The sequence below is a fragment of the Kribbella sp. NPDC023855 genome, assembly GCF_040639475.1.
Taxonomy (GTDB): Bacteria; Actinomycetota; Actinomycetes; order Propionibacteriales; family Kribbellaceae; genus Kribbella.
Genome location: NZ_JBFAAA010000013.1, coordinates 1 through 55,991, shown reverse-complemented (window position 1 = coordinate 55,991; position 55,991 = coordinate 1). Strand labels below are relative to the sequence as shown.

At 68.4% G+C, this 55,991-nt stretch carries 51 protein-coding genes (1 of these 51 running past the window's edge); 33 read left to right on the top strand and 18 right to left on the bottom strand.

Annotation, left to right across the window (positions count from 1 at the left end; translation table 11 throughout):
• Positions 1-884 carry the 3' end of a M4 family metallopeptidase gene (locus tag AB0F51_RS33035; protein WP_360286153.1) on the top strand. The gene continues 1,039 nt to the left of window position 1, outside the view, so only the last 884 of its 1,923 coding nucleotides appear in the window; its start codon lies off the left edge, out of view; the stop codon is at positions 882-884.
• Here AB0F51_RS33035 and nucS read toward each other — a convergent pair whose 3' ends face one another.
• Positions 885-1,544: an endonuclease NucS gene (nucS, locus tag AB0F51_RS33030; protein WP_360286151.1), complete on the bottom strand. Its 660-nt coding sequence runs from the start codon at positions 1,542-1,544 to the stop codon at positions 885-887.
• Between the two features lie 74 nt (positions 1,545-1,618).
• Between nucS and AB0F51_RS33025 the strand changes: the two genes are divergently transcribed.
• The 3 genes from AB0F51_RS33025 to AB0F51_RS33015 are packed head-to-tail and all read left to right on the top strand — an operon-like array spanning position 1,619 to position 3,281.
• Complete coding sequence (locus AB0F51_RS33025) at positions 1,619-1,942, top strand: hypothetical protein (protein WP_360286150.1); 324 nt, start codon at positions 1,619-1,621, stop codon at positions 1,940-1,942.
• A gap of 5 nt (positions 1,943-1,947) precedes the next feature.
• The gene (locus AB0F51_RS33020) at positions 1,948-2,832 is read left to right on the top strand and encodes a class I SAM-dependent methyltransferase (protein ID WP_360286526.1); all 885 of its coding nucleotides are present in this window, start codon (positions 1,948-1,950) and stop codon (positions 2,830-2,832) included.
• Positions 2,829-3,281, top strand: coding sequence for an NUDIX domain-containing protein (locus AB0F51_RS33015; RefSeq protein ID WP_360286149.1), 453 nt, complete (start codon positions 2,829-2,831; stop codon positions 3,279-3,281). Before AB0F51_RS33020 ends, AB0F51_RS33015 begins: the two co-directional genes overlap by 4 nt.
• On the opposite strand, the gene AB0F51_RS33010 is transcribed toward AB0F51_RS33015, so the two are convergent.
• Entirely contained in the window at positions 3,278-3,550 is a 273-nt protein-coding gene (locus AB0F51_RS33010) for a hypothetical protein (RefSeq protein ID WP_360286147.1), read from the bottom strand. The genes AB0F51_RS33015 and AB0F51_RS33010 overlap by 4 nt on opposite strands.
• Before the next feature lie 256 nt (positions 3,551-3,806).
• Between AB0F51_RS33010 and AB0F51_RS33005 the strand changes: the two genes are divergently transcribed.
• The 3 genes from AB0F51_RS33005 to AB0F51_RS32995 are packed head-to-tail and all read left to right on the top strand — an operon-like array spanning position 3,807 to position 7,875.
• Complete coding sequence (locus tag AB0F51_RS33005; RefSeq protein ID WP_360286146.1) at positions 3,807-5,588, top strand: 3-hydroxybutyryl-CoA dehydrogenase; 1,782 nt, start codon at positions 3,807-3,809, stop codon at positions 5,586-5,588.
• A gap of 40 nt (positions 5,589-5,628) precedes the next feature.
• Complete coding sequence (locus AB0F51_RS33000; RefSeq protein WP_360286144.1) at positions 5,629-6,681, top strand: hypothetical protein; 1,053 nt, start codon at positions 5,629-5,631, stop codon at positions 6,679-6,681.
• A gap of 18 nt (positions 6,682-6,699) precedes the next feature.
• A complete protein-coding gene (locus AB0F51_RS32995) occupies positions 6,700-7,875 on the top strand; it encodes a hypothetical protein (protein ID WP_360286143.1) in 1,176 nt (391 codons plus the stop codon).
• On the opposite strand, the gene AB0F51_RS32990 is transcribed toward AB0F51_RS32995, so the two are convergent.
• The gene (locus tag AB0F51_RS32990; RefSeq protein ID WP_360286141.1) at positions 7,872-8,660 is read right to left on the bottom strand and encodes a phytanoyl-CoA dioxygenase family protein; all 789 of its coding nucleotides are present in this window, start codon (positions 8,658-8,660) and stop codon (positions 7,872-7,874) included. The genes AB0F51_RS32995 and AB0F51_RS32990 overlap by 4 nt on opposite strands.
• 49 nt (positions 8,661-8,709) lie before the next feature.
• Here AB0F51_RS32990 and AB0F51_RS32985 point away from each other — a divergent pair, with 49 nt between their 5' ends.
• The 4 genes from AB0F51_RS32985 to AB0F51_RS32970 are packed head-to-tail and all read left to right on the top strand — an operon-like array spanning position 8,710 to position 12,021.
• The gene (locus tag AB0F51_RS32985) at positions 8,710-9,534 is read left to right on the top strand and encodes a helix-turn-helix domain-containing protein (RefSeq protein ID WP_360286139.1); all 825 of its coding nucleotides are present in this window, start codon (positions 8,710-8,712) and stop codon (positions 9,532-9,534) included.
• Positions 9,531-10,391 carry an ABC transporter substrate-binding protein gene (locus AB0F51_RS32980; protein WP_360286138.1) on the top strand — a complete coding sequence of 287 codons (861 nt, stop codon included), beginning with the start codon at positions 9,531-9,533 and terminating at the stop codon, positions 10,389-10,391. Before AB0F51_RS32985 ends, AB0F51_RS32980 begins: the two co-directional genes overlap by 4 nt.
• The gene (locus AB0F51_RS32975; RefSeq protein ID WP_360286137.1) at positions 10,388-11,293 is read left to right on the top strand and encodes an amino acid ABC transporter permease; all 906 of its coding nucleotides are present in this window, start codon (positions 10,388-10,390) and stop codon (positions 11,291-11,293) included. The genes AB0F51_RS32980 and AB0F51_RS32975 overlap by 4 nt, the downstream gene beginning before the upstream one ends.
• Positions 11,290-12,021 carry an amino acid ABC transporter ATP-binding protein gene (locus tag AB0F51_RS32970; RefSeq protein ID WP_360286136.1) on the top strand — a complete coding sequence of 244 codons (732 nt, stop codon included), beginning with the start codon at positions 11,290-11,292 and terminating at the stop codon, positions 12,019-12,021. Before AB0F51_RS32975 ends, AB0F51_RS32970 begins: the two co-directional genes overlap by 4 nt.
• A 105-nt stretch (positions 12,022-12,126) precedes the next feature.
• Here the strand turns inward: AB0F51_RS32970 and AB0F51_RS32965 are convergent, their stop codons facing one another.
• The 3 genes from AB0F51_RS32965 to AB0F51_RS32955 all read right to left on the bottom strand — a co-directional run bounded on the left by AB0F51_RS32965 (position 12,127) and on the right by AB0F51_RS32955 (position 14,503).
• A complete protein-coding gene (locus tag AB0F51_RS32965) occupies positions 12,127-12,543 on the bottom strand; it encodes a YciI family protein (RefSeq protein ID WP_360286134.1) in 417 nt (138 codons plus the stop codon).
• 62 nt (positions 12,544-12,605) lie between these two features.
• Entirely contained in the window at positions 12,606-13,253 is a 648-nt protein-coding gene (locus AB0F51_RS32960) for a response regulator transcription factor (RefSeq protein WP_360286132.1), read from the bottom strand.
• Positions 13,205-14,503 (bottom strand): sensor histidine kinase, encoded by a 1,299-nt coding sequence (locus AB0F51_RS32955; RefSeq protein ID WP_360286131.1) that lies wholly within the window; start codon positions 14,501-14,503, stop codon positions 13,205-13,207. Before AB0F51_RS32955 ends, AB0F51_RS32960 begins: the two co-directional genes overlap by 49 nt.
• A 236-nt stretch (positions 14,504-14,739) precedes the next feature.
• Here AB0F51_RS32955 and AB0F51_RS32950 point away from each other — a divergent pair, with 236 nt between their 5' ends.
• The 3 genes from AB0F51_RS32950 to AB0F51_RS32940 are packed head-to-tail and all read left to right on the top strand — an operon-like array spanning position 14,740 to position 16,948.
• A complete protein-coding gene (locus AB0F51_RS32950) occupies positions 14,740-15,807 on the top strand; it encodes an acyl-CoA desaturase (RefSeq protein WP_360286130.1) in 1,068 nt (355 codons plus the stop codon).
• A 60-nt stretch (positions 15,808-15,867) separates the two neighbouring features.
• Positions 15,868-16,167: a hypothetical protein gene (locus AB0F51_RS32945; RefSeq protein WP_360286129.1), complete on the top strand. Its 300-nt coding sequence runs from the start codon at positions 15,868-15,870 to the stop codon at positions 16,165-16,167.
• A 16-nt stretch (positions 16,168-16,183) separates the two neighbouring features.
• Complete coding sequence (locus AB0F51_RS32940; protein ID WP_360286128.1) at positions 16,184-16,948, top strand: alpha/beta fold hydrolase; 765 nt, start codon at positions 16,184-16,186, stop codon at positions 16,946-16,948.
• 13 nt (positions 16,949-16,961) lie between these two features.
• On the opposite strand, the gene AB0F51_RS32935 is transcribed toward AB0F51_RS32940, so the two are convergent.
• Both AB0F51_RS32935 and AB0F51_RS32930 read right to left on the bottom strand, forming a co-directional pair.
• Positions 16,962-17,423, bottom strand: coding sequence for a hypothetical protein (locus AB0F51_RS32935; RefSeq protein ID WP_360286127.1), 462 nt, complete (start codon positions 17,421-17,423; stop codon positions 16,962-16,964).
• Between the two features lie 52 nt (positions 17,424-17,475).
• Positions 17,476-24,981, bottom strand: a complete 7,506-nt coding sequence (locus AB0F51_RS32930; RefSeq protein ID WP_360286126.1) for an Ig-like domain-containing protein — start codon at positions 24,979-24,981, stop codon at positions 17,476-17,478.
• A 250-nt stretch (positions 24,982-25,231) separates the two neighbouring features.
• On the opposite strand from AB0F51_RS32930, the gene AB0F51_RS32925 reads away from it, so the two are divergent.
• The 4 genes from AB0F51_RS32925 (at position 25,232) to AB0F51_RS32910 (ending at position 28,747) form a co-directional block, all read left to right on the top strand.
• Positions 25,232-25,900, top strand: coding sequence for a winged helix-turn-helix domain-containing protein (locus tag AB0F51_RS32925; RefSeq protein WP_360286125.1), 669 nt, complete (start codon positions 25,232-25,234; stop codon positions 25,898-25,900).
• Positions 25,901-25,966: 66 nt separating this feature from the next.
• Positions 25,967-26,929, top strand: coding sequence for a GNAT family N-acetyltransferase (locus tag AB0F51_RS32920; protein ID WP_360286123.1), 963 nt, complete (start codon positions 25,967-25,969; stop codon positions 26,927-26,929).
• The gene (locus AB0F51_RS32915) at positions 26,930-27,622 is read left to right on the top strand and encodes a PIG-L family deacetylase (RefSeq protein ID WP_360286122.1); all 693 of its coding nucleotides are present in this window, start codon (positions 26,930-26,932) and stop codon (positions 27,620-27,622) included.
• 207 nt (positions 27,623-27,829) lie between these two features.
• Positions 27,830-28,747 carry a GTP-binding protein LepA gene (locus tag AB0F51_RS32910; protein ID WP_360286121.1) on the top strand — a complete coding sequence of 306 codons (918 nt, stop codon included), beginning with the start codon at positions 27,830-27,832 and terminating at the stop codon, positions 28,745-28,747.
• Between the two features lie 63 nt (positions 28,748-28,810).
• Here the strand turns inward: AB0F51_RS32910 and AB0F51_RS32905 are convergent, their stop codons facing one another.
• The 5 genes from AB0F51_RS32905 to mce all read right to left on the bottom strand — a co-directional run bounded on the left by AB0F51_RS32905 (position 28,811) and on the right by mce (position 35,014).
• Entirely contained in the window at positions 28,811-30,175 is a 1,365-nt protein-coding gene (locus AB0F51_RS32905; RefSeq protein WP_360286120.1) for an AI-2E family transporter, read from the bottom strand.
• Positions 30,172-31,830 carry a transposase gene (locus tag AB0F51_RS32900; protein ID WP_360286118.1) on the bottom strand — a complete coding sequence of 553 codons (1,659 nt, stop codon included), beginning with the start codon at positions 31,828-31,830 and terminating at the stop codon, positions 30,172-30,174. The genes AB0F51_RS32905 and AB0F51_RS32900 overlap by 4 nt, the downstream gene beginning before the upstream one ends.
• A 142-nt stretch (positions 31,831-31,972) precedes the next feature.
• The gene (gene ccrA, locus AB0F51_RS32895; protein ID WP_360286117.1) at positions 31,973-33,310 is read right to left on the bottom strand and encodes a crotonyl-CoA carboxylase/reductase; all 1,338 of its coding nucleotides are present in this window, start codon (positions 33,308-33,310) and stop codon (positions 31,973-31,975) included.
• Between the two features lie 162 nt (positions 33,311-33,472).
• Positions 33,473-34,405, bottom strand: coding sequence for a sensor histidine kinase (locus AB0F51_RS32890; RefSeq protein ID WP_360286116.1), 933 nt, complete (start codon positions 34,403-34,405; stop codon positions 33,473-33,475).
• A 174-nt stretch (positions 34,406-34,579) separates the two neighbouring features.
• Positions 34,580-35,014: a methylmalonyl-CoA epimerase gene (gene mce / locus AB0F51_RS32885; protein WP_360286115.1), complete on the bottom strand. Its 435-nt coding sequence runs from the start codon at positions 35,012-35,014 to the stop codon at positions 34,580-34,582.
• A gap of 93 nt (positions 35,015-35,107) precedes the next feature.
• Between mce and AB0F51_RS32880 the strand changes: the two genes are divergently transcribed.
• The 5 genes from AB0F51_RS32880 to AB0F51_RS32860 all read left to right on the top strand — a co-directional run bounded on the left by AB0F51_RS32880 (position 35,108) and on the right by AB0F51_RS32860 (position 39,951).
• On the top strand, positions 35,108-36,325 hold the full coding sequence (locus AB0F51_RS32880; RefSeq protein WP_360286113.1) for an acetyl-CoA C-acetyltransferase: 1,218 nt from the start codon (positions 35,108-35,110) through the stop codon (positions 36,323-36,325).
• 60 nt (positions 36,326-36,385) lie between these two features.
• Positions 36,386-37,342: a methylmalonyl Co-A mutase-associated GTPase MeaB gene (gene meaB / locus AB0F51_RS32875; RefSeq protein ID WP_360286111.1), complete on the top strand. Its 957-nt coding sequence runs from the start codon at positions 36,386-36,388 to the stop codon at positions 37,340-37,342.
• A 1,150-nt stretch (positions 37,343-38,492) separates the two neighbouring features.
• On the top strand, positions 38,493-38,651 hold the full coding sequence (locus tag AB0F51_RS32870; protein WP_360286109.1) for a hypothetical protein: 159 nt from the start codon (positions 38,493-38,495) through the stop codon (positions 38,649-38,651).
• A gap of 98 nt (positions 38,652-38,749) precedes the next feature.
• On the top strand, positions 38,750-39,472 hold the full coding sequence (locus AB0F51_RS32865) for a PH domain-containing protein (RefSeq protein WP_360286108.1): 723 nt from the start codon (positions 38,750-38,752) through the stop codon (positions 39,470-39,472).
• A gap of 125 nt (positions 39,473-39,597) precedes the next feature.
• Positions 39,598-39,951 (top strand): VOC family protein, encoded by a 354-nt coding sequence (locus tag AB0F51_RS32860; RefSeq protein ID WP_360286106.1) that lies wholly within the window; start codon positions 39,598-39,600, stop codon positions 39,949-39,951.
• A 10-nt stretch (positions 39,952-39,961) separates the two neighbouring features.
• Here AB0F51_RS32860 and AB0F51_RS32855 read toward each other — a convergent pair whose 3' ends face one another.
• Positions 39,962-40,708: a maleylpyruvate isomerase family mycothiol-dependent enzyme gene (locus tag AB0F51_RS32855; protein ID WP_360286104.1), complete on the bottom strand. Its 747-nt coding sequence runs from the start codon at positions 40,706-40,708 to the stop codon at positions 39,962-39,964.
• A gap of 69 nt (positions 40,709-40,777) precedes the next feature.
• Between AB0F51_RS32855 and AB0F51_RS32850 the strand changes: the two genes are divergently transcribed.
• The 4 genes from AB0F51_RS32850 to AB0F51_RS32835 all read left to right on the top strand — a co-directional run bounded on the left by AB0F51_RS32850 (position 40,778) and on the right by AB0F51_RS32835 (position 45,844).
• Positions 40,778-41,281, top strand: a complete 504-nt coding sequence (locus AB0F51_RS32850; protein ID WP_360286103.1) for a MarR family transcriptional regulator — start codon at positions 40,778-40,780, stop codon at positions 41,279-41,281.
• A gap of 91 nt (positions 41,282-41,372) precedes the next feature.
• Positions 41,373-43,046 (top strand): methylmalonyl-CoA mutase family protein, encoded by a 1,674-nt coding sequence (locus AB0F51_RS32845; RefSeq protein WP_360286101.1) that lies wholly within the window; start codon positions 41,373-41,375, stop codon positions 43,044-43,046.
• A complete protein-coding gene (locus AB0F51_RS32840; RefSeq protein WP_360286100.1) occupies positions 42,967-44,850 on the top strand; it encodes an NAD-binding protein in 1,884 nt (627 codons plus the stop codon). The genes AB0F51_RS32845 and AB0F51_RS32840 overlap by 80 nt, the downstream gene beginning before the upstream one ends.
• A gap of 34 nt (positions 44,851-44,884) precedes the next feature.
• A complete protein-coding gene (locus AB0F51_RS32835) occupies positions 44,885-45,844 on the top strand; it encodes a tetratricopeptide repeat protein (protein ID WP_360286099.1) in 960 nt (319 codons plus the stop codon).
• A gap of 19 nt (positions 45,845-45,863) precedes the next feature.
• Here AB0F51_RS32835 and AB0F51_RS32830 read toward each other — a convergent pair whose 3' ends face one another.
• Complete coding sequence (locus tag AB0F51_RS32830) at positions 45,864-46,310, bottom strand: MarR family transcriptional regulator (RefSeq protein WP_360286097.1); 447 nt, start codon at positions 46,308-46,310, stop codon at positions 45,864-45,866.
• A gap of 94 nt (positions 46,311-46,404) precedes the next feature.
• On the opposite strand from AB0F51_RS32830, the gene AB0F51_RS32825 reads away from it, so the two are divergent.
• From AB0F51_RS32825 to AB0F51_RS32815, 3 genes are read left to right on the top strand one after another with little or no spacing between them, the layout of a single operon-like run.
• Entirely contained in the window at positions 46,405-47,424 is a 1,020-nt protein-coding gene (locus AB0F51_RS32825; protein WP_360286095.1) for an SMP-30/gluconolactonase/LRE family protein, read from the top strand.
• A gap of 17 nt (positions 47,425-47,441) precedes the next feature.
• Positions 47,442-48,356, top strand: a complete 915-nt coding sequence (locus tag AB0F51_RS32820; protein WP_360286094.1) for a MurR/RpiR family transcriptional regulator — start codon at positions 47,442-47,444, stop codon at positions 48,354-48,356.
• Between the two features lie 34 nt (positions 48,357-48,390).
• The gene (locus AB0F51_RS32815) at positions 48,391-49,758 is read left to right on the top strand and encodes a hypothetical protein (protein WP_360286092.1); all 1,368 of its coding nucleotides are present in this window, start codon (positions 48,391-48,393) and stop codon (positions 49,756-49,758) included.
• Here the strand turns inward: AB0F51_RS32815 and AB0F51_RS32810 are convergent.
• Positions 49,751-50,962 carry a citrate/2-methylcitrate synthase gene (locus AB0F51_RS32810; RefSeq protein WP_360286091.1) on the bottom strand — a complete coding sequence of 404 codons (1,212 nt, stop codon included), beginning with the start codon at positions 50,960-50,962 and terminating at the stop codon, positions 49,751-49,753. The two genes, AB0F51_RS32815 and AB0F51_RS32810, sit on opposite strands and share 8 nt — an antisense overlap.
• Before the next feature lie 75 nt (positions 50,963-51,037).
• On the opposite strand from AB0F51_RS32810, the gene AB0F51_RS32805 reads away from it, so the two are divergent.
• The gene (locus AB0F51_RS32805; protein ID WP_360286089.1) at positions 51,038-52,198 is read left to right on the top strand and encodes a citrate/2-methylcitrate synthase; all 1,161 of its coding nucleotides are present in this window, start codon (positions 51,038-51,040) and stop codon (positions 52,196-52,198) included.
• Here AB0F51_RS32805 and AB0F51_RS32800 read toward each other — a convergent pair.
• On the bottom strand, positions 52,195-53,046 hold the full coding sequence (locus AB0F51_RS32800; protein ID WP_360286087.1) for an alpha/beta hydrolase: 852 nt from the start codon (positions 53,044-53,046) through the stop codon (positions 52,195-52,197). The two genes, AB0F51_RS32805 and AB0F51_RS32800, sit on opposite strands and share 4 nt — an antisense overlap.
• Positions 53,047-53,169: 123 nt before the next feature.
• Here AB0F51_RS32800 and AB0F51_RS32795 point away from each other — a divergent pair, with 123 nt between their 5' ends.
• Positions 53,170-53,931 carry a phosphotransferase gene (locus tag AB0F51_RS32795; protein ID WP_360286085.1) on the top strand — a complete coding sequence of 254 codons (762 nt, stop codon included), beginning with the start codon at positions 53,170-53,172 and terminating at the stop codon, positions 53,929-53,931.
• On the opposite strand, the gene AB0F51_RS32790 is transcribed toward AB0F51_RS32795, so the two are convergent.
• Complete coding sequence (locus tag AB0F51_RS32790; protein WP_360286084.1) at positions 53,900-55,357, bottom strand: NAD(P)/FAD-dependent oxidoreductase; 1,458 nt, start codon at positions 55,355-55,357, stop codon at positions 53,900-53,902. The two genes, AB0F51_RS32795 and AB0F51_RS32790, sit on opposite strands and share 32 nt — an antisense overlap.
• Before the next feature lie 135 nt (positions 55,358-55,492).
• Between AB0F51_RS32790 and AB0F51_RS32785 the strand changes: the two genes are divergently transcribed.
• Positions 55,493-55,864 carry a YciI family protein gene (locus AB0F51_RS32785; RefSeq protein ID WP_360286083.1) on the top strand — a complete coding sequence of 124 codons (372 nt, stop codon included), beginning with the start codon at positions 55,493-55,495 and terminating at the stop codon, positions 55,862-55,864.
• Positions 55,865-55,991 lie beyond the last annotated feature (127 nt).

Sequence of the window (55,991 nt, the reverse complement as noted above, 5' to 3'; positions counted from 1 at the left end):
TCTACGAGAACGAGTCCGGCGCGCTGAACGAGTCCTTCAGCGACATGATGGGCACCACGATCGAGTACTACGCCGCGACCCGCGGCCTGGACCCGGCCGCTCCGCCGGACTGGCTGATCGCCGAGGACATCTACCTCGCCCCCGACGCGGCGCCAGGGTTCCGGAACATGAGTGACCCGCAGGAGGACCTGGATCCCGATCACTACAGCGAGTTCATCGTCACCACCGCGGACAGCGGCGGCGTGCACTCCAACAGCGGTATCCCGAACCACGCGTACTACCTCGCGGTCAACGGCGGCAAGAACGCGGGCTGCGACGCGGTCGGATCGAGCGGGCACACCCACACGCTCGACTGTGGCGTGACCGTTCCGGCGCTCGGACTGGCGCGGGCGGCACAGGTCTTCTACGCCGGCTTCACCAGCCTGCCGGAGTACGCGAACATGTGCGACGCCCGGAACGCCACGGTGGCCATCGCTGCAGGAACTGCCAACGCGGCGGGTACTACGGCCGCCTGGGACGCGGTGGGCATCCACTCCGGCTGTACGCCGGGCACGCCGCCGCCCCCGCCGTGTGTGAGTAACCCGAACGCGACCATCCCGTTCGAGTCGCCGCATCCGTACGGCAACAACGCCAACTGCACGTGGACGTACAACAACGGCACGGCCGGCTTCGCGTTCCACTTCAGCATGCTCGACACGGAGAAGGACTACGACTACGTGTACGTGCTGGACGGCAACGGGAACACGCTGGCCACCTACACCGGCCTCCATCGCCGGGGTGCGACCTCACCCTGCATCACCACACCGACAGGCTCCGTCCGGTTGACTTCCGACAGCGGAGTGGTCGCCCAAGGCTTCATCGTCGACGCGGTGGTGCCCTGCTAGTCAGAACAAGCGCAGTACGTCCGACTCCATGCCTCGGAGTGCGTCATAGTCCACTGTGACGCACTCCAGGCCGCGGTCGGTGGCGAGGAACTGCGCCTGCGGCTTGATCAGCTGAGCGGCGAAGATGCCCCGGACCGGGGCCAGTAGCGGGTCACGGTTGAGCAGTTCGACGTACCGGGTGAGCTGCTCAACGCCGTCGATCTCGCCGCGACGCTTGATCTCCACGGCGACGTGCCGGCCGTCGGCATCGCGGCAGAGCAGGTCGACGGGGCCGATCGCGGTCGGGTACTCCCGGCGTACCAGCGTGAACCCGTCACCGAACGTGTGCACGTGCTCGGCCAGCAGCTCCTGCAGGTGCGCCTCGACCCCGTCCTTGATCAGCCCGGGATCCAGCCCCAACTCGTACGACGAGTCGCTGAGCACCTCCTCGAAGGTGATCCGCAACTCCTCACCGGCCTTGTTGGTGACGCTCCAGACGCCCTCTTCCTCGGTCAGCTTGCACGGAGGGGACATCCAGTTCAGCGGCTTGTACGACCCGCCGTCGGCGTGGATCAGCACGGACCCGTCCGCCTTCACCATCAGCAACCGCGGCGCCATCGGAAGATGAGCCGTCAACCGACCGGAATAATCCACTGAACAACGAGCTATCACCAAGCGCACGACACAGCACCGTAGTCCACCCGGCACGCATCCTGCATGGCGGCAGGCCGTGGGGTGGTGGGAGGCTGGTCGGTATGAAGCCGAAGATCAGTTTGCAGACGCGGCTGGAGTACGACGCGGTCGCGAAGGGGCTGGCCGGGGCCGGGGTGGTCGAGGGCAGCATGTTCGGCATGCCGTGCCTGAAGATCGAGAAGAAGATGCTGGCCGGGCTGTTCGGGGACGCGATGACGTTCAAGCTGCCGCCGGAACCGCGGGAGCAGGCGCTGAAACTGAGCGGTGCCGCGCCGTTCGATCCGGGGATGGGCCGGCCGATGAAGGAGTGGGTGGTCGTGCCGCTGGAGCACTCCGAGACCTGGGCGGGGTACGCCGAGCAGGCGCTGGAGTTCGTCCGGCCGTGAACCTGATGTGCCCGGCCCGCCTGATCCTGCTGCCACCCGGCTCGCGGGACAGACTGGCCGGTGAACGCGTCGCCGCCGTCTACGCAACGCCCGAGGCCGAGCAGCCAGCCGCCCAGCTGGCCGAGGACCTCGGCGTCAGATTGACGCTGCTGCCGGAGCCGATCGAGGCCGAGGAGGTTGTTCGGGGGGTTGCGGATGAGCATCGTGGGGAGACTGTGGTGGTGATCGCGCCGGGGCTGGAGCTGGGGATCGAGGTGCCGGCGGTGATTGAGCATGAGGGGGATGGGTGGACGGTGTTGCCGAGTCCTAACGAGGTGACGCTGGCGACCTACGAGGAGGCGGCCGAGCGGTTCCGGGACTCGATCCCGCAGACGCCGAACGCGTACCTGATCGAGTTGTTCGACCTGATCGACGCCCATCTGCGGTCCGGTGGCGACGTGCTGGAGCTCGGCAGCGGCACCGGCCAGGACGCGGCCGAGCTGGAGCGACGCGGTCATCGCGTACGCCGTACCGATGCTGCCTCGGCCTTCGTCGAGATGATGCGCAAGGACGGCTATCCGGCCGACCGGCTCAACGCGTTGACCGACGACTTCGGCGGACCCTACGACCTGGTCTTCGCCGACGCCGTGTTCCTCCACTTCACCCCGGACCAGCTGGCCACCGTGCTCCTGAAGGCCCACGAGTCGGCCCGGCTGCTCGCGTTCACCACCAGTGAAGGTGAGGGCGACGAGTGGTCGACCCGGCACCTCGACCTCCCACGCCACTTCACCAGCTGGCAGGAGCAGCCGCTCCGCGACCTCCTCAAGCACTGCGGCTGGACCGTCCTCGCCTGGCAACACGGGCAATCCACCAGCAGCGGCTGGTACTACGTCCTGGCCCACCGAACGTGATCCGCGCAGGCATCGTCCTGCCCACCACCCTCGGCGTCGCGGCGATCGAGCGGGTGCGGGACGGCATCACGTACTACGTCCTCCCGGGCGGCCAACTCGAAGACGGCGAAACCCCGCCGGAGGCCGCCGTCCGCGAGTCGCACGAGGAACTCGGACTGATCGTGCGGGTCGAGGATCTGGTCGCGGTGGTCAATTTCCGCGGCAGCACGCAGTACTACTACCGGGCCGAGCCGCTGGGCGGGGAGTTCGGCACGGGCGCAGGCGAGGAGATGGCCAGTCCGGCGTCCTCGAAGGCGGGCAGCTATCGGCCAGTTTGGCTGGACCCGCAGCAACTCGCAGTACTGGATGTCAGGCCACCCGCGATCGCCGCCGCCCTAGCCGCCACACCCGACACCGCCCGCCTCCTCGGCGACTGGGCCAGGCGCCCGCTGGTGGTCGACGAGGTCTAGTTCTCCTGCTGCCAGGGGAAGGGTGTGAGATCGGGCTCGACCCAGCCGGCCTTGGCCGTGGGGCTGGCCAGCGTCGAGGATTGGTAGAAGCGCATCAGGAGACGCTTGTCGAACAACGCGGGATTGCGGTCGAGGAACGCGTCGAACCCCTCGAGCGGCTCCTCCGCCACGTGATACCCGACCAGCTCCACCCAGGCCCTGCTCACCGTCGCGTGATACTTCTGCGGCGCACCGGCGTACCGAGCCGTCTGCTGGATCCCGTCACTCACGACCCCGACCGCGCCCCCAACCCCATACCGCCGAACCGCCAGCCACGTAAGCCGCAAATGCTCCCGATGCCCAAACCGCCCGGCCCCCCGCAGAGCTTCCGCCATCAACCCCTCGAACTCACCCATCCCTACCTCCTCCAGACACCTGATGAAAGCCATCGGTGGTACCTGACATCAACTGGTTATTTGTGAGGTTGTTCTCTCTGGTGACACAGCTCATGTGCGGACCAGTGTGGTGACTGGCACACTTCGAGCCATGGCGCGTGAACTGAAGACAGTCGGAGTGGTCGGGCTCGGCACGATGGGGGCCGGTATCGCGGAGGTGTTCGCCCGGCACGGGCTGAGCGTCGTCGGCGTGGAGCGTGACGAGGCGGCGGTCGAGCGTGGCCGCGGGCACATCCAGCACTCGACCGACCGGGCGGTGAAGCGCGGCAAGCTGTCGGTCGAGGACCAGCAGGCGCTGTTCGACCGGGTCACCTTCGCGACCGGGATCGAGGCACTGGCCGACTGTGACCTGGTGATCGAGGCCGTGATCGAGCGGCTCGAGCTGAAGCGCGAGATCTTCTCCGCGCTGGACAAGGTGGTCCGCGAGGACGCCATCCTCGCCACCAACACCTCCAGCCTGTCGGTCACCGAGATCTCGGTGGCCACCCAGCGTCCGCGCCGGGTCGTCGGCATGCACTTCTTCAACCCGGCGCCCGTGCAGGAGTTCGTCGAGGTCATCAAGACCGTCGTCACCGAGCCCGATGTGGTCGAGGACGTGCTCGAGCTCGCTCGCCGGCTCGACAAGGTGCCGGTGGTCGCGGCCGACCGCGCGGGCTTCATCGCCAACGCGCTGCTGTTCGGCTACCTGAACCACGCCGTCTCGATGGTCGAGTCGCGCTACGCCACCCGCGAGGACGTCGACGCGGCGATGCGGCTGGGCTGCGGCTACCCGATGGGCCCGCTGGCCCTGCTCGACCTGATCGGCCTCGACACGGCGTACGAGATCCTCGACACGATGTACAAGCAGGGCCGCAACCGGCTGCACGCGCCGGCCCCGATCCTCAAGCAGATGGTCACCGCCGGGTTGCTCGGCCGCAAGACCGGCCGCGGCTTCTACACCTACGAGGCGCCCGACTCGCCGGTTGTCGTCGAGGACGACCTGACGCCGTCCGCGGACGCGGCCGCGGCGCCGATCCGGCCGCTCAAGCAGATCGGCGTGGTCGGCTCGGGCACGATGGCCGTCGGCATCATCGAGGTCTGCGCGAAGGCCGGGTACGACGTCCTGTACGTCGCCCGCGGCACGGAGAAGGTCGACCGCGTCCGGGCCGGCCTGGAGCGCTCGCTGGAGAAGGGCGTCCAGCGCGGCAAGCTCTCCTCCGAGGAGCGTGACGAGGCCCTCCGCCGGATCACCGGTACGGCGAAACTCGACGACCTGAGCGCCGTGGACCTGGTGATCGAGGCGGTGGTGGAGGAGCTCAGCGTCAAGCAGGCGCTGTTCGAGACGTTCGACGAGATCTGCAAGCCGGGCACGATCCTGGCCACCACGACGTCCAGCCTGCCGGTGATCGACCTGGCGATGGCGACCAAGCGGCCCGCCGACGTGGTCGGCCTGCACTTCTTCAACCCCGCGCCGGTGATGAAGCTGGTCGAGGTGGTCAGCACTGTCAGCACCGCACCCGAGGTGGCCGACACCGTCGCCGCGCTGGCCGTTGCCGCAGGCAAGCACCCGGTGCGGTGCGGTGACCGGGCCGGCTTCATCGTCAACGCGCTGCTCTTCCCGTACCTGAACGACGCGGTCCGGATGCTCGAGGCGCACTACGCCGGGGTCGACGACATCGACGCGGCGATGAAGCTGGGCTGCCGGCTCCCGATGGGCCCGTTCGAGCTGCTCGACGTGGTCGGCCTGGACGTCTCGCTGGCGATCCAGCGGACCCTGTACCTGGAGTTCCGTGAGCCCGGGTTCGCGCCGGCCCCGCTGCTCGAGCACCTGGTCACCGCCGGGTACCTCGGCCGCAAGACCGGCCGCGGTTTCCGCGACTACTCCCGGGCTTAATCGAGTGCGGACCGCGCTGGTCCGCATCTACCCTCCAGGGATGGAAGACCGTACGCCGCCGAAGCCGCGGTCGCTGATGAAGGATGCCGAGGGCCACTGGGTACGCCGCTGGACCGGCGCCGAGTGGTTCGGGCCGGCCGACGCGTGGGTGCGGTCGCAGTTGGCTGCGAGCGGGATCGCCGTCACCGGAGACCCGATTCCGTACAAGATCCGCTTCTGGGCGGCCGTCTGGTGCTACCCGACCGACCATGGCCTGTACTGGTTCAAGGAGAACAACCCCGGCCAGTCCTTCGAGGCCGCCTTGGTGCAGGCGATGGCGCGCGAGCTCCCGCAGCACGTGATCGCTCCGCTCGCCATCGAGGCCACGCGCGGCTGGCTGCTCACCGCGGACCAGGGCGTGACCCTCGGCGATCAACCAACTCAGGTCGAGCCTCTGGCGCTGTGGCGCCGCCTGGTGATCGAGTACGCCGGTCTGCAGCGCGACGCGATTCCCGCCGAGAAGGCTTTGCTGGCGAGCGGCTTGACCGCGCTCGGCCCGGACCAACTCGCCGGCACAGTCCACGGCATCGCCGACTGGTTCGAAAACCTGGAGACCGACCACCCCCTGGCGATGGGCGACAAAGTCGGTGAGCTGCACCGGGCGGCTGACAATCTTGCTTCCTGGGGATCGCGGTTGTCCGGGGCGATTCCGTTGTCGCTCGACCAGAACGATCTGCATGCCCACAACGTGTTCGCGGCCGATCCGGCGGCGCCGTTCCGGTTCTTCGACTTCGGCGACGCGCTCTGGGGTCACCCGTTCGTGACGCTGTCCTGCGTCCGCGACACCCTTGTCGACCCCGACGACCCGGACAGCTGGGCCGCGGACGATCCACGCCTCACCGAGATCACCGACGCCTATCTCGGGCAGTGGACCGACCTCGCACCCCTCGACGTGCTCCGCGCCGAACTGCAGGCCGCCCTCCCGCTGCACGTCGTACACCGCCTGGTGTCCTGGCACCGGCTCCTCGTCCACGCCGACGAGACCGAGGCCGCGGCTTGGGCGTTCTCGCCACGGCACTGGGTGGCCGAGGTCATCCGTCTGTTCGCCGTCTGAACTGGCAGACTCCGCGGCATGCGGAGGAAGTCGTTCGGCGAGCAGATGCTCGGAGTCGCGTACCTACTGATCCTGGTCTGCACGGCCTTCGCCCTGTTGCTGATGCCCGACCTGGTCGGCGCCGACTGGCCGGGGTGGACGTCGAGCATGGTCGCCTTCGCGATCCTCGGGCTGCCGGTGGTAGCTCTGCTCACCGGAATGTCCGTGGGTTCGGCGCGCGTCGGCCGGTGGATTGCCGTTGCCGTGATCGCCCTCGCGGCCGGTCGCATCGTGGCAGGCCTGTTCGACGCAGGATCCCGCGCCGCCTTCCTCGCGATCGCGATCTCGCCGGTCCTGGTGCTGCTTGTCCTGGCCATCGCGCTCGTGGCCTACTCGTGGCCTTGGGCAACAACTCGCGCGCTGGCCGACGTGGCCCAGGCGCGCGGCTGGACGGCGTACCGGGAACTCCCGCCCGACCTCGTTCTCCCCGGTACTGCGCTGCCGTTGCCGGTCGGCCGCCGCTGGGTCGTCCGCAACGTGATCCGTACGCCGGACGGCGCGGCCTTCGAGGTGCGGTGGCTCGAATGGCACGGGCTGCTGTGCCGTCGCCGGCTGGCCGTGTTCGTCGGGGCCAGGTTGCCCAAGGCGCTTCCTTGGCTGCAGGTGGTTCCAGGGCGCGCCCTGACCCGGTCGGACCTTGACCTGGAGAGTGCGGAGTTCAACCGGTCGTTCGACGTACTGGGGGAGAACTCGCGCTATCTGATGGCGATGTTGCAGCCCCGCGCGATGCAGCTGCTGCTCGACGCGCGGCCGCTCGGTCTGGTGGTCACCGGTGACGCGCTCGTCGCCTATGACGAGCAGGGGTTGACTCCTGAGTCGCTGGTTCGCGGGGTGACCGCAGTACAAGGGTTTGGTGCGTTGTTGCCTCGTCACGTGGTCGACGAGTGGGGCACGCATCCGCAGGCGGCCGGCTCGCGGTTGCGGTTCGCGATGCCCGAGCGGAAGGTTTCGACGGGGTTGATCGTCGGACGGGTGCTGGCGATGAGCTTCGGTCTGGTCGCACTCGCGCTGGCGGCCGCCCTCGCAGCGGCCGCAGCCGAGAGTCAGGCTCGGGGCATCGCCTTCGAGCCCTTGTATCCGGTGTGGAGCCTGCTGGTCGCAGTACTGGTGCTAACCGGTGGAGCTGTCGGGCTCGGGGCTGCGACGAGGGCTTAGGGCTCTGCGTTGGCGTAGTCGCCGCAGGGGCCGCCGCCGATGGCTTCGGTGATGACGGTGGTCCGGCGATCCGGGCGGATCAGCGGGTTGTAGAAGGCGGCGATCTCCGTGCTGTCCTCGGGGATGTAGTGGAAGATCAGCGAGCGGCGGAACCGGTCGGTGCTGGTGTTCGGCCGGGAGCCGTGCACGACGCTGCCGTGGAAGAAGAGCACGTCGCCGGCCTTCATCCGCGTCTGCACCTTGCTCATGCCGTCGGGAATCGGTACTTCGGCGTTGGTGAACGACTCGGTCAGGTCGGCCTGCTCGGGGCAGACGAGTTCGACCTGGTGCGAACCGGGGACCACCGCGAGTCCGCCGTTCTCCGCGTCCACGTCGTCGATCGCGATCCAGGCGGCCAGGCAGGTCTCCGGGTGCGCCCGCAGGAACGTGTTGTCCTGGTGCATCGCCTGGCCGCGCGCGCCCGGCGGCTTGAAGTAGAACATCGACTGGGCCGCCAGCGCTGGCCCGATCAGGGTTTCCACGACATTGAGGATCCGGCTGTCGAGCATCCATTCGAGGGCCAGCCGGCCGGCCTCGACCTCGGTCCGCCGGTGCGGGTGGACGAACCGCGGGTACTTGGCCAGTGGGTCCTCCGCCGGGACCTTGTCGTCGATCGCCAGCGAGTGGTCGACCGCGACCTGAGCCATGTAAGCAGCCTTGATCTTCTGGACCTCGGCCGGAGTGAGCAGTCCCGGGACCTGCACGATCCCGTCCCGCTGGTAAACCTCTGCAACTGTGCTGGTCATGTCTCCAGGATCGCCGGAAGCAGCCGGCGGCGGGATAACCTATCGAGCTGTGAACCTTCGAGATCCTGCTAGACCGGACTCCTTCACCCCGACGGTCCGGCGACTGCTGGCGGGCGAGTTCGACGAGGGCCCGAGCTACGCCACCTACCGACGCCGCGGTACGACGGACTGGCTGCTGCTCCACACCCTTGACGGCCACGGCAGTCTCGGTGGCGGTATCCACGCCGGTCCGGGCGTCACCACGTTGATCCGCCCCGGCACCCTGCAGGACTACGGGACGGCCGGTGACCGCTGGCATTTCCTCTTTGCCCACTTCCACCCGCGCCCCGACTGGCTGCCGCTGCTCGACTGGCCGTCCGTTGCCCCCGGCATCCTCCAGCTCAGGCCCAGCCCGAGCGCGGCGGAACGGATCACCCACGCCCTGTCCGAGACGGTCCGGCAGCAGGACAGCGTCCTGCCCCAGGGCGAGCTGCTCAGCCTCAACGCCCTCGAAGCGGCACTGCTGTGGTGCGACACGCAGAACCCCAAAGCGGCCCGGATCGACGATCGCCTGCTCCGCACCATCGAGTACGTCGACCGCAACCTCCGCGCCGACCTCTCCATCGCCGCGCTTGCCCGGACCAGCAACCTCTCGGTCTCCCGCTTCGCGCACCTCTTCCGCAGCCAGCTCGGCGTCACACCCCAGCAGTTCGTCGAACGCCGCCGCCTCGACGCAGCCGCGCGTCTCCTCGAACTCACCGCCCGCCCCGTCACCTCGATCGCCACCGAAGTCGGCTTCACCAACCCCCTCTACTTCTCCACCCGCTTCCGCGCCCACACCGGCCACAGCCCCACGCAGTACCGGCAGCAGTTGGCCTCTACGCTGCTGCCATGACTGCTCGTGCTGCCCTGGCCGTCGTGGCCGCTCTCGCCGTTGTCGGGCTTGCCGCCTGTGCGCCAGAAGATGACACCGCCGGTACTGCGGCGCCGCCCGCGTCGGCCGATGCCTGTAGCAAGGACAAACTCGCCCTGAAGACCGCTGGGACGTTCTCGGTCGGCACCGACAAACCGGCGTACCAGCCGTGGTTCTCGGGCGACGACCCGTCCAACGGCAAGGGGTACGAGTCGGCCGTCACCTACGCGGTGGCCAAGAAGCTCGGGTTCGAGCCGGCCGAGGTGAAGTGGCAGACCGTGCAGTTCAACGCCGCGTTCGCACCCGGCCCGAAGAAGTTCGACCTGGACGTCAACCAGATCTCGATCTCCGAGGACCGCCGCAAGGCGGTCGACTTCTCCACCGGGTACTACGACGTCCGGCAGACCGTCGTCACCACCGAGGGCAGCAAGATCGCCGGGGCGACGACGATGGCTCAGCTGGCGGACGCGAAGCTCGGCGCGCAGGTCGGGACGACGAGCTACACGTCGCTGCGGGACGTGATCAAGCCGAAGCAGCAGCCGGCCGTGTTCGACACGAACGACCTGGCCGTGCAGGCGTTGAAGAACAAGCAGATCGACGGGATCGTCGTCGACTTGCCGACCGGCTTCTACATGACCGCGGCGCAGCTCGACAAGGGCAAGATCGTCGGCCAGTTGCCGGCGACGGACAAGCCGGAGCAGTTCGGTTTCGTGCTGGAGAAGGGCTCGAAGCTGACGCCGTGTGTGTCGCAGGCGGTCGACGCGCTCCGCGCTGACGGCACCCTCGCCAACCTGCAGAAGCAGTGGCTCACGGCAGAAGGCGCACCCGAACTCTCGTGAACGGCTCGGAGAAGCCGGGCAGCAACGAACGGACGCAGGCTCCGGCCGACTCGACCGGCTGGCGACCGTCCGCGCTCCAGCTCGAGCGGCTGGCTTACCGGCGGCGGCGTACCGTCCGTTCCGGCGCGATCGCCGGGATCAGCACCGTCGTGCTGGTTGGGCTGGTGGTGCTGGGGGTCGGGTCGACGCCGGGGTGGCCTCGGGTGCGGGCGACGTTCTTCGACTTCGATCGCGGTCTGGAGGCCTTGCCGGTCGTCGCCCAGGGGATGTGGCTGAACGTCCGGGTGATGCTGGTCTGCGCCGTGCTGATCGTGATTCTCGGTCTGACGCTGGCGATCATGCGCACGCTGCGCGGGCCGATCTTCTTCCCGCTGCGGATGTTCGCCGCCGCCTACACCGACATCTTTCGCGGGTTGCCGTTGCTGCTGGTGATCTTCCTGCTCGGCTTCGGCGTACCGGCGTTGCAGTTGCGCGGTCTGCCCAACCAGGCGGTGATCTGGGGTGGGGCCGCGCTGGTGCTCACCTACTCGTCGTACGTCGCTGAGGTCTTCCGCGCGGGTATCGAGTCGATCCACCCGTCGCAACGCGCCGCGGCGCGCTCGCTCGGACTGTCGCACCGGCAGACGCTGCGCTTCGTCGTACTGCCGCAGGCGGTTCGCCGGGTGTTGCCGCCGCTGCTGAACGACTTCGTCTCACTGCAGAAGGACTCGGGCTTGATCGCCGTCCTGGGTGTCATCGACGCGATCCGCGCGGCGCAACTGGAGACGGCCGAGGACTTCAACTTCACGCCGTACGTCGTCGCCGGGCTGCTGTTCGTTGCGCTGACGATCCCACTGACCAGGCTGACCGACTGGGTCGCGCGGCGGCAGGGCTGGTACGGCGCCGGGGGAGGTGTGGTGTGAGCCTGTTGTCCATCCGCGGTGTGCGGAAGTCCTTCGGGACCAACGTCGTGCTCGACGACTTCAGCCTGGAGGTCGAAGAGGGGGAGTGCGTCGTCCTCATCGGCGCCTCCGGCTCCGGCAAGTCGACCTTGCTGCGCTGCGTGAACCTGCTGGAGACCGTCGACGACGGCGTGATCCAACTGGCCGGTGCCGACATCACCGACCCCCGCGTCGACACCGACCGGGTGCGATCGGGGATCGGCATCGTCTTCCAGGCCTACAACCTGTTCCCGCACCTCTCGGTGCTGGACAACGTCACGCTGGCCCCGATCCGCGTCCACGGCGTACGCCGGGACGTTGCGCGAACCCGGGCGTTGGAGATGCTGGACCGCGTCGGCCTGGCAGCGAAGGCGTCGGCCAAACCTGACGAGCTATCGGGCGGGCAGCAACAACGAGCCGCCATCGCCCGGGCCCTGGTCAACTCCCCGAAGCTGATGCTCCTCGACGAGGTCACCTCAGCCCTCGACCCCGAGCTGGTCGGCGAGGTGCTGGATCTCCTGACCGAGCTCAAGGCCGAGGGCATGACCATGCTCATCTGCACCCACGAGATGAGCTTCGCCCGCTCGGTGGCAGACAAGGTCTGCTTCCTCCACCACGGCCGCCCCCTCGAGGTCGGCCCCCCGTCGCAGGTCCTGGAACACCCAAGAGAACCCCGAACCCAGGAGTTCCTCCGCCGGATCCGCCTCTGACGGCCGCCCTCAACCATCGCCTGCCGCAGGCTAGCGGGAGGCGAGGTACTCCACCACCCGGGCCTGGATCTCCTCCGGAGTGAACTCCCGCTCGTGGCAACAGAGTCAGCCGAGGGGGTTGAGTTCCTCGAAGTCGGCGTCGTCCATGACGCGGCGGACGCCGATCGGCTGCTGGAGGGGGACGCCGCCGGGGCCGGGGACCTGGGAGACCAGGGCGGCGATCTCGAGGGCGCGCTCCAGGGAGTCGACGTCGACCATCTGGAAGCCGGCCAGCATCTCCTTGGACTCCACGAACGGGCCGTCGGTGACGACCGGTGCGGCCTTGCCGTCGGAGACCACCGTCTTGGCCTCGTCCGGCCAGGACAGCGCGAGGTGCTCGACCAGTTCGCCGCTGGCCCGCAGTTCATCGTTCAACTGCGTGTAGTAGGCCATGTGCGCTTTGACGTCTTCAGGCGCCCACTCGGTCATCGGCGTGTCGATGACGCCCGGGCTGTAGTCCACCGTGATCAGGAACTTGGTCATCTCAGTTCTCCTATCGCTGTGCTGTGTACACCGGAGACGGAGCCGATCGCAGGTTCTCGACATCACCGGGACGACAAATACGTCAGCACTGCCATTACACGCCGGTTGTCGTCCTCCGAAGGGGGCAGGTCGAGCTTGGCGAAGATGTTGTTGGTGTGCTTCGACACGGCCTTCTCGGTGACGAACAGCGCACTGGCGATGGCCGCGTTCGAGCGTCCCTCCGCCATCAGGCCCAGTACTTCGGACTCGCGCGGGGTGAGCCGTCCGATCGGTTCGTCCCGCGTGTTGCGGGCCAGCAACTGGCCGATCACGTCCGGGTCCATCGCCGTACCGCCGGCCGCGACCCGGCGGACCGAGTCGAGGAAGTCGGCCACGTTCGAGACCCGGTCCTTGAGCAGGTAGCCGACCGCGCCACCGCCCCCGGTGAGCAGCTCGCGGGCATACAGCTGCTCGACGTACTGCGACAGCACCAGCACCGGCAGCCCGGGCACTTGCCGGCGGGCCTCGATGGCGGCTTTCAGACCCTCGTCGGTGAAGGTCGGGGGCAGCCGGACGTCGACGACGGCCACGTCCGGCCGGTGCTCGACGAGCGCCGGTACCAGCCGGGGGCCGTTGTCGACGGCTTCCACGACTTCGAAGTCGTGGGCTTCCAGCAGCCGGATCAGGCCGTCCCGGAGGAGGGCGTGATCTTCAGCGATGACGACTCGCAAGGCAACTCCATGATCACGGTGGTCGGCCCGCCGGTCGGGCTGGCCACGGTCAACGTACCGTCGAAGGCGGCCAGCCGCCTTTCGATACCGTACAGACCGCCACCGGGCCGCACCGTCGCGCCTCCGACCCCGTCGTCACCGACGAGGATGTGCAGCCGCTCGTTCTCGTGGGTCAGCTGCACCCAGGCCGTGGTCGCCGCCGCGTGCTTGAGGGCGTTCGCCAGCGCCTCGGCCACCGCGAAGTACGCCGCGGACTCGACCGGCGCCGGCGGCCGGCCGGGCAGATCGATGGTGACGTCCACCTTGAACGGCAGGCTCAGCGCGAGCGCCTTGACCGCGCCTTCCAGACCACGGTCGGCCAGCACCGGCGGGTGGATCCCGCGGACCAGGTCCCGCAGCTCGGACAGCGCCGTACTGGCCGACTCGCGGGCCTCGGTGAGCAGCGCAGCCGCTTGGGCCGGGTCGCGGGCGACCATCTCCTCGGCCATCCCGAGGTTCATGCTGAGCGCCGCCAGCCGGGCCTGCGCGCCGTCGTGCAGGTCGCGCTCGATCCGGCGCAGCTCGGCCGCCTGGGTGTCGACGGTCTCAGCGCGGGAGTCGGCCAACTCACGGACCCGGATCGCCAGTTGGGCGCTCTCGGTCGGGCCGAGCAGCGACTTGCCGACGTACGCCGCGGCCTTCAGCAGCCGCTCACCCGCGCCGAGCCAGATCAGGAAGGCGAACAGGCCGAAGGGGATCATCACGAAACTGGTCGCCACGTTCACCGTGAAGATGCCGCCGAACGGCTCGGTGAAGACGCCGTCCGGGGTGACCCAGACCAGGAACGGGTAGATCAGGTAGAAGATCGAGGCGAGGAACAGGACGGCCGACAGCAGCGTCAGGGTGAAGCCGACCACCGCGTTCACCAGCAGCCAGGCGATGTCGCGCCAGGTCGCCGGGTCGGTCAGCGTGGTTCGCAGCCACATCAGGATGCCGGGCATCGGCGGCTTCTTGTACGGCTTGGGGATCGTGGTGCCGATCAGCCCGGCGTACAGGACGCGGTGGCAGTTGGCGTACCAGCGGACGCACGGGACGAACACGAGCAGCAGCGGGATGCCGACCCAGACCGCGATCAGCGGGACCGCGACGACGTTGAGAACGAAGAAGGCGATGCCGATCTCGGCCATCACTGCCAGGCCGAGCGCGATGAAGGGCTGCGCCAGGCGGGGGAATCGCATCGGCGCCTTCGGTGCCTGCTGCGTGATCGTCATTGCTGTGTCTCCCGGGACATGTGGTGTGGACCAGATCGGTCCGGCACTACCCATCATGACGGAGAGTCAGGCCGGGCTCAGTGGTGTTAGGCCCACTGTCCAGTGGGCACCTGCACCCCGCACAACTCGGGTAGTAGCACTCATGTTTTGGATCGCTTCAGCGACCAGGCTGGATGCACTACGCTGGCCCGCGGCTGAACGCCTAGGCCTCCCACCGCTCTGAGATGAGGACACCGATGGCGCAGCCCATTGCCCTTGCCCCTACCCGCGAACGCACAGCCACGAAGGGCAGCGACTTCGCGCCGTTGCTTCGCGAGATCAAGGACGCAGGGCTGCTGGAGCGCCGTACCGCGTCCTATGTGATTGCGATCACCTTGAACGTGGCACTGCTGGCGGCGACCTGGGCCGGCGTCGTCCTGCTCGGTAACTCCTGGTTGCAGTTGCTGCTCACCATCCCGCTCGCGATCTTCACCACCCGGGCGGCGTTCTTCGGTCACGACGCCGGTCATCAGCAGGTCGGCAGCTCGCGCAAGCTGCACGACGTGCTGGGCATGCTGCACGGCAACTTCGTCTGCGGGATGAGCTACGGCTGGTGGAACGACAAGCACAACCGGCACCACGCCAACCCCAACCACACCGACAAGGACCCCGACGTCGGTGAGGGCGTGCTGGTCTGGACGCTGGAGCAGGCCGAGGGCCGCACCGGTCTGTACGGCTGGCTGACCCGGCACCAGGCGAAGATCTTCTTCCCGCTGCTCACCCTCGAAGGCCTGAACCTGAAGGTGTCGAGCGTGCTGTTCCTGGTCGGCCGCCGCGCCAAGCGCGAGGCCCGCATCGAGCTCGGCCTGATGGCCGCCCACCTGATCCTGTACTTCGGTGCGCTGTTCCTGGTCATGTCGCCCGGCAAGGCGATCGCCTTCGCGGCACTGCACCACGCACTGTTCGGCCTGCACCTGGGCAGCGTCTTCGCCCCGAACCACAAGGGCATGGAGATGCCGGACGCCGACACCAACTGGGGTCACCTGGAGAAGCAGGTGCTGACCTCGCGCAACGTGAAGGGCGGACTCGTCACCGACTGGATGATGGGCGGCCTGAACTACCAGATCGAGCACCACCTGTTCCCGAGCATGCCGCGCGCCAACCTGCGCTTCGCCCAGCCGATCGTCGAGAAGTACTGCGAGCGGATCGGGATGCCGTACCTCAACACCGGCGTGATCGAGTCGTACCGGATGGGCCTCGGCCACATGCACGAGGTCGGCAGCGAACTCCGCGACCAGACCCGCGACCAGCACAAGCCCGCCTGAGCCACAGCCGGTTGACCTCGGCAAGGGTCTTGGGCTCGGGCCGATAGGCTTGGCACTGCCATGGTGTCCCGTAAGAAGAAGCCTTCCAAGCACACGCGGCCGGTCAGTGACCGGCCGTTGCTGGGTGGGCATCAGGCGCGGGAGTCGCGGTCCGACGGGTCGTGGATGGTCCGGCAGGTGAGTGGGTCGGCGGCGGGGAAGTCGTACCGCTGTCCCGGGTGTGACCAGACGATCCTGCCCGCGATGCCGCACGTGGTCGTCTGGCCGGAGACGCCGAGTCTGCTGGCGGCGATCGGTGGGGGACAGTCGCTGGACGAGCGCCGCCACTGGCACACCACCTGCTGGCAACGCCGCCGTTGAGTCGCGAAAGGTCTTGATGAAGCTTCCGGTTACGTCGTACGGCGAGAGTGGCTCGCCGGTCGTCGTCATGCACGGGTTGTTCGGGTCGGGGCGGAACTGGATGACCGCCGCGCGCCGGCTGGCGTCGGCGCATCGGGTGTACGCCTTCGACCTGCGCAACCACGGCTCGTCGCCGCACACCGGCACGATGAGCTATCCCGAGATGGCCGACGACGTGGTCGAGACGATCAACAGTCTCGGCGTCGGCCCGGTCGGGTTGGTCGGACACTCGATGGGCGGCAAAACCGCGATGCTGACCGCGCTGCGGCACCCCGAGGTGGTCGACCGGCTCGTCGTGGTGGACGCCGCGCCGGTCGCCTACCCGCCGGCCTTCGTCGAGTACGCCCGGGCGATGCGCGCGGCCGACCTGTCGAGCATCCAGCGCCGCGCCGAAGTCGATGCCCAGCTGGCCGAAGCGGTCCCGACGCCCGGCACCCGTGCCTTCCTCCTGCAGAACCTCATCCTCGACGACCAAGGCGCCCGCTGGCGCCCGAACCTCCCCGTCATCGAGGCAGCCCTGCCCGCAATCTCCGGCTGGCCCGAAGACGAGAACGGCACGTACGACGGCCCGACGCTGTTCGTGTACGGCGGCAAGTCCGACTACGTCCAGGCAGACCACCGCGACACCATCAAGCGCTACTTCCCCCACGTCCAGTACGCCGAAATCCCCGAAGCCGGCCACTGGGTCCACGCCGAACGCCTAGACGACTTCCTCGCCGCCGTCACCCCGTTCCTCACCTGACCCGCGGCACCACTCAGTCCGCCCGCCGGCGCTTCGTCTTCTTGTACTTGCGGCTCGACCACCACAGGGGGACCGCGCCGCGCTCGTCGCGCGCATCCGGCGGCACGATGAACTTGGGCCGGTTGAACAGCGTCACGCTGAGGTCGACGAGCAGCATCAGCACGAACGCCGTCCCGAGGTACACGGTGAGCCGGTTGGCCAACCGGCTCCCGTCACCGGTGAGGTACTGCTCGAAGAAGCCCGCGATCAGTCCGAGCTCGAGCATCAGCAGGGCCCCCACCGCGGCGGGGATCGAGCGCAGGAAGCCGGCCCGGAAGGCCTCGCTGAACGGCCACCACTTCGCCGTCGCCTCCTCCTTCTGGATGTCGGCCTCCGACCGCCACACCTTCGGCATCAGAACGAGGGATCCCAGGACCAGGAGGCCGAGCAGGACGATCGCGACAAGCAATCCGGTGTCGACGGTGCCCTTGTCCATCCCCAGCCTCCCGGTCCGATGATCCGCTGTCCACTACCTTCGGTGATCGGTCTCAGTCGAACAAGCCGCCGATCGCATCACCCGCGCCTTCGAGCAGGTCGCCGCCGACATCCTGCACGGTGTCGGACACCGATTCGACGGCATCACCGAAGCCCGTATCGAGCAACTTGCTGGCGCCGAACGCGCCGATCCCGGCTCCGACCACCCCGCCGATGAACGCCCCGGCCGCGGTACCCGCACCGGGAATGAACGAACCGATGGCTGCTCCCGCCAGGGCCCCGGCCTTCGCGCCGGCCATCGCGCCGCCGACCTCGATACCGGTCTTCACCCCGGCGGACACCGCCCGGTCACCTTCGGCGAGATGCTTGCCGAAGCTCAGTCCCGCTCCGACCACGCCCAGCCCCCGACCGGCCCAGGTCGCCTTCGGTGACCGCGCCCACCGGCCCAGGTCGCGCATCATGTCGTTGTGGCTGAGTGAGCTGTTGAACTTACCGGCCAGGGACCGGACCCACGACCACTGGTGTTTCATGTGCTTCCCAGCCCAGCTGCCCCAGCCGCCGACCTCGGCCGGCCCGGCCATCGCCGGCCCGAGCACGTAGTCGGACAGGTTGGTGTACTTCTCCCATTCCCCGGCCGGGTACTCCGGGCGTTCCTTCTCCTGCGGTACATCGCCGGTGCCCTGCGAGATGGTGGGCGGTGGCGTCGGCGTCGGCGTGGTCGACCCGCCTCCGCCGCCGTCGGCCAGCAGCATGTGGCCGTCGACCTCGACGAAGCTGACCGGGTTGCCCGCGGCGAGGCCGTAACGGTTGCCGCTCAACGGATCGAGGGTGAGCTTCAGATCGCCCAGGGCGTTGGCGAACATGTCGGCCTGCAGGAAGCGGCCGGTGTCGACGCCGTACCGGCGGGCGCCCATGTCGAGACTGGTGGCTGCCTTGGTGGCCGTCGCCGAGCCGGAGTCGAGCCGTTTGCCCGTGTACCGGTACGGGTTGAGTGGCGCCTTGTCGTTCAGGTCACCCGTGGTCAGCCCTTGCGCGTCGTCGTCGGTCGAGTCCTGCCCGCCGTAGGCGTCGTACCCGTACGACGCCTTGACCTGCCCGGCGTCACCGATCAGCTGGCTGACCGAGCCGTGCACGTCGTGGGAGTAGGTGAACGTGTCGGTCTGGGTGGAGCCGTTCACCGTGTCGGTCATCGAGACCCGGTGCCCGAAGGCGTCGTAGGAGAAGGTCTTCGTCTTCGGGTTCGTGCCGCCGGTCTGCTTCTCCTCGGTGACGTTGTTGGTCAGGCCCTCGAAGGCGAAGTCGGTGGTGCGGGAGTTGGCCGCGTCGCCGGTGTGGTTCTCCTTCTCCTTGGTGAGCCGGTCCAGCGCGTCGTAGGTGTACTCCGCGGAGTCGCTCACCGAGCCCCCGGCGTACTGCCGCTGGCTGCTCAGCCGGTTCAGCGGGTCGTAGCTGTAGTCGGTGATCATCGACGCGCCGCCGTTCGGGCAGCTCGCCTGCGCGCCGAGGGTGACGCAGTCCATGTTGCCGTAGTCGTCGTAGCGGTAGTCGGCTGTCTGGGTGCTACCGGCCGCCTGCAGCTTCTTGATCTGGTTGGACTCGTAGAACTTGCTGATCGTGTCGCCGTCGTCGGACTCGGTCGTCACGTTGCCGCCGCGGATGGTGTTGTCGGTGATCAGCATGGCCGGCTGGTCGAGGGTGTACCGCGCGACGTTGCCTTCCTTCTTCTGGTGCTTGACCACCTTGCCGCGCGGGTCGTAGTCCCAGTCCTGCAGGCAGGGGGTGGTACCGACACAGGTGGTGACGCCGGTCTTGCCCTCGGCCCGTTCCAGGATGAACCGGTCGGTGGTGCGGTTGCCGTTCTCGTACCGGGTCCCCTCGAAGTACCCGACGTCGTGCGACTCGGTCACTCGGCTGGAACCGTCGTCCTTGAAGGCCAGCGTCTTCAGGTCGGCCAGCTTGCCGTTGTCGAAGTGCTTCCAGGTACTGCGCTGCCGCTGCTTCCAGGTGGACACGTCCGCGGTGCAGCCGGTCTTGGCCTTGAAGATGTCGCGCTGCTTCTCCCAGCCGGTAGCCCAGTAGTCGTTGACGATGCGCTGGTCGTCCTTGCAGGTGTCGTCGGTGCCCAGGTCGCGCTGGTCGGTGAGCCAGTCGGCGCCGTCGTAGCTCAGCACGTGCCGGCGCGGGGCCTTGGTCTGAGCACCGGTGGAGGCGGACTCTTCGCCGTTCTCCAGCCGCTCGGCGACGTTGCCGTTCAGGTCGTAGCCGTACTGGCTGAACTTCCAGGTGGTCGCGTTCTCCTTGCGGTGCTTGACCTTCTCCGGCTGGTCGAACCCGGTCCAGGTCGCCACGGTCTCCATCGGGCTGTCGTTGGCATCCGTCACGCCGGAGGCGTCGAAGCCCCGCAGGATGTTGTTGCCGGCGTCGTAGCTGTAGGTGCTGTCGTTGCCGTCCCGGTCCGTCCGGGTCTTCAGCGTGCCGTCGAGGAAGTAGTCCCAGCGCATCTCCCGCTCGAGGTCGGGGGTACCCGGCTGGCTCTTCTTCTCCGGCGTCTTGAGTTGCTGCCAGCCCTGGGCGAAGTAGTCGAAGATCTCGAGCGGGTCGGTCGGCTTCTTGGTCGAGCGGATCCAGCCCGGGTCGAAGTACGTCATCTTGGTCTTCGCCGTGTCGCCGACCGCGGCGGAATCGGCGGTGGTGACCGGGAAGGAGGTCCAGGCCAGGTTGCCGTTCGCGTCGTAGGCACGGTGCACGTACTGCTTCTCCGGCTCCGCGTTGCTGTACGGCTGGGTGGTCCGCACCAGCCGGTCGACCGGGTCGTAGTCGTTGACGGTGACGTACTCGGTGAAGGTGGACTCCGTGTACGTCGAGGGCCGTCCGGCCGCGTCGAAGGCTCGCGGCGGTACGGTCTTGGTCTTGTTCCGGTTGGCGTCGTAGAAGATCAGCGAGGTGATCGTCTTGCCGTTGGCAGCGTCCAGGTTCTGGTCGGCCCGGACGGGCAGGTCCCGGACGTCGTAGCTGGTGACGGTCTTGTTCACCCGGCCGCTCTCGATATCGGCCTCGCGGACGGTGACGTTCCCGTGCGTGTCGTACGTCGTGCGGTTCGCATGCCCGAGCGGGTCGGTCTGGGAGACGGGCCGGTGGGCGGCGTCGTAGGTGTAACGGGTGGTGAACGCCTGCGCGGCGGTTGCCGGGCAGGTCAGGCTGGTCAGGTTGGCCCGCGGTGAGGTGACCGAGCGCAGGTCGCCCGCGAGGTCGTAGCACAGCCAGGTCACCCGTGGCGCGTCCGCGGTCTTGCCGGTCTCGGCCTGCTTGATTACCCGGTCCAGAACGTCATACGTGTACTGCGTGCTGTGGTCGAGCGGGTCGGTCGCCTCGGCGGTCAGCACTCCCTTCGGCTTGGTCTGCTCGACCAGCCGGCCCGCGTCGTCGTACTGGTACTCCGTGCGCTCGCCCAGTGGGTCCACGCTCTTGTCCGGGTTCGCCTGGACGAGCAGCCGGTCCATCGCGTCGTACGAGCCGGTCCGTACGCCGGCGTTCTCGTCGTCGTCGACGAAGCCGCCGAAGTGCGGTTCGACCTGGCGGGTGATGTTGTCGTTCGGGTCGAAGGTGGCCGACGACCAGATCAGCCGGCCGCGGTCCAGGGCGGTGGACTTCGGCGCGCTCTGCCGGCCCATCCGGTGAAAGGCGTCGTAGTCGAAGTACGTCCGGTACGCCCGGTCGTCGGTACCGCTCGCGGTCTGGTGGTTCGGGTCCTGGACCCACCGCAGTTGCCCGTCGACGTCGTACCCGAGTGTGGTGACCCGCAGGCCCGCCTCGTCGATCCGCGACGGCTGGCCGGACGGGTCGTAGGCGTAGCTGATCGGTCCGCCGCGGGGCCGGTCGACCCGGGCCACTGTGCCGGGCGCGGACGATCCGGCCAGGTTCCAGGTGTAGCGGGTCTCGAAGCCCGCTGGGTCACGCATCACGACCGGGTTGCCGGCTGTGTCGTTGGTCCAGGTCGTCTGGTGTGTGCTGCCCTTCGGCGGGACATGCTTGGTCAGCAGACCCCAGTGACCGGCCGCATCGCGGGTGTCGAGCTTGCGGTACTCGTACTCGAGCGTGCTGACCGCGCCGACCTGGTCGCGCTTGGTCCGCAGGTAGCCGTTGTGGTCGTAGGTGAAGGCCTCGTACGCGCCGGTCGGTTCGGTCACCTGGGCGACCTTGTGATCGGTCGTCCAGCTGATCGCGGTGGATTCCTCGTTCGGGTTGGTGATCCTGGTCGGCCGGCCCAGCGTGTCGTAGGCGTAGTCGGTGTCCCGGGCCAGCGGCGCGTTCACCGTGGTGATCCGGCTGGTCAGGTTGTAGCCGAAGGTCGTGGTCTTCGCCGAGCGGTTCGTCCGGCTCTTCAGCTTCCAGCGCAGGTGGGCGCCCTCGGACGGGCCGTAGTACGCGAACGTGGTCTCCGCGCCCCGCGGGTCGCGGATGCTGAACAGCCGGGTGGACTGGCTGGGGGTGTGCGGATCCGGGTTCACCCGGGCGGCCGGGTCGGGGATCGCCGGGCCGGTTCCGTTCGGCACGGTGTAGGTGAACACCACCGACCGGTCGGCCAGCGGCGCCCCGTTGGCCTGGGTGCCGCCGCGCTGCACGATCCGCAGCAGGTTGCCGTCGTGGTAGTACTCGAAGTCCAGTACGGACCGCGAGTGGTCGTAGATCCGCTGGATCTTGCCCCGGACGTGCGCCTTCTTGGCCTCGTCCTTGCTGTAGTAGTCGATCTCGAAGAACCGGCCGCCCGCGTCGTGCACCTTGACGATCCGGCGCTTCGGGCCACCGGGGTCTTCGCCCGGTGGGGTGTCCTGCAGCTCGAAGCGCAACTCGTTGCCGTTGCGATCCGTCACGTAGGTGGGGTATCCGTCGGTGTCGAACCAGAAGGTGACGTTGTCCGGCCGGGTCAGGGCCCAGTGCTTGACCGGGTCGGTGGTGGACCGCAGATACAGGTTGACGCCCGCGGGCTCGGTCCAGGTGGTCGTGCCGTCGGCGTTCGTCGTACCCGTGAACTGGTGCGTGGTGCCGTCACCATCGGTCAGTACGACGTACTTGCGCGACTTGCCGGTCAACTCGTCGGCCTTGTTCGGGTGGATGTCCAGGCCGTAGCCCCAGCGGGTCAGGCCGGAGATCGCCAACGAGACGTTGTTGCCGGCCGGCGACTCGGAGTGGTCCTCGAGGGAGTTGTAGGTCAGGTCCAGCATGGTGGCCAGGCCCCGGCCGGGCGCGTAGAACGGCGACCACCGCCACAACATGTTGCCGTTAGCAACGTTTGTCATCACGTTCAGGCCCGCACCGGCCGGCTCACCCTCGTACTGCCAGTACTTCTCCAGCCCGAGCGCACCCTCGAGCCGCTTCTCGACGATCACCGGGTTGTCGACCGGCTTGTTGCCGCGTCCGGCGTACCACTTGTTCAGCGTGGTGGCGTTGCGGTCGTAGATGTCGAACCGCAGCCGGACCTGGCTGAGGTCGGTGCCGAGCGGCATCGCCGGCGGCTCCACCGTCACCGGGATGCGCTTGCTCTGCCCGGGTTGCACGGTCTGCGGGAAGTAGTCGGTGCCCGGCCCCTCGAACAGGACCACACCGTCGTTGGTGTACCAGCGGTACCACAGAGCCAGATCCGTGCCGCCCGTGTTCCGCCACGTCAGCGCGCTGTTGTTGGTGACGGTGACGTCGGCCTGGAACGCGTTGGCCGACACCATGTCCGGCGGCGGTGGAACCTCGTCGATCACGGACGGACCGGACTTGGAGGTTTGTGAGGTGCCCTCCTGGTACTCCAGCGTGCTGTCCACCGGAGCACTCGCGAGGTCCTTCGTGCCGGTCGTTCCGGTGCCCGGATCCACCGACGTCATGGCCAGCTCGTTGGACAGCAGCGTCGGCGGGATGGCGAAGGCGTCGTCGCCGTTGCCCAGGACGTTCAGGTCGTACGACGCCTGGTACGCCGTGCCGGCCGTGTTCGCCACAGTGACACCGACCACGGTCGACTCCCGCACCCGTCCGCCCGCGTCGTACGCGCGCACCTTGAGCGAGTGCGGACCGTCGTACGCCGGGGTCAGCACGTCCAGGGTGTTCCAGCTGGCCGACCAGGGCGCCACGGTGTCGGTGAAGAAGACCTGGTCGTCCGACAGGAACTCGACCTTCGTCACGCCGACGTCATCGGTGGCCGAAGCGCCCACTGTCACCGTGCCGCTGACGGTACCTCCGGTCCCCGGTGAGGTGATCGTGGCCGCCGACGGCGCTGCCGAGTTGTCGACCAGGATGCTGCTGCCGGCGGAGGTGGTCACGTTGCCGGCATCGTCGGTCGCCCGGACCGTGACGCTGTGGTTGCCGGCGGCGGCGGTGGTCGAGTTCCAGGTGACCGTCCAGGGGGCGGCCGTGTCGGTCGCGACGACGGCGCCGTCGACGAGGAACTCGACCTTGTCGACCCGGCGGTCGTCTCCGGCCGCGGCGCTGAGGACGGCCGCGGTACCAGCGACCAGCTGGCCGGCTGCCGGCTCGGAGACCACTGCGCGGGGAGCCCGCGCGGTCGTGCCGTCGGTGTAGCTCAGTTGCAGCTTGGGGCGTTCGGCCGCCACCGAGTGGTCGTCGCTGCGGTAGTCGAAGTACGCCTGGACCGTGGGGAGCGTCTCGGCGGCGGTCTTCAGCATCAGCCCGTGGTTCGGCGTACCGGAGACCCACTTCTGGACCAGCGACGTGACCGCGAAGTTGTCGACGCCGGCTGCCGAGCGCGACTTGGCCGCTACGGACGCGCTGATCGCCGCGTCGAAGGCGCTGCCGCCGGCGGCCCACTTCACCCCGCTCTGGGTCTCGTTCCAGGTCACGCCGGTGCCGTTGCACTGCCCCGTGCCGGTGCCCTCGATCCAGGGTTGCTTGACGCGATGGACGTTCACCTGCCCGACGGTGGAGGTGGTGGCGGCGTAGTTGAGGACCAGCGCCGCGCTGCTGACGGTCGCAGTCGGCGGGATGTCGCGTAGGTCGAACCGCAGTACCGGCCGGTGGACCACGCCGTTGGTGGCAGGTCCGGTCCGCAGCCAGCCCGCGCTGCCGTAGTTGTAGTCGTTGTAGCAGGCGGCCGGAGTGGTGGTGTCCTGCGCGACGTAGGAAGCCTCGCCGGACAAGGTCTTGTCGGTCCTTCCCGCGACGGGCAAGGTCACCCGCTGTTCGCCCGACACGAGGGAGCCGACCACGATCCTGTACGAGAAGGCTGTCGCGGGCTTGGCTGTTGTGTCTCGGTACCGGGTCGTGCCGACGTCACCGATCGTGGTCAGCAGGGTCGCCGCCGACGGGGTGAAACCTGCCGTCGACGAGCGATGCACCTGGTATCCGGTGAACGGTGCGGTGGCGTCGGCGACGTAGCGGCTCCAGGCCAGCTCCGCGCCGTCGCTGTGCCGGGTGGCCGGCGCCTCCAGGCTGACCGCGACCGCGGCGTACGCCCTCGGCGGGGCGGTCAGGACAGGCAAGCCCGCGCTGCCCACTGTGCTGAGCAACAGCGCCCCCAGCACCATTCCCACTGACATCCGGAACCATCGCACGGCGGACATGCCCCACCCCTTTCCCGCTGACCAGGTCGCGGCCCACGCTGTCCGGGTTGGCGTCGCCGGGGAAGCGGTCCAGTCCGGCACTGGGCGACCCGACGGCGACGGAATCCGACAAATTGCCGACGACTCCCGGCGGCCGGACGACGCTGTCCGTGCTGTCACCAACACGCCACGGGGTGGTTTGTGATCCAGTTGAGACATAACGTGTGCCCAGAGCAAAGGATTTCGTCGACCTGGCGCTGGGGGGAACGCGGTGCGCCGAACTCAAGGGGAGCAGTCCTGGCGGGACCACAACCGAATCCGGATCATCGTCCTGCACGACAAACCGGAGGCCGCGCTCGGCCTGGTCGAGACGCTGGGCTTCGTCGATCTGCTGCCACTACTCGCGGTGACGCCGGAGCACGCCGAGCGGCTGGCCGACTGTGACGTCGAGGGCATCCTCCGCCTTCAGTCGGGGGCTGCGGAGCTCAGCCTGGAAGACACCGGGCGTCCGCTGTTGCGCCGCTGGTCTCTGAACGGCCAGTCGGACATCCAGATCGCGTTGACCGTGCGTGACCTGATGCTGAAGGCGGGCCGGAGGCGTTCGATGGTGTGGGGCCCGCTGGAGATCCATCCCCGGCTCTTCCGTGCCTCCTGGCTGGGCAAACCGCTGCAACTGTCGCCTTTGCAGCTCCGGCTGATGACCCTGCTGGTCGCCGCCGAGGGCGAGGTGGTCACCCGGCAGCAGATCGCGGCCCGGGTGTTCGGCGACAGTTTCGATCGCTCGGGAGACCGGCTGGACGCCCACGTCCGCCGCCTGCGTCAGTTACTCGAGGAAGACCCGGCCCATCCGCGGTTCCTGCTCACCGTCCGGGGTGAAGGCCTCCGGCTCGGCGACGTGAGCGAGGAGTCGGACCCTCCGTCGGCAAGCGCCAGCCTGTAATCGGTTGACCTTCTGGCGGCTGGATCGGTAAATTTCCTACCCAGATCCTGTGGGAGGAGGCACCCGGTGATCCGCACGTTCGCCATCGGGGACGGCCCGCGGCTGGTTGAGGCTTGGGTGGCGGCGGCGCCGGGGGACCCGATCGGGTACGAGCGTTTCCGCGATCTCGTTCTGCTCGACCGGAACTTCGATCCTGCTGGTCTGCAGATTGCCGGATCCGACGGTCAGCTTGTCGGTGCGGCCTATGCGGTACGCCGCTTGGTTGCCGCTTCCGGCAGCGACCTTGAGCCCGGCACCGGCTGGATTCTCTTCTTCTTCGTGCATCCCGAGCAACAAGGCCGCGGGCTTGGTCGCGAATTGGTGTCCAAGGCAATGAATTGGCTCGCGGCTCAGGGGTGTGCCGAGGTGTATTTCTCCTCCTACACGCCCAACTACTTTCTGCCCGGCCTCGATGTTCAGCGCTACCCGGCGGCCCTCGCGCTGATGGAGGGGCTTGGCTTTCAGACGCAGTACGAGGCGGTTGCGATGGATCGCAGTCTGGTGGGCTACGAGTTTCCGGCTGAGGTCCGCGGTCGCATGAGCGCGCTGGAACAGGAAGGCTTCCGGTTCGGTACTCCGACCGGCGACGAACTCACCGAGGTCATCTCCGTCGCGGCCACCTTCAACCCCGACTGGGCCCGGGCGATTCGGGAGGCGGTGGTGGCTGGGTTGCCGCTGGATCGGATCGTCGTCGCGTTCGCGCCCGACAAGAGCGTGCTCGGCTGGGCGATGCACGGTACGTACGAAGGTGTGCTGGAGCGCTTCGGCCCGTTCGGCGTACTGCCGGCCAGCCGCGGCACAGGTCTCGGCAAGGTGCTGCTGCACCTGACCCTGCAACGGATGACCGGTCTTGGCGCGCACAGTGCCTGGTTCCTGTGGACGGGCGAGCAGTCCGCGGCCGGGCAGCTCTACCTCAAGACCGGATTCACGATCACCCGCAAGTTCGCCATCCGCCGGGCCCAGCTGGACCCGGCGCAAGGAGCCTGGTAGATGAACAGATCGGTAGTTGCCTTCGGCGCACATATCGGCGACATGGACCTCACCGCGGGTCCGACGCTGGCCAAGTTCGTGCTGGAGGGTGCGAACGTGACGATGGTCGCGCTCACCGCCGGCGAACGCGGCCACCCGCGGCTGTCGCCGGCGGAGTACAAGGTGCAGAAGCTGGCCGAGGGGGAGGCGTTCGCCACGGCGATCGGGGCCGACTTCATCGCGCTCGAGCACAGCGACGGCTTCCTGCCGGACACCGACGAGGTGGCGCTGGAGCTGGCGTCGATCATCCGGGACAAGCAGCCGGACACGGTCATCACGCACTGGAAGCACAGCATCCACCGCGACCACGAGTACGCCGCGAAGCTGGTCGGGCGGGCCCGCTTCCTCGCCGCGCTGCCGATGGAGCACGAGTTGCCCAGGCATTCGGTCCGGACGTTCCTGCACGCGGAGAACTGGGAGGACATGGAGGGCTTCGAGCCGTCCAGCTACGTGCCGATCCCGGACGACGCGTTCTACCGCTGGGTGAGCGCGATCCGGCACCAGGCCTTCGCTCGCGGGGAGACCTACGGCTTCCGCTACATCGACTACTACACCGCGCTGATGACGATGCGGGGCTGCCTGGCCGGCTATCCCCGCGCCTGCGCTTTCGCCGACCGTCGCGGACCCGAGGTGACGAAGCTCGCCGGTCCCTAGTGCAAGGGGGCTAGCTCTACACTCGTGGTGGGGGAATCCACGATCGGGCTGGGGAGAAAACTTCCTGGGGTACGGCGCTGCGGCCAAGTAAGGTGAGACTTACTCATGGTCAGACCGACCGAAGCTGATCAGCGGCCTGGGGCGGGGGGAAATCGTCATCATGCGAGGGTGCGGTAACCGGATCGGGGCGAGCCGGGCGGCTTGGTCATGACCGCCACCGGTACGCCGCCGTGGCGGCGGTTCAGGCGTGGGATCCGCCGGCCGTTCTCGGTCGAACGGCGGCTGGTCGAGCACGTCGACCGGCTGGCCGAGGAGCATCCGCCCATCCCGGTGGACAGTGCCGACTACTCGATGGCGCAGCCGCAGGTGCTGGCCAAGCAGTTCGGTCCGGTGCTGACCTACATGTCGCGGGTGGAGCTGGAGGTCGAGCGGAACGTTCTCGAGCTCAACTTGCTGCTCCCGGATCCGCCGCCGATCGACCGGCACTTCTACGCCGACGTCTGGCTGCCGCAGGAGACGCACCACGGGCTGCTGCTCGATCGGCTGCAGTCGCTGGCCGGCCTGCCACCGGCAACGCCTGACCTCACCCATGTGTCGTTCAGCTTCCGGGTGCTCGGTGCGCTCGGCCGCTGGCACGCAGTACAGGACGTGAGCCGGATGATGTACTACCTGACCGGCGTGGCCACCGAGCAGTCGGCCATCCTGGCGTACAACAGGCTGCATCAGGGCTTGCTGGATCTCGGTGAGCGGGCGATCGCGTCGAGCATCATCGCGCCGATCCGGCGCCAGGAGCCGGGGCACTTCGCCTACTACAAGATCGCCGCGCAGGGCTTGTGGACCGAGCTGGCGCACTGGCAGAAGTGGCTGGTCAGGACGTTGCGGCGGCACACGTTCGAGCCGGTCGGCGCCTACACCAAGAAGCAGTGGGCCGAGTTCGGCGACGTGATGCACCACCTGGGCATCACGACGAACGGCGATGCCGGCATCACCCGGTACGCCCAGCAGATCGGCCGGGTCGAGCTCGAACTGCTCTGGGCCCAACGGCAGGGTCTGCGCGTACCGACGTACGTGCTGGACTCGCTGAGGTCGGCCGCCCGCCTCGCTGCTTCCGATCGTCGCCCCTGAAACGCAGTGACGCCCGAAGACTCTTCGGGCGTCACGCTGCTGCGCTTCAGAACTGCTCCGGTACTACGAAGCGTCGGCCTTGCGGACCCAGACTTCGCGGATGATCAGCAGGATCGCCGCCGCGGTCGGGATGGCCAGCAGGGCGCCGACGACGCCGAGCAGCGCGCCACCGAGCAGGGCCGCGATCACCGTGACCGCACCGGGGATGTCGACCGCGCGGCGCATGATCCGCGGCGCGACGAAGTAGTTCTCGATCTGCTGGTAGACGACCCCGTAGATCAGGCAGGCCAGTCCGGTCCAGAGCCCGTCGGTGAAGCCGATCAGCGCGACCAGGACGACACCGATCAGGCCGCCGACCATCGGGATGAACGCGGTGAACATCACCACGATCGCCAGCGCGACGGCGTACTCGCCGAGGCCGACGATCTCCAGGAAGATGAACATGAAGAACCCGGCACACGCCGCCACCAGGAACTGGCCGCTGACGTAACCGCCGACCCGGCCGAGCACCTCGTCGCCGAGGATCGAGACCCGGTTGCGCCGGCTGGCCGGCACCAGGCTGTACGCCGCGCGCTTCACCGTCGGCAGTGAGGCGAGGAAGTACAGGGTGAGGATCAGGATCGTGAACGCCGAGAACAGCGCGTTCGCGACCACCTTGCCGACGCCGAGGATGCCGCCGAACGCCTTCTGCGCAAGGGCCGGGTCCTGGATGTAGTCCTGCGCCTTCTTGATGAACTCGTAGCGCTCGTTGAGTTCGTTCAGCGTCTTGGACTTGGTCAGCAGGTCGAGCCACTGCGGTGCGTTCTTGATCAGCCCGTCGATCTGGTCGGTGACCACCGGGACGATCGCCAGGCCGACGCCGGTGACCGCGAGGATCATCAGCAGGAACACCACGCCGACCGCGAGGCCACGCTTCAGCCCGCGGCGCATGAACCACTCGACCAGCGGGTTCAGGCCGACCGCGATGAACATCGACACGACCAGCAGGATCAGTACCGACTTGGCCTGGCCGAGCGCGTTCCACAGGCCCCAGGCGACCAGCACGCCGAGGGCCGCGAAGAAGCCGAACACGAACGGGTTCGACCGGCGCAACGGCGGGCCGGGCGCGCCCATCCCCTCGGACGGGTGCCGATCATCGATCAGCATCTCACCGGGGTTCTGATCGTCGTCCTGGCTCGCCGCCTTGGCCTGCGCGGCGGCCAGTTCGGAGTTCTTGGCTGCTTCCGCCGCCACCTCGGCCGCGTCCTCGGACTGGTCGGCGGCTTCCTCCGACTGGTCCGCCGAGGCCTCCGAGTGTTCCGCGGACTTCTCCGCGTCGTCGGCGGCCGCTTCGGCCTCGGCCGCGGCGGCCTTCGCCTCGCGCGCCGCTTCCTCGATCTCCGCTACCTGCGTCTTCGCCGTTTCATCTTTGTCGCCACCAGGCGTCACTGCTGGTCCTTCGAGCCCTTGCCGTCGCCGGCTGCCTTCTTCTCATCAGCCTTGACGCCGGCCGTGGCCGCCCCAGCCTTGCCTGCTGCCGTCACGTCTGCCTTGGCCGGGTCTGCCTTGTCTGTGCCGGCCTTGTCGGTGTCGGCCTTGGGGGCAGCCAGGTCGGAGAGCCGGAACTCGTCGATCCGGGTCTCGTCCCGCGGCGGCTCGGCGGTCTTCGGCTCGTCGGCGTCCACCCGCAGGTCGGTGTCGATCCGCGTCTCGTCCGCGCGCGCCGCACCGGCCGTGCTGCCGACGAACGGGCTGCTCCCGGCGAACGGGTTCTCGCCGCGCGCCAGCTCGGCCTCCTCCGGCTCCACCCCGCCGGTGGCGGAGTAGGTCGCGGTGGGCGCATCGGCCCCGGTCGAGTAGGTCGCGGTAGGTGCGTCGGCCCCGGTGGAGTAGGTCGCCGTGGGGGCGTCGGCGCCGGCGGAGTACTTGGCCGTCGGCTCGTCGTACGAGGGAGCGGCGAACGGGCTGCTCGCTTCGCTGGTGCTGCCGGTGGACCGGCTGGTCGTTGCGCTGGTTGCCGGCGCCGCGAACGGGTTGCCGTACGGCGTGGCCGTCTCGGAGTCGAGCTCGGCGGCCTGGCGCGCGATGTTGCTGGCGATGTCGTTCAGGCCGGCGATCTGGGCCAGAATGCCGTCGCGGCGCTTGGCCAGCCGCTCGGTCTCCCGGGCGATGATCGTGCGCGACCGCTCCGCCTCGTCGGCGGCGTTGGCCAGCTCGGCCTCGGACCGGGTCCGCGCGGTGGTGAGCAGCTGCTCGGCCTCGCGGCGGGCGCGGGTCAGCGTGCGCTCGGCGGACTCCTCCGCCTCGGCCCGGATCTTGCGGGCCTGCTCGGTGGCCTCGGCGACCCGGCGCTCCGAAGCCTCGGCGGCCTCGCGCATCTGGGTGGTCAGGTTCTCCGTGTCGGCGGCGATCTTGGAGTGCTTGTCGGCGAGCTCCTTGGCCTGCTGCTCGCGTTCGTCGGCCAGCCGGGCGCGCAGGGCGGCGGACTCGCGCTGGATCGCGGTGCGGATCTTCTCCGCCTCGTGCAGCGCGCCGTTCTTCATCGTGCTGGCCTCGGACTCGGCGGTCAGCTGCAGGGTCTCCGCCTTGCGCCGGGCAGCCGCGAGCACCTCGGCGGCCTCGGTGTCGGCGGTGCGGCGGATCTCGGCCGCGTCACCTTCGGCGGTACGGCGCATGCTGTCGGACTCGTTCAGCGCGACCGTGCGGATGTCCTCGGCCTCGCGCTCGCCGGCAGCCCGCATCGCGGCAGCTTCCTTGGCGGCAGCGGTGCGGAGCTCGTCGGCCTCACGACGAGCCTCCTCGAGAGCCTCGGACGCCTGGTCCTGGGCCAGCCGCAGAATCTGCGCGGCCCGGTCACCGAGCCCGGCGTACGACGGGTTGGCGCTGGCCTCGAGCTGACGCTTGGCCTCTTCGAGCTGACGCTGCAGCGGAGCGGAATTGGCCTGCGACTCCTCCAGCCGCGCGCGAGCGTCGGCGAGCTGCATCTCCAGCGCGCGGACGTAGTCGTCCACCGCCTGTTTGTCGTAGCCGCGACGTCCCACGGGGAAGCCACCCGCGGCGGTCGCAGTACGATCGAAAAACGGCAGGCTCGACTCGTCAGCCATCCCAAAGAGTCCCTTCTGGCGGCTCGGTTGAATCCCTCACCCTAAAGCCTGTCAGAACCCCCCGACACCACACCAACCGGGTCACAACCCAGGCACCCCCAGCAACAACCACCTGCTGGGGGCGTGGAAAACCTCAGCTGGTTCAGCGGTTGCGGAAGCGGTTGATCTGGGGGAGGTGCTTCTCGCGGAGTTCGGCGTTCTTGACGCCGAGGCCCTCGGTGGGGGCGAGGGTGAGGACGCCGACCTTGCCCTGGTGGAGGTTGCGGTGGACGTCGTACGCCGCCTGCGCCGTCTCCTCGAGCGGGTACACCCGGCTCAGGGTCGGGTGGACCATGCCCTTGGCAATCAGCCGGTTCGCTTCCCACGCCTCGCGGTAGTTGGCGAAGTGCGAGCCGATGATGCTCTTCAGGTTCATCCACAGGTAACGGTTGTCGTACTCGTGCAGGAAACCCGACGTCGACGCGCAGGTGACGATCTTGCCGCCCTTGCGCGCCACGTAGACCGACGCGCCGAACGTCTCCCGCCCCGGGTGCTCGAAGACGATGTCCGGATCGTCGCCACCGGTCAGCTCGCGGATCTTCGCGCCGAGCCGCTTCCACTCCTTCTGGTCCTGGGTGTGCTCGTCGGCCCAGAACTTGTAGCCCTCGGCCGACCGGTCGATGATCAGCTCCGCGCCCATCGCCCGGCAGATCTCGGCCTTCTCCGGCGACGAGACCACACACACCGGGATCGCCCCGCCGTTGAGCGCGAACTGGGTCGCGTACGAACCGAGTCCACCCGACGCGCCCCAGATCAGGACGACGTCGCCCTGCTTCATGTTCGCGCCGTTCGCCGACACGAGCTGCCGGTACGCCGTACTGTTCACCAGCCCCGGCGACGCGGCCTCTTCCCAGGTGAGGTGAGCCGGTTTAGGCATCAGCTGGTTCGACTTCACCAGCGCGAGTTCGGCCAGCCCGCCGAAGTTGGTCTCGAAACCCCAGATCCGCTGTTCGGAGTCGAGCATCGTGTCGTTGTGCCCGTCCGGCGACTCGAGCTCGACCGACAGGCAGTGAGCGACCACCTCGTCGCCCGGCTTCCACGCGTTCACGCCGGGGCCGGTGCGCAGTACGACGCCGGACAGGTCCGAACCGACCACGTGGTACGGCAGATCGTGGCGCGCGGTCAGCGGCGACAACTTCCCGTACCGCTTGAGGAAGCTGAACGTCGAGACCGGCTCGAAGATCGAGGTCCAGACGGTGTTGTAGTTGATCGCGCTCGCCATCACCGCGACCAGCGCCTCACCCGGGCCGAGCTCGGGGGTCGGTACGTCGTCCAGGTGAAGGCTCTTGCGCGGGTCCTTCTCCTTGGCCTCCAGGCCCTCGAACATCCCGGTCTCGTCCGCGTGCACGGTGATACCGCGGTAGTGCTCCGGTACTTCGAGCCGGCCGAACTCCTCGGCAGGCGTGTCGCCGGCAAGGATCGCGTCGAGGATCTGCTTCACGTCGTACCTCCGAGTGGGATGGAGCCGTGGTGAAAGCGGAATCTACCGACGAGTATGCCTGGATTTGAAGGGTTCTGTGATGGACGTCGCAGCCGTTGAGACGACCGTCACTTTTGCAGTCCACTGTGTTTGGTGGTCTTATCCGGCGAAATGCCTTCGATGTCAACCAAGCCGATGGTGCAACCGGACCTGAGTGCCGGCCTCGCCCGACCTGATCTGGACCAGGTCGCAGAGCTGGTTCGCCAGCCAGACGCCGCGCCCGCCGCGTCCGTCGGTCGGCGGCATGACCCGGCCGATCAGCGGGTCGTTGATCCGCCCGTCGTCGGCGATGTCGAGGATGAGCGTGCGGTCCTGTGTCCACAGCGACAACGCACCCTGACCGCCCCCGAACCGGATGCTGTTCGTGCAGATCTCGTGCATCGACAGGGTCAGATCGTCCACGGCATGCCGCGACAGACCGTGCGACCCGGCCCACTCCGCCGCCCAGCGTCGTACTGCGGTCAGCTCGGCCGGCCCGAACTTCCGCTGCTCCGCCCACTCCGGTACTGCGGGCAGCGGGTCGCCGAACCTCCCCGACACGACCCGGCCCCAGTCGCGGCCGTTGTCCCCGCCGATCGGGTGGATGTCCGCCGGATCGAGCTCAGGGCCGACCACGGACGCGGAGTACGGGCAGCGTAGGCGGAACGGGCCGGAATGCTCGAAAGCCACGTTGAGCAAGGCCTCGTGCAGCCCGGCTTCCGCGTACTCCGCTTCGGTCCTGCCCGGATAGGCAGGTTCGCCGAGACCGCGGATCGAGCGGCCGGGGTGCTCGCGCAGCAGCTCGGCCCACAGCGGGATGATCCTGGCCGGGTTGCGGCCGGCGACGGTCATGTCGATGAAGGTGATCTGCTCGGCCAGGTCACCGAGTTCGCTGTGCAGCAAGGCGATCCGGGCCGGCGGTACGGCGACCAGGACGGCGTCGCCGGCGAGCAGGCCGTCGCGCAGGAACGGAGCCGCCCGGCGCACGAACTCGTCCTCATCGGTGTAAATGAAGGCATCGTGCTGAAAACCGGCGGGACCACCGTTCACCGCGTCAGGGGCGCTGTCGATCAGCACGAGCCCAGACTAGACCCGAAACGGTCATCAGGCCTGGTCACGGCGCGGTTCGTCGCCGAGCCGCCGAGCCGGGGCGCTGAACGGTCGTTTCGGTCACAGCGGGGTCGCCGCCGGTCACGGACGGCGGTCAAAACGCCGGTTTCGGCTCCGGGGGGCGGTCGTCGGGGGTGGCGGTCAGGAGGCCGGTTCGACCAGTTCGATCAGTACTCCGCCGGAGGAGCGCGGGTGCAGGAAGTTGACCCGCGAACCCGCAGTACCCCGGCGCGGTTCGTCGTACAGGAGGACGGCGCCGCGTTCGCGCAGGGTGGCGCAGACGGCGTCGATGTCGCGGACCCGGTACGCGAGCTGCTGGATGCCGGGGCCGCGCTGGCTCAGGAAACGCGCGATCGGCGAGTCCTCGGACAGCGGGGCGAGCAGCTGGATCGAGGAGCCGCTGTCGCCGACCGAGAGCATCGCCTCGCGGACCCCTTGCTCCTCGTTGACCTCTTCGTGCGCGACCGTCATGCCGAACGTCTCGGCATAGAACCGGACCGCCTCGTCGAAGTCCGCGACGGCGATGCCGACATGGTCGATGGCCTCGAACAGCGTCTGGGTTCCGGTGGCGTCCATGGCTTCAGATTGGCCTGCCGGTACGCCGAATCCAACCGAGTGTGACCGGATCGACAACCCCGTACCAGTGCGCTCGCAGGTATCGTGAGAACCATGTCTGACACCACTCGCAGCCCGCAGAACACATCTGTCATAGTCGCCGGTGCGCGGACCCCGATCGGTCGGTTGCTGGGTGGCCTGAAGGGCTTCACCGGCGCCGAGCTCGGCGGCTTCGCGATCAAGGGCGCGCTGGCCAAGGCCGGCGTCGCTCCGGAGCAGGTCGAGTACGTGATCATGGGCCAGGTGCTGCAGGCCGGGGCCGGCCAGATCGCCGCCCGCCAGGCCGCGGTCAAGGGCGGAATCCCGATGACGGTGCCCGCGATCACCATCAACAAGGTCTGCCTGTCCGGCCTGAACGCGATCGCGATGGCCGACCAGCTGATCCGCGCCGGCGAGTACGACATCGTGGTGGCCGGCGGGATGGAGTCGATGACGAACGCGCCGCACCTGCTGCCGAAGTCCCGCGAGGGCTTCAAGTACGGCGATGTGACGATGGTCGACTCGATGTCCTACGACGGACTGTGGGACGCCTTCACCGACCAGGGCATGGGCCCGCTCACCGACCAGGTGAACAACGAGGGCCTGAAGCTGACCCGCGAGGAGCAGGACCAGTTCAGCGTGCGGTCGCACCAGCTGGCCGCGGAAGGCTGGAAGAACGGTGTCTTCGCCGACGAGGTCGTCCCGGTCGAGGTCCCGCAGCGCAAGGGTGACCCGCTGGTGATCGACGCCGACGAAGGCATTCGCGGCGACACCTCGCTGGAGTCGCTTTCCCGGTTGCGTCCGGCGTTCGGCAAGGACGGCACGATCACGGCCGGGTCCGCCTCGCAGATCTCCGACGGTGGCTGCGCCGTCGTCGTGATGAGCAAGGCGAAGGCCGAGGAGCTCGGGCTGACCTGGCTGGCCGAGATCGGCTCGCACGGCTCGGTCGCCGGCCCCGACTCGTCGCTGCAGAGCCAGCCGGCCAACGCGATCGTGAAGGCCTGCTCGAAGGAAGGCATCGAGCCCGGCACGCTGGACCTGATCGAGATCAACGAGGCCTTCGCGGCCGTCGGGATCGCCAGCGCCCGCGAGCTGAACGTCGACCTGGACAAGGTCAACGTCAACGGCGGCGCGATCGCCCTCGGTCACCCGATCGGCATGTCGGGCGCCCGGTTGGTGCTTCACTTGGCTCTGGAGCTCCAGCGCCGCGGCGGCGGTACCGGAGCAGCTGCCCTTTGTGGTGGTGGCGGCCAGGGTGACGCCCTGATCGTCCGCGTCCCGCAGAAGAGCTGACACCCTTCCCTTTCATCCGTACGCCGAGCTTCACCCGTACCCCGAGCTGACAGAGAGCCGATGCCACGACGGACTGCCCCGGTCGCCGAGCTGGTCGAGAGAGCCCGCGAAGGCGACTCGCGGGCAGTCGCTCGGCTCATCTCCCTCGTCGAGGACGAGTCGCCGCTGCTGCGCGAAGTGATGGCCGCGCTCGCGCCGCATGCGGGTCGGGCGCACATCATCGGCATCACCGGTTCGCCCGGGGTGGGCAAATCGACGTCCACCTCTGCGCTTGTATCGGCGTACCGGGCAACCGGGAAGCGGGTCGGCGTACTGGCGGTCGACCCTTCGTCGCCGTTCTCCGGTGGGGCGTTGCTGGGCGACCGCGTGCGGATGCAGGACCACGCGACTGATGCCGGCGTCTTCATCCGCTCGATGGCCTCGCGCGGTCATCTTGGAGGACTGGCTTGGACGACTCCGCAGGCGTTGCGGGTGCTCGACGCGGCTGGGTTTGACGTGGTGCTTGTGGAGACCGTGGGGGTCGGGCAATCCGAGGTCGAGATCGCCGGGATGGCCGACACGACCATGGTGCTGCTCGCGCCGGGGATGGGTGACGGCATCCAGGCCGCGAAGGCGGGCATCCTCGAAGTCGGCGACATTTACGTTGTCAACAAGGCAGATCGCGACGGCGTCCAGAACGTCACCCGCGACCTGCGCGCCATGCTCGCACTAGCCGAACGGGCGCCCGACGCCTGGACCCCACCCATCCTCAAAACAGTTGCCTCCCGCAACGAAGGCGTCGACGAGGTGGTCGCCGCCATCGAGGACCGGCTGGCCTGGATGAGCGCTAATGGCGTATTGACGGAACGCCGCCGCAGCCGCGCACGAGACGAGATCGAAGCAATCGCCATGACGGCCTTGCGCTCCCGCTTCGCCCACCTGCATGGCGACGCAAGACTCGACGTCCTGGCCGCGAAGGTAGCCGACGGCAACACCGACCCGTACTCCGCGGCAGACGAACTGATCGACGCGCTTTAGCTGTTCCCACGCGGCCTCGCATGCCCGCTCCTGCGTCGCGTGCTGCTTCGACCGCTCCCGCCCGCCCGTGGTGAGCGCTCCTACGTCGCGCGATGCGACCACGGTGGTGGCTGCCGCTTGGGGTGGCTGCAGGTGTTGAGTTGCTCCCGCGCGGCCTCGCTTGCCCGCTCCTACGTCGCGTGCTGCTTCGACCGCTCCCGCCCGCCCGTGGGGTGAGCGCTCCTACGTCGCGCGATGCGACCACGGGGGTGGCGCCGCCTGGGTCTGCTGCCGCGGTGAGGTTGTACCCGCGGGGACACGTGCTGCTCGTTGTCCGTCGAGTCGGCCTTCAGCCCGTGGAAGGCCCGCTTTTTGTGCCGACCGACAGGAGGTAGTGGCCATTTTCCGGCCATCGGCATCCCCGCTGAGCGTGCGCTGATGCCCGGCCGCGGACTACCTCCTGTCGGTCGGCACACCCAAGCCCGTCTCAGCACGGCGGACCTGATCGTCCGTTGTGTGCCGGCGCCGGTTACCCGCAGCGGAACGCCGGTGGGCCTCTTAGGTGTCGGCTGGCCCCTGAATCCCGCTAGCCGCCCTGTCGGATCAGCGAGTCAGCGGGTCAGGGGCGAGACAGGAGCCCGCTCGCCGCCTCCACAGTCACCGCTCGAAACAGTCCCCGCGCCAACCGGCTGCTTTCACCAAGCGGGCGACGGAGGAGCCCGCGCCCGGGGTGGGTGGGAGCCAGCGCCGCAGTGAGCGACGCAGGAGCGAGCGCAGGCGCCAGCGTGGGGAACACTCAGCGCCGGAGCACCCCGATCGGTTTCACCAAGCGGGCGACGCAGGAGCCCGCGCCCCCGGGTGGGTGGGAGCTCAGCGCCGTGTGAGCGACGAAGGAGCGAACGTGGCGCCGGCGTGGGGACCCAGCTTCACTGACACACTTGGCGACTCTCTGTCACATCCGGAAGCGGGCAAGGAGGCGCCGATCGGGCCGGTTCAACTACGCTCGTCTCACGGCGGCGCGCCGGTTGCTGCCGTGCCCCCTGATCCGTTACAGAATGGATCTTGAAGCTGGTGAGCATTGTGCGGTGGGCTGTGTTCAGTCAGTGACAGTTGGTGACTATCCGTGATACAACACAGTCGACCGAATTGGTTGCGAACGAGGAGTGGTGACATGCCGAAGAAGCTGCTGATCTGGCTGGTCATCGCCTTTGCGGCGTTCTATCTGTTCACACAGCCCAGAGGTGCCGCGGATGCCGTGGGAGGTGCGTTCGCGGCCGTCGGCGATGCGTTCTCGAGCGTGATCGTCTTCCTGTCCGCGCTGTTCAACTGAGCCTTCAGTCAGGTGTCCCGTACCGAGCTTTCGTGCGGGACACTTGGCTGTAGTGAGGGCCGTGGGGCCGACAGCGGGGTGAACAGGGGAGTGAGCGGATGGCCGGAATAGGCCTCTTCAGGATCTTCGATCCCAAGGTCAGGCGCCATCTGATCTCGGACGAGGGCGAGGTCGTCATCGACGAGGTGCGGCACCACTGGGTGGTGTTCGTCGTGCCGATGCTCGAGGTCGTGCTGGCTGCAGCCTTGCTGGTGACGATGCTCTGGCTGTCGATCACCGGTGCCGGGGTGCTGCTGGTGATCGTGCTGGTTCTGCTCGGGCATGCGTTCTGGCAGTTTCTCACCGAGCATCGCGACCGGTTCGTGGTCACCAACATGCGGGTGATGCGGATCCGCGGGGTCTTCTCGCAGACCGTCGCGACCACCCCGATCGCGCGAATCCTCGACATCACGCTGCAGAAGCCGATCGTCGGGCGGATGTTCGGCTACGGCCACTTCGTCTTCGAGTCCGCCGCGCAGGACCAGGGTTTCCGCGAGATCAAGTACGTCAGCCGGCCCGACGACCGTGACCTGACCATCCAGCGCGTCATTCAGCGCACCGGCCTGCGGGCTTCCGCGAGTGTCGATGTCGTCCAGGGCGACGACGACGATTCCGATGACGACGGTACCGGTCCAGTCGGCATGAACCCGGCGGTCGAGGTCACCAACGCGACCACCCCGGCGCCGAGCCACCACGCGACCTCCCGAGCCGTCGGCACGTCCAGCAAGTCGATCTTCAACTCGGAACGAGCCAACTGGACCGACGACCCGGACCAGGACTAGCTCGTACTACGGCCCGCCCCGCCGCCCAAGCGGTCAGGAATCAAGAAGCATCGCGGGGTACGGCCGAAATAGCGTGAGGAGCACGAAGACAGCAGGCCTTCGGGCCCTCACCGCAGGAGTGAATGATGACTGAGACCCTGGGAATCCAGACCGTGTTGCATCCGGTCGAGGACGTGGAGAAGGCGACGGCGGTGTACGCCGCTCTGCTCGGGATCAAGCCGCAGGTCGAGTCGGCGTACTACGTCGGCTTCGACGCGGCAGGGCAGCACATCGGGCTGGTGCCGAAGGGGCCGCAGAGCCCGGACTCGGTGACGGCGTACTGGCACGTGGCGGACATCGAGGCGAAGCTGGCCGAGGTGAAGGAAGCGGGCGCCAGCGTGAAGGACTCGCCGCGCGACGTCGGTGAAGGTCGCTTGGTAGCCACCTTCACCGATCTCGACGGCAACGTCCTCGGACTGATCCAGGACCCGGAGAAGTAGCAGCCGGCCCTTAGAGCGTGGCCTCGGCGAGGCGGGCGCGGAACTCCTGTACTGCGGTGTCGTCGCCGGCCGACTGCTCCATGTTCAGGTCGTGGCGGCCCCACAGCCACAGGAAGAGCTCGTCGGGGTCGCCGAAGACCTCGGCGTCGACGTCACCGTCGGCGCCGGGGGTGACGGTCACGCTGGTCGCGTCGAGGCGGACGGTCCAGGAGCGGCCTTCGGCGGTGATCCGGATGGTGGCGTCGACCGGGTGCTTGGTGTCGCCCTCCTCCCACCATGGGCCGCCCAGCATCACCGTCAGGATCTCGTCGATCCCGTCCAGGGCCAGTTCGCGGTCCACCGGCGTGACCACGTCGTGCGCGAGCTCGGCGTCGACGCGGTGGACGACGGTCTCCAGGGCCATCCGGCGGTACCAGAAGGCCGAGGTCTCGTCCGTGGGCGAGAAGGTCCACGTCGGCTTCTCGGTGCCGGCCTGCACCAGGGCTTCGGGGATCGCGGCGCGGGTCTCGTCGTACAGCTCGAGCGTTTCGCGGTCGTCGAGGTTCGGGGGCCAGGGCTCCGGCCGGGCTCCCAGACGGAGTACCTCGATCTTGTGCAGGTAGACGGTCGCGACATGACGCAGTACGTCGTCCACCGTCCAGCCGGGGCAGCTCGGGACGGGGTCGGACAGGCCGAGCCGGCCGACCTCGGCGAGGCGGGCGGAGTCGGCTTGGAGGCAGGCGAGATAGAAGTCAGCACGTTCGGGCGGCAGGGACATGCACAGAGGATGCCACCAACCGCCGACAGTTTCCGGGGGCAGGCGGCACCGAACCGTTAACGTTGCGGCATGGCGAGGAAGAAACCGTTGCCGTTCGACCCGATCGACGAGGCTTCGCGGCAGTGGGGGCGCCGGTGGGGTGCCGTCGAGCAGATGCGCGCGGTCACGTCCTTGATGCGCGCCCAGCAGATCGTGATCGGCGAGCTCGACGAGATCCTCAAGAAGCACGGCCTGACCTTCGCCCGGTTCGAGGCGCTGGTCCTGCTGACGTTCTCCCGGCGCGGTTCGCTGCCGCTCGGCAAGATGGGCGAACGCCTGCAGGTCCATCCGACCTCGGTCACCTCGATCGTCCGCCGGCTCGAGACGGCCGGGCTGGTCACCCGTACGCCGCACCCCGACGACGGGCGCGCGATTCTGTGCGAGATCACCCCGGAAGGTCGCGACCTGGTGGAGCGGGCTACTGCCGACCTCGTCGCCGCCGATTTCGCCCTGCGCGGCCTCACCGACGACCAGCTCGAGATGCTCTGGTCGGTCCTGCTTCCCCTCCGCCGGACCGCCGGCGATTTCACCTGACCCCGAAATCACCAGCTTCGGGCACGCGCGAAGTGGAATTTAGTAGGACGTCCAAGTACTTTGGGGGAGTGACCAACCCGAGGAGGACGTGATGGATGCCGAGCGGATCGCTGAAGGGCAGCGTCGGTGGCAGCAGCGGTACGACGCGTCGCGCCGCCGTGAGGCCGATTTCACCACCCTGTCGGGCACCGAGGTAGAGCCCGTCTACGGCCCGCCGGAAGGCTACGACGACCCCCGGATGGAGCGGATCGGCTGGCCGGGCGAGTTCCCGTTCACCCGCGGTCTGTACGCCACCGGGTACCGCGGCCGCACCTGGACGATCCGCCAGTTCGCCGGGTTCGGCAACGCCGAGGACACCAACGAGCGGTACAAGATGATCCTCAACTCCGGCGGTGGCGGTCTGTCGGTCGCCTTCGACATGCCGACGTTGATGGGCCGCGACTCCGACGACCCCAAGTCGCTCGGCGAGGTCGGTCACTGCGGGGTCGCGATCGACAGTGCGATCGACATGGACCGGCTGTTCAAGGACATCCCGCTGCAGGACGTCACCACCTCGATGACGATCTCCGGACCCGCCGTACCGGCCTTCGTGATGTACCTGGTCGCGGCCGAGCGGCAGGGCGCCGACATCAGCAAGCTCAACGGCACCCTGCAGACCGACATCTTCAAGGAGTACATCGCGCAGAAGGAGTGGCTCTTCCCGCCGGAGCCGCACCTGCGCCTGATCGGCGACCTGATGGAGTACTGCGCGGCCAACATCCCGGCGTACAAGCCGTTGTCGGTCTCCGGCTACCACATCCGCGAGGCAGGCTCGACGGCCGCACAGGAGCTGGCCTACACGCTGGCGGACGGTTTCGGGTACGTCGAACTCGGGCTCAGCCGTGGTCTCGACATCGACACCTTCGCGCCCGGCCTGTCGTTCTTCTTCGACAGCCACCTGGACTTCTTCGAGGAGATCGCCAAGTTCCGGGCCGGCCGGCGGATCTGGGCCCGTTGGCTGCGTGACGTGTACGGCGCGAAGACCGACAAGGCGCAGTGGCTGCGGTTCCACACCCAGACCGCGGGCGTTTCGCTGACCGCCCAGCAGCCGCATCTCAACGTCGTCCGTACTGCGGTCGAGGCGCTGGCCGCGATCCTCGGCGGCACCAACTCGCTGCACACCAACGCGCTGGACGAGACGCTGGCCCTGCCGACCGAGGAGTCGGCCGAGATCGCGCTGCGGACCCAGTCGGTGCTGATGGAGGAGATCGGCGTCACCAACGTCGCGGACCCGCTCGGTGGTTCCTGGTACGTCGAGGCGCTGACCGACAAGCTCGAAGCCGAGGCGGAGGAGATCTTTGCCCGGATCAAGGAGATGAGCCCGGACGGCACGATGACCGGTGGCATCCTGCGCGGGATCGAGGACGGCTGGTTCATGGCCGAGATCGCCGACGCGGCCTTCGAGTACCAGCAGAAGCTGGAGAAGGGCGAGAAGAAGATCGTCGGCGTCAACACCCAGACCGACACCGTCGCGGGCCAGTTGAAGATCCTCCGGGTCAGCCACGAAGTCGAGATCGAGCAGTGCCGCGTGCTCGCGGCTCGCAAGTCCGGGCGCGACGAGGACCTGGTGCGTCGTACGCTAGCGGCGCTGGTCGAGGCATCCAGAGGGACCGGCAACTTGATCGAGCCCATGCTGGAGGCGGCGCGTGCGGAGGCCACGATGGGGGAGATCTGTCACGTTCTTCGGGTCGAATGGGGCGAATACCGAGAGCCCGCCCGCTTCTGAGGAGCAGGCGGAGACAGACGGAGCGGCCGGCCCGGGCGGCGGCGGTGGCAAGTCGCCCCGCCGCTGGGGCGGGGGCGGCAACGGCGGTAAGGGCCCGGAAGGTGGCGGGTCCACGCCGTCCGGCGACGGTCGCGGTGTTGTCGTCTGCGGTTCCGACCGGCCGATGCTCCGGGTGGTCACCGAGCTGGTGAGCTCCGGCGAACACGTCACCGCGATCGTCAATCCCGACTCCCGGCACTTCGAGCGCATCGGTGAGCTCGGCGCCCAGGTGATCGGTGTCCGGGTGCTCAGCGAGGCCGTACTACGCCGCGCTGGAATCGATGCCGCCGCCGACTCGGCCGTGAGCGCGCGGGCCCTGGTCCTGCTCGACGCCGACGACGTCCGCAACGTGCACACCGCGCTGACCGCGCGGGACATGGATCCCAACCTGCGGATCATCATCCAGATGGTCAACCCGCGACTCGGCGGTCAGCTGCACGAACTGCTCGGCGACTGCGTGGTCATCTCAGGCCCGTCGCTGGCCGCTCCGGCCTTCGTGGCCGACGCGCTGGAGGATGACGAGCTGACCTGGGTCGACCTCGGCGGCCGGCGGATGGTGGCCGGCCCCGCCGACCTGATCCGCGAACCGCACCTGACCGTGCTGGCCGACACCACCTCGTCGGCGACCCCCGAACTGCTGCCCACGGAGAGCCACGACCCGACGGGCGACATCGTGCTCGGCACCGGAGTACGGCCGGTCTGGCGGACCAGGGACGTCCGCCGGGCGGGCTGGCTGATGGCCACCCGGGACGTCATCGACCGGCGGGTCCGGACCATCGTCGCAGTGATGGCCGGCCTGGTGGTCGTCGGCACTGCGCTGACGCACTGGATCGCCAACATCGACTGGATCCGCGCGCTCTACCTGGCGGCAGGCGCGGTCACGTCGGCCGGGATCGAGGACGACACCTTCTCCAACGCCTCGCCCGGAGCCAAGATCGCGGCGGTCGTCGTCCAGCTGACCGGCATCGTGCTGATGGCCCTGCTCACGGCCGTGATCGTCGACTCCCTGATCGGCGCACGGCTGTCCCGGGTGATCGGCGGAGTGCGTGGCCGGCCCCGCAACCACGTCATCGTTTGCGGTCTCGGCACGGTCGGTGCGCGAGTGCTCGAGATCCTGAGTGAACGCGGTGTCGCCGTGGTCGGGGTGGAGCACGACGAGGACGCTCCCGGCGTACAGACCGCGCACCGGCTGCGGATCCCGGTGATCATCGGGGACAGCAGCAACGAGGAGACGCTGCGCTCGGCCGGCGTCCAGCGCTGCAAGTCGATGCTCGCGATCACCAACGGCGACATCACGAACCTCGAGACCGCGATGGTCGTGCACGAGCTGAATCCGGACGCCCGGATCACCATGCGGATGTTCGACCACGACCTGGCGCAACGGGTCGAGCGGCAGCTCGGCCTCGGGCACAGCCGGTCGGTGTCGATGCTGGTCGCACCGGCCATCGCCGCCGCGGCCGCGAACCGGCGCAGCCAGACGACTGTCCCGGCCGGTCGCCGCGTCCTGCTGCTGACCGAGGTCACCGTCGAGCCGAACTCGGTTGCCGTCGGCAAACGGCTGGGCGAGCTGGACGAGGCGAACGGCCTGCGGGTCCTGGCCAGGCTGGAAGGCAGCGGGCCCTGGGACTGGTCGCCGGCCTTCGACAAGACCGTCGAGCCAGGCACCCGGATCGCGGTCGCCGGCACCCGCAGCGGGCTTGCCCGGCTGCTCCTGGCCACCCGCGCGCCACACCGTACGGGCGCGTCGGGGAGGATGGACCCATGAACGTACGCAGTGAGCACGGAATGCGAGGACAGTGGTGAGCCAGCCGAACTTCAGCCGACCCGGAGCGATCGACCTGTCGTCCCTGCGCAAGCCGCCAGCGCGGCCCGGCAGCGCACCGGGCGGTCCCGGTGGCGCTGGTGCCGCGCCGGGTGGCCCGGGCGCCTCGGCGGGCGGCGCTTACGTGCTGAACGTGACCGAGCAGACCTTCCAGGCGGACGTGATCGAGCGCTCCCTGCAGGTCCCCGTGGTGGTCGAGTTCTGGTCGCCGCGCTCGGAGGCGTCGACGGCGCTCAGCCCGGTCCTGATCCAGCTCTCCAGCGAGTACGCCGGCAAGTTCCTGCTGACCCGGATCGACATCGACGCGAACCCGCAGCTGGCTCAGGCGGTCGGCGTCCAGACGATCCCGCTGGTGATCGCCGTACTGCGTGGTCAGGTCGTCCCGCTCTTCCAGGGTGCTGTCTCCGACGCCGAGGCCCGCCAGTACGTCGACCAGTTGCTGACGGTCGCGGTGGCGAACGGCATCACCGGCCGCACCGACCCGGTCGGCCCGGTCGGCGATGCCCCGGCCGCTGCCGAGCCGGAGCCGGACCCGCGGTACGAGGCCGCCGAAAACGCGGTGGCCGCGGGCGACCTGGACGGTGCGATCACGGCGTACGAGGCGCTGCTGCGGGAGACGCCGAACGACGCGGAGGCCAAGGCCGGGCTGTCCCGGGTGCAGCTGGTGAAGCGGACGCGCGACGTCCCGGCCGAGGTGCGCACGCGGGCCGCGGACAACCCCGAGGACATCGAGGCGCAGATGCTGGTCGCCGACGTGGACCTGATGGGCGGTCACGTCGACGACGCGTTCGCGCGCCTGATCAAGACGATCCAGCTCACCGCCGGCGACGAACGTGACAAGGTCCGTCTCCACCTGCTGGAGCTTTTCGAGGTAGTGGGCACCGACGACGAGCGCGTGGTGAAGGCTCGTCGTCGCCTGATGGCTGCCCTGTTCTAACCGCCCGGCCCCGGCCCCATCAGCTCTTGAGGATGGGGTCGGTGGTCAGGGATTCTGAGCAGCGGGCGAGTAGGGCGCGGAGGGTGTCGAGCTCTTCGGTCGTGAAAGCCGCTGCCAGCCGGCGTTCGACCTCTGTGGCCCGCTTGTCGGCCTCTTCGAGCGCCTTGCGCCCGGCCGGCGTCGGGCGGGTCTCGATGACATGGCGGTGCAATGGGTGAGGAGTCCGCTCGACCAGTTCGGCCGACTCCAGGTTGCGCAGGATCGTGGTCATCGTCTGCGGAGTGACCAGACAGCGGCGCGCCAGCTCGGCCGCTGAGATCCCCGGCTGTTCGTCCAGCACGAACAGCGCGGCGTACTGCGGAACGGTCAGCCCGGCCGGTTTCACGGCGGCCGCCTTCGCGGTGGTCAGGTCGAGCTCGACCCGTTTGAGGTGACTACCGAGCCGCTCGTCGAATGACATCCGCATGACCCCATGGTACGAACCGGTGGATGGCTATGTGCATTGACAAGCATCAGAGGTCTGATTAATGTCCATGCTCGTATCCAATCGAGGGAGGACCATGATGTTCCGACGCATCGCGACGACGGTGGTCGTGCTGGCGAGCGCGTTCGTAGTACCGGCTGTCGCTTCGCCGGTGAATGAGGCGGGCGACCGTCGGCCGGCTCCGGTGAGTGAGGCCGGTGGCCGGTGGCCGGCGACGGTGAGTGGAGTGACAGCGGATCGGTATCCGGAGGGTGTGACCTGGGATCCGACCCGGCAGGCGTTTCTCGTTGGTTCGATGGCGACCGGCCGGATCAACGTGGTGGACAAGGCCGGCCGGGTGCGGGTGCTGGTCCAGCAGGCGCCCGGGGTTTCGACCTTCGGGTTGCATGTCGATGCCGTGCGCAACAGATTCCTCGTCACCTACGCGGATATCGGCAACGGCGAGGGCTCGACGCCGGCGACGACGTACCGGCAGTCCGGCGTTGCCATCTACAACCTCAGGACCGGCCGGCTGCAGCACCGGGTCGATCTCAACACCCCGCACCTGAATCCGGCCGGTGGCAAGCACGGTGCCAATGACCTGGCGATCGACCGGGCCGGCAACGCCTACGTGACCGATCCCGCGGCGGACGCGATCTACCGGATCACCCCGACCGGCAAGGCTTCGGTGCTGGTCCGCGATCCGAGGCTGCAGGGCACGTCGATCGGGATGAACGGGATCGTCTGGGATCCGGCGGGGTATCTGCTCGCTGTGCAGTACGACTCGGGCCGGCTGTTCCGCATCACGCTGCGAGGGCAGATCAGTCAGGTGAAGCTGGCGCAGCCGCTGGTCGGTGGCGACGGACTTGCTCTGACGCGTGATCGGCGGCTGGTCGTCGTGACCAACGCTCTGGGTGCTCCGGGCGCCGACAGGGTGAGCGTGCTCCGGAGCAGCGATGACTACCGCTCTGCTCAGGTGGTCAGCGCGAAGCCGTTGCCGATCGCAGGGCCGACCACGGTCGCGTTGTCGCCGCACGGTGCCTACGTGCTCAGCGGGCGGATCGACGTACTGCTCGGTGGTGGGCAATCGGATCAGTTCGACCTTCAGCGCGTGTGAACTATTGACATTGTGCGTTGGACGTTCTGAGAATCATTCACGTAAGTGTTCTCGAGTCGCCGCCGCCAAGCCTTGAAGCGCGGATCCACGGCCTGCTGCCGGACCTGAGTCCGGCGCAGGTCCGGGTCGCGCACGAGGTACTGCGCGATCCCGCGGCCGTGGCGTCGTCCACGATCGGTGAGCTGGCCGCCCGGTGCGGTACGTCGCTGCCGAGCGTGACCCGGTTCTGCCTGGCTCTCGGCCTCAGCGGGTACGCCGAACTGCGGCTGACCCTGGCGGCCGAGAGCGGCCGGACCAGTACGAGCTGGGAGCGGGGAGCCGGCGCCGAGGTCGGGCCGGACGACAGCCTCAGCGAGGTACTGCGCACGTTGCTCAGAGCCGACGCGAGAGCACTCGAGGACACCGTCGCGGAACTCGACGTCGCGGCGCTCGGCGAAGCAGTTCGTGCGATCTCCGACGCCCGCCGGATCGACCTGTACGCCGTCAGCGGGTCCGCCTGCGTCGCGGAGGATCTCCGCCTGCGGCTGCACCGGATCGGGCGAGGCGCCAACTGCTGGAGCGATGTCCACAACGCGCTCACCAGTGCGGCACTGCTCGGCGTGGGAGATGTTGCCGTCGGCATCTCACACAGCGGCGAGACGATCGAAGTACTGGAACCCCTCCAGCGGGCCGGCCGGCAAGGCGCCCGAACCATTGCCATCACCAACTATCCGCGGTCGCCGCTGGCCCGTGCTGCCGACGTCGTCCTGCTCACCGCCGCCCGCGACGTCACCTTCCGCACCGGCGGACTCTCCGGCCGGCACGCCCAGATGCTCGTCCTCGACGCCCTCTACATCGGCGTCGCCCAGCGCGACTACACCCTCTCGGAACAGGCCTTCGACGCGACCGCAGAGGCCGTCTCCAGCCACCGCACCAGACGCACCCCTGGCTAGCTAAGCAATCCTCATCCGCCACAGAGGAGTACAAATGCAAAGCCCCCACCAGATCCTCGGACCCAGCCGTCGTTCACTGCTGCTCGGCGCCGGCGCCACCGCGGCCGCTCTGGCAACAGGCGTCACTCCAGCCTCGGCCTCAGCCTCCGCGGTGCCTTCCAGTACTGCGATTCCGTCGCCCGACAGCCTGTCGTTGACGGGTGGGCCGGAGTTCCCGGTCGGGCTGTTCTGGCCGCCGCATCCCTACGCGAGCACTCCGGCGCGGTTCGCCGAGATCGCCGAGGCCGGCTTCGACTTCGTCATCTCCGGGAACTACGCGGGCGACGGCAACATCTTCCAGCACCAGCTCAGGCTCGCCCGCGATGCCGGGTTGAAGATGCTGATCTCCGACGACATCCAGATCCGCAACATGTCCCGCTGGTTCTCCATCTCGGACAACCCCGCCGACTTCCTCAGCATCACGCCGGCCGAGGCGCGCGAGTTCTACACCCGCGCCCGCAACGCCTATGGCCCCTACTCGTCGCTGGCCGGCTTCAACTTCTACGACGAGCCGGGGGCCGGCTGGTTCGGCACGTTGGCCAAGGCGCTGGCCGTCTCCCGCGAGCTGGCACCCCAGTTGTTGCCGTACGTCAACCTGTTCCCGTCCAACGATCCGGCGTACTACCGCGACTTCGTCGACATCGTGAAGCCGTCGCTCGTCTCGTTCGACCGCTACCCGTTGCTCTCCGAGGGGCGCGAGGACCCGAACTACTTCCACAACTGGGCGATCGTGCGCGACGCGGCGCTGCGCGGCGACGTACCGGCGTGGGTTTTCATCCAGACGCTTGCCTATGACAATCATCGCGAGCCGACTGCGGCCGAGCTGCTCTGGCAGGTCAACGTCAGCCTCGCGTATGGCGCCAAGGGCATCCAGTACTTCACCTACTGGACGCCGGAGGCCGCTCGCGGAGAAGGGTTCGGTCCGGCATTGATCACTGTCGACGGCCAGCGGACGAGCCGGTACTACGCGTCACAGAAGATCAACACCACCTGGCTGCACCAGGTCGGGCGTGAGCTGAAGCCGCTGATCTCGGAATCCGTCGTGCACGCCAACGAGAACCCGTTGCCCAACGGGACGGTGGGTTTCGCGCCGACCGATCTCGTCACGGCGATCAACGGTCAACCTGTTGTCGTCGGCACCTTCCGCAGTCGCGACGCAGCGATCAAGGATCGCTGGCTGTTGGTCGCGAACCGTTCGCACAGTGCTGCGGCACGAGCGACCGTTGTGGTCGATCCGGCGAAGGTCTACGGGGTGGACGTCTTCCAGCCGATCTCGAAGTCGTACGGCGGGGCGCGCGGCAGCGGCGTACCGGTGAGTCTTGCGCCGGGTGCCGCCACCTTGCTCCGACTGAAGGTCAGGTGACCGCGGGGCCGGTGTAGTTGCCGAGGGCGCGGAACCTGAGTCCTGGTTCGGCGTACTCCTCCAGCGCGTGGCCGGTCCAGCCGACGATGCGGGCGAGCGCGAACAGTGCCTCGCCCGCATCGGGGTGCAAGTCGTAGGCGTGCATCATCGCGGCCAGCGCGAGATCGCTGTTCGGAAAGCTGTTCACCTTCGCGGTGATGTCGTGGACCCGATCCATCACCGGCTCGCCTTCCAGCAATCCGAACAGCACTTCCGCCCGGGGATCGCTGTGCTGGTAGATGCGATGGCCGAAACCGGGGAGCGACTGGCCTGATCGGAGTTCGTCGGACAGTGCCTTGACCGGGTCGTCCAGAGCGCGATCCAGGAATTGGTATGCCAGTGTCGTCGCGGCGCCGTGGTAGTGCCCGTCGAGGGCGCCGAGGCCCGCCGACACCACGGAGTACAGGTTGGCTCGGGCGCTGGCGGCGACGCGTGCGGCGATGGTCGATGCCGCCAGCCCGTGATCGGCCAGCAGGATGAGCGCGGCCTCGAGAGTGCGGGCTTGGGCGGGACGTGCTGACAGCTTCGGCCAGAGTTTGGTCGCGAAGCCGCCGCCGACGGGTGCGTCGCGGATGCCGCCGTCGGCGGGTGCCCCGCCGATACCTCCGTCGTTGGTTGCCCCGGGCAAGGCTTCGGCCAGGGCTGCGAGTAATTGCCGGGAGGCGGCGGTGATCGAGGCCGGGGTGAGGTCGAACCTGAGCGGGTCCGCGGCGCCCAGGACCGCGACCGCGATCCGCAACAGGTCGACCATCCGTGCTCCGGGCGGCGCGACCGCCATCGCCGACCGGGCCAGCTGCACGAGCTCGGGTGGTGCCGCGAAGGGCTCGCTCGGTGCGAGGTCGCCGGTCCACAGGAGTTCGGCGACCGACTCGAAGGTCTGCGTGGTGGCGAGCTCCCGGACCGGGTGACCGCGGTAGTACAACTCGTCGCCCTGCAGCAGCGAGAGCTCCGTCTCGATCCGCTCGACCACGCCGGGATGCTCGACGCTGCGGCTCGCGAGTCGCTCGACCTCGGCGGCGGCGAACAGGCTGCCTCGGCTGCCCCGGGCGCGGACGCTGGTGAGTTGGCCGCGACTGACGTAGGCGTAGATCGTCGCCGGCTTCACGTTGAGCCGGCGGGCGACCTCGGCCGTGGTCAGGTAATTCTCGTCACCCTGCTGCGCCATCCTGCGCTCCCGGAACTGGCTATGTTGACTGGATCAACATTGACAATACTTGATTGCGGATCAACTCTGAATCCCATGACCATCACAGTCGAAGGACCGATCGATGTTCCCCCTGGGCTGCGCAACGTCGTCGTGACCGAGACCCGGCTCGGCGACGTCCGTGGTGACGAGGGGTTCTACCACTACCGGCAGTACTCCGCGATTGACCTGTCCCGGTCGAAGACGGTCGAGGACGTCTGGTTCCTGCTCTACGAAGGACATCTACCGACCGCAGCCGAACGCGCGACCTTCAGCGCCGAACTCGCTCCGCTGCGCGTGCTGCCGCCCGAAGTACAGGCTGCTCTACCTGCGATCGCCGCTGCGGGCTCATCCTTCAACCCACTCGCAGGCCTCCGTACTGCGCTGTCCCTGCTCGCCGCAGCCCGCGAGCTCCCACCCCTGTGGGATGCGGACCCGGTACGCCGTAAGGCGGACGCGATGCTCGTCTGCGCGGTCACGCCGACGATCCTGGCGGCGCTCCACCGCCTGCGCGAAGGACGCGAGCCGCTCGAGCCGCGGGCTGACCTGTCGACTGCCGCCAACTGGCTCTACCTGGTGACGGGTGAGGAGCCGGAGCCGGCCAAGGAGCGCGCGATCGAGCACTACCTGATCTCGACGATCGACCACGGCTTCAACGCGTCCACCTTCACCGCCCGGGTGATCGCCTCGACCGGCGCCGACGTGGTGTCGGCCGTCGCCGGAGCCATCGGCGCCTTCTCCGGCCCGCTGCACGGCGGCGCCCCCGACCGCGCGCTCGCCAGCCTCGACGAGATCGGTACGCCGGACCGCATCGACGCCTGGGTCCGCGCCAAGGTCTCGGCCGGTGACCGGATCATGGGTTTCGGCCACGCGGTGTACCGCACGGAGGATCCGCGGTCGGTGATGCTGCGCGACATCGCCCGGGAACTCGGCGGCGACCTGGTCGACTTCGCCACGACGGTCGAGCAGCGCATCGTCGACGTACTGGCCGAGCTCAAGCCGGGCCGCAACCTCTACGCCAACGTCGAGTTCTACGCCGGCGTGGTGATGTCCCTGTGCGACCTGCCCCGAGCCATGTTCACCCCGACCTTCGCCACCAGCCGGGTCATCGGCTGGACCGCCAACATCCTCGAACAGTCCACCGACCCCAAGATCATCCGCCCCGCCGCCCGCTACGTCGGCCCGCCTCCGCCCGCTCCCGTCCCCACCGAGGGCTAGCCGAGCAGCTGGGCCAGGCGGTCGGCCAGGTCCGGGGGAGCGGTGTGGTTGAGGCCGGGGATGCGGACTATGTCGAAGCCCAAGCTGGTCAGCTGGTCGGCGGCTCGGTCGACGCCGGCCAGCGCGTTGTCCTCGGTACCGACGAAGATTGTTGCCGGGGACAATGGGTTGGCGGCTGTCGCCGGGAGTTCTCGGAGGGACGGGCCGAGGAGGATGACACCGTCGACCGGCACCGGGCCGGCGGTGAGTGCCCACTCGAGGGCGGCGCGTCCGCCGTTGGAGAAGCCGGCCGCGATCACCGGCAGCCCACGGAGTTCTTCCGGCAGGTCGGCCAGCGCAGCGGCGATGTCCCGGACCGTGAGGTCGCGATCGAACCAGGTACGGAACTTCGTCGAGATCAGCTGCGACGAGTCGATCGCCACCAGCGCATACCCGAGCCCAACGACGGACGCCCAGTCCTGCGCGGCCCTGGCCGCATGCTGCCCCGCGCCGTGCAGAGCGACGACGACACCGGCCACCGCCGCATCGCCGTCCGGCAACTGCACCGTCCAGGAAGCGACGCCGTTCGCTGTGCGCTCGCGCGAGACCTTCACCAACTCCGCGAGCTCGGGACGATCTCGCAGTACGGCGAGGTCGTCGTCCTCCACCAGCAGCGACTCGTGCCACCAGGCGCCGGCCGCGCTGGCTCGCTGCAGGACCTTCAACGCCGCATCCGCATCACCTAGCGACCCATGCATGCACGCCTCGAAGTGCGCGAGCTCAGCACTCCAGGGCGCGAGGTCGGCGTCTACCTCCTCCAGCAGCTCAAGTACCTCCCGCTGCCGGCCTTCGCGGTACAGCTTCAACATGCGATTCTGCAATCGGTCGTACCGAACCTCAGGACTCTCCATCGCCCCATCGTGAAGCCGCCAGGGGGTCTCGTCGACCGGTTTCGGTCAGACGTGAACTGGTTCGGCTGGCAGGCTGGGGGCATGGATGAGCGGCTGGAGGGTGGATTCGACGGCGGTGCCTCACTGGTCGACCGCGTAGTACGGCGTACTGCGGGGGCGTGGACCCCGGCGGTCCATGCGCTGCTGGCTCATCTGGAGGCGGCCGGATTCGCGGGTGCTCCCCGTGCGTTGGGAGTGGACGCCGACGGGCGGGAGATGGTCAGCTTCCTGGCCGGGGAGACAGTGGGGAACGAGCGCCCGTGGCCGGTGTGGACGCACAGTTCGTCGGCTTTGGTGGACGTCGCACGGTGGCTGCGGAGCTACCACGCGGCTGTCGCGGACTTCGTTCCGCCTGAAGGCGCGTGCTGGCGCGAGGGCGAGGTGTGGCAGCCGGGCATGATCGTGGCCCACAACGACGCTGCGCCGTACAACGCCGTGTGGAACGACACCGGCCTGGTCGGTTTCGTCGACTGGGACATGGCCGGGCCTGTGCGCCCGGAGTTGGATGTCGCGTGGGTCGCCTTCTCCTGGACTCCGCTGCATGCCGCCCACGTCGTAGCGGCTGAAGGCTTCACCGACCTTGGCTCGCGGTTGCCCCGGCTTGAGCTGTTCCTGCGCGAGTACGGCTGGGAGGGCACCACCGACGACATGCTCGGCCTCATCGGCGAACGGCTGACCTTGCAGCTCGCCGTGATGACCGCGGCCGCCGCCAGCGATCCCGCCTACCAGCGGATGCTGGCTGCTGGCCGGGATCAGGATCTGCGAGTAGCTCTCAGCCAGCTAGACGCGCTTCGGCGGATCTGAACTGCATGGTGCCGTCGGCGACTCGGCCGTAGCGGAGGGCCACGATGTCTCGGGGGTAGTTCTGGCGGAGACGCCAGGGGCCGTTCGAGCCCTGCCGGGGGAGGCGGCCTGCCGCGCGGCGGATGTAGCCGGAGGACAGGTCGACCACAGGACGCGGCGGAGCGTCGTACTCGGCTGGGTCGATCTCCGGTACGCAGATGGTGGTGCCGGTCGCGTCCAGGTGTTTGAGGAGCCGGCAGACGTACTGCGAGGTCAGGTCGGAGCGGAGGGTCCAGGAGTTGTTGGTGTAGCCGATGCACCAGGCGAGGTTGGGTACGCCGCTCAGCATCATGCCTTTGTAGACAAAGGTCTCGTGCGGGTGCACGTGGCGGCCGTCGACGGTGAGGTCGATCTTGCCCAGGGCGACCATCTGCAGGCCGGTGGCAGTCACCACGAGGTCCGCGGGCAGCTCCTCACCGGTGCGCAGCCGGATGCCGTCGCTGGTGAAGGTGTCGATCTCACCCGTCACCACTGAGGCACTACCGTCCCGCAACGCCTGGAAGAGGTCTGCGTCAGGCACCAGACACAGGCGCTGGTCCCACGGCTTGTACTGCGGCGTGAAGTGCGGGTCGATGGGGACAGACTCGGGGAGGAGCTTGGCGACCCGGCTGTTGAGTAGCCAGGCCGCGTGCGCCGGCCAGCGACGGAAGGCGGCGTACACGGCACTGCTGAATGCCACGTTCTTGCCGCGGATCACGTGGTGAGCCAGTCTCTCCGGCAGGACTGCCCGGAGCTTGTCCGAGAAGGCGTCGGAGGCGGGGCGGGAGGCGACGTAGCTGGGGGAGCGCTGCAGCATGGTGACGTGGGCAGCGGCGGGTGCCATCGCCGGTACCAGCGTGACGGCGGTTGCACCGCTGCCGATGACTACGACGCGCTTGCCGGTGTAGTCGAGGTCCTGGGGCCAGTGCTGCGGGTGCACGACCTGCCCTTGGAAGTCGTTGATGCCGGGGAAGTCGACGACGTACCCGCTGTCGTAGTCGTAGTAGCCGCTGCAGACGTAGAGGAACGAGCAGGTGTACGAGTCGCCGCTTGTCTCTACTGTCCACAGCGCGTCCTCGGACGACCACGACGCCCGGAGCACCCGCTGCCCGAACCGGATGTGCTTGTCGATCCCGTACGTCTGTGCCGTCTCGTGCAGGTACTCCAGGATCGACGGGCCGTCCGCGATCGCCTTCGCCGCCTTCCACGGGTGGAAGGGGAAGCCGAGCGTGAACATGTCGCTGTCCGAGCGGACGCCCGGGTAGCGGAAGAGGTCCCAGGTGCCGCCGAGATCGTCACGGGCCTCGAGGATCGCGTACGAGTGGCTCGGCGCCTGGGTCTGGAGGCGGTAGGCGGCGCCGATTCCGGACAGGCCGGCGCCGACGATCAGCACGTCCAGGTGCACCACGGGTTCCTCCTGGGGTCCTGTTGAGTACATGGTCAACGGTAGGCGAAGAAATCATCCTGGGTGTGTTGTCGATTCCGCCGGGAGTCGTTCGTCAGCAAGATGTCCAAGGAAACCCCCGAGACGAGGGAGCCAGTCATGGCGCAGTACATGTTCCTGCTGTACGACAGCGAAGAGTTCTACGACAACGTCACCCCCGAGGCCTGGCAGGAAGCGATGAAGCTGCACGGCGCCTTCGCGGAGGCGGTCGAGGCAGCCGGCGCCCAGATCCTCGGCGGCGCGGCCCTGGAGCGGTCGACCACGGCAAGCACGGTGAAGCAGGGCAACGGCGACCCGATCGTCACCGACGGCCCCTTCATCGAAACCAAGGAAGCCCTAGGCGGCTACTACCTCCTCGACTGCAAAGACCTAGACCAGGCCCTCACGTTGGCCAAACTCTGCCCCTCCGCCAACGTAGAAGTCCGCCCCGTCATGGACACCTCCCCCGACTCAACCCCACCCACCCCCTAACCCCACCCACACCCCTCCGGGCGCGCCACCCCGCCCGCCTTCCCCGCCGCCGGGCACAGCGACCACCCAGGTGCGCCACCCCGGCGCCGCGCCCACCCCGGTGCGGGCGCGCCTCCCCCCCACCCAC

Excerpts from the sequence above, each read along its gene's own strand:
- AB0F51_RS32940 (WP_360286128.1), top strand. The coding sequence starts at position 16,184 with ATGAAGCTTCCGGTTACGTCGTACGGCGAGAGTGGCTCGCCGGTCGTC.
- AB0F51_RS33025 (WP_360286150.1), top strand. The coding sequence starts at position 1,619 with ATGAAGCCGAAGATCAGTTTGCAGACGCGGCTGGAGTACGACGCGGTC.
- AB0F51_RS32915 (WP_360286122.1), top strand. The coding sequence starts at position 26,930 with ATGAACAGATCGGTAGTTGCCTTCGGCGCACATATCGGCGACATGGAC.
- AB0F51_RS32785 (WP_360286083.1), top strand. The coding sequence starts at position 55,493 with ATGGCGCAGTACATGTTCCTGCTGTACGACAGCGAAGAGTTCTACGAC.
- AB0F51_RS32870 (WP_360286109.1), top strand. The coding sequence starts at position 38,493 with ATGCCGAAGAAGCTGCTGATCTGGCTGGTCATCGCCTTTGCGGCGTTC.
- AB0F51_RS32950 (WP_360286130.1), top strand. The coding sequence starts at position 14,740 with ATGGCGCAGCCCATTGCCCTTGCCCCTACCCGCGAACGCACAGCCACG.
- AB0F51_RS32810 (WP_360286091.1), bottom strand. The coding sequence starts at position 50,962 with ATGGCGCAGCAGGGTGACGAGAATTACCTGACCACGGCCGAGGTCGCC.
- AB0F51_RS33020 (WP_360286526.1), top strand. The coding sequence starts at position 1,948 with ATGTGCCCGGCCCGCCTGATCCTGCTGCCACCCGGCTCGCGGGACAGA.
- AB0F51_RS32795 (WP_360286085.1), top strand. The coding sequence starts at position 53,170 with ATGGATGAGCGGCTGGAGGGTGGATTCGACGGCGGTGCCTCACTGGTC.
- AB0F51_RS32830 (WP_360286097.1), bottom strand. The coding sequence starts at position 46,310 with ATGCGGATGTCATTCGACGAGCGGCTCGGTAGTCACCTCAAACGGGTC.
- AB0F51_RS32930 (WP_360286126.1), bottom strand. The coding sequence starts at position 24,981 with ATGTCCGCCGTGCGATGGTTCCGGATGTCAGTGGGAATGGTGCTGGGG.
- AB0F51_RS32945 (WP_360286129.1), top strand. The coding sequence starts at position 15,868 with ATGGTGTCCCGTAAGAAGAAGCCTTCCAAGCACACGCGGCCGGTCAGT.
- AB0F51_RS33000 (WP_360286144.1), top strand. The coding sequence starts at position 5,629 with ATGGAAGACCGTACGCCGCCGAAGCCGCGGTCGCTGATGAAGGATGCC.
- AB0F51_RS32955 (WP_360286131.1), bottom strand. The coding sequence starts at position 14,503 with ATGACGATCACGCAGCAGGCACCGAAGGCGCCGATGCGATTCCCCCGC.
- AB0F51_RS32935 (WP_360286127.1), bottom strand. The coding sequence starts at position 17,423 with ATGGACAAGGGCACCGTCGACACCGGATTGCTTGTCGCGATCGTCCTG.
- AB0F51_RS32805 (WP_360286089.1), top strand. The coding sequence starts at position 51,038 with ATGACCATCACAGTCGAAGGACCGATCGATGTTCCCCCTGGGCTGCGC.
- AB0F51_RS32965 (WP_360286134.1), bottom strand. The coding sequence starts at position 12,543 with ATGACCAAGTTCCTGATCACGGTGGACTACAGCCCGGGCGTCATCGAC.
- AB0F51_RS32845 (WP_360286101.1), top strand. The coding sequence starts at position 41,373 with ATGGATGCCGAGCGGATCGCTGAAGGGCAGCGTCGGTGGCAGCAGCGG.
- AB0F51_RS33005 (WP_360286146.1), top strand. The coding sequence starts at position 3,807 with ATGGCGCGTGAACTGAAGACAGTCGGAGTGGTCGGGCTCGGCACGATG.
- AB0F51_RS32910 (WP_360286121.1), top strand. The coding sequence starts at position 27,830 with ATGACCGCCACCGGTACGCCGCCGTGGCGGCGGTTCAGGCGTGGGATC.
- AB0F51_RS32880 (WP_360286113.1), top strand. The coding sequence starts at position 35,108 with ATGTCTGACACCACTCGCAGCCCGCAGAACACATCTGTCATAGTCGCC.
- AB0F51_RS32990 (WP_360286141.1), bottom strand. The coding sequence starts at position 8,660 with ATGACCAGCACAGTTGCAGAGGTTTACCAGCGGGACGGGATCGTGCAG.
- AB0F51_RS32855 (WP_360286104.1), bottom strand. The coding sequence starts at position 40,708 with ATGTCCCTGCCGCCCGAACGTGCTGACTTCTATCTCGCCTGCCTCCAA.
- AB0F51_RS32825 (WP_360286095.1), top strand. The coding sequence starts at position 46,405 with ATGATGTTCCGACGCATCGCGACGACGGTGGTCGTGCTGGCGAGCGCG.
- mce (WP_360286115.1), bottom strand. The coding sequence starts at position 35,014 with ATGGACGCCACCGGAACCCAGACGCTGTTCGAGGCCATCGACCATGTC.
- AB0F51_RS32800 (WP_360286087.1), bottom strand. The coding sequence starts at position 53,046 with ATGTTGAAGCTGTACCGCGAAGGCCGGCAGCGGGAGGTACTTGAGCTG.
- AB0F51_RS32865 (WP_360286108.1), top strand. The coding sequence starts at position 38,750 with ATGGCCGGAATAGGCCTCTTCAGGATCTTCGATCCCAAGGTCAGGCGC.
- AB0F51_RS32900 (WP_360286118.1), bottom strand. The coding sequence starts at position 31,830 with ATGGCTGACGAGTCGAGCCTGCCGTTTTTCGATCGTACTGCGACCGCC.
- meaB (WP_360286111.1), top strand. The coding sequence starts at position 36,386 with ATGCCACGACGGACTGCCCCGGTCGCCGAGCTGGTCGAGAGAGCCCGC.
- AB0F51_RS32980 (WP_360286138.1), top strand. The coding sequence starts at position 9,531 with ATGACTGCTCGTGCTGCCCTGGCCGTCGTGGCCGCTCTCGCCGTTGTC.
- AB0F51_RS32850 (WP_360286103.1), top strand. The coding sequence starts at position 40,778 with ATGGCGAGGAAGAAACCGTTGCCGTTCGACCCGATCGACGAGGCTTCG.
- AB0F51_RS32860 (WP_360286106.1), top strand. The coding sequence starts at position 39,598 with ATGACTGAGACCCTGGGAATCCAGACCGTGTTGCATCCGGTCGAGGAC.
- AB0F51_RS32815 (WP_360286092.1), top strand. The coding sequence starts at position 48,391 with ATGCAAAGCCCCCACCAGATCCTCGGACCCAGCCGTCGTTCACTGCTG.
- AB0F51_RS32995 (WP_360286143.1), top strand. The coding sequence starts at position 6,700 with ATGCGGAGGAAGTCGTTCGGCGAGCAGATGCTCGGAGTCGCGTACCTA.